Here is a 41,374-nt window from a genome sequence, read left to right as displayed (position 1 = left end):
TCAGGTTACTATATTTTCTATATTTTCACTTCGCTGATCTGAATCGTGGGGCGAATATCGGTGTAGTTAGGGATATCTCCCATAATCGCTTCAGCGTGTGGCCCGAAGGCCGCTTGAAATGCCTCTACCGAATCGAAATATAGATGGCCCATGGCGACGAAAGTCGCTCGTGATCCGGGTTCCGCGCCACCAAGACCTTGCTCCACAGCCACACCCTTGCACTGAGCTCCTAACTTCTCCTGCACCATGGGTATATGCTTTTTACAGTAGTACTCCATGTCAAATCCTTTCCCTTCCTCATTCGGATAAAAGACGCTAATTTTTATCATTATTTCTTCCCCCTATATTAAGATGTTTACTTGGCCAACATGCAAACGCTTTTTGCCTTTCTTCGTACGACCAATCGCATTAGATCCTAGGAACACTACCAGTCAAGTCCGGCGTACGGTTTGAGAAGACCTTTCCTGGGCTGCGATTTATCACGCGCGTCGCCCAATATGCAGTTACAGCGCTCAATAAAGTTCCCTCCCCATAACTTTTTTAACGCCCTTTCCTATGCGTTCAGATACTTCAAAAATTGATCTCAAAGGTACGAATCCCATTACTCGGTATTCACCTACCGATTTCATGCCGGCCGACGCCATACACCCGCATTGAGAACAATCGGGTTCTCCCCCTAACTGACAGGGTGTTATTCTGTTTCTTAAATCTGCTGTGACGCTAAGGTTAGCTCGAGCAAAAACACATTCACTCGGTGATCTTGGGGGATCAAGGTATCCTTCAACCACTGAATCCGACATATCCAGTTTCGGAAATCGATCTCGTAACCCGGCAAGCTCGTTCACTACTCTTGCCCGTTCCTCCGGCGTAAGAATCTCTTCTGCCCGAGCATTTTTTTGGGGTGTAAAAAGGCTAAACCAAATCGTATTAACCTCCGACCTTTCAGACCAGAACGTTAAAAACTGCTCAAGGTAATTTGGCCTTCTAGCCATCTGGCCTGTCACTGTGCAATGAACTGTGATTGTATGGTGCGAAATGCTTTTAAGGATACGATCATAGGTTGCGGGCGCTCTTCTTACATCGTGCTCAGGCTGCAGCCCATCTATGGAGACAGCCAAACGCAATCGCTCAATGCCACTCCATGATTTGGGAATCTCGCGGACAGCACTGGTTACGACCATGGTTGTGATGCCCTGTTTACTTATCTCCGGGAGTATAGCATCCAATTCCCTGTATCGCACCAGAGGCTCACCCCCGACAATTGAGACATAAACTGGACGGTATTGTTGCACGAGGTTTAAAACGCCGTCTATCAACCTTTGACCCTTGTAGTCAGATAATTCTATCAACGGCCCAAGCTGATGAAGATGCTGAGGCTCATACGCATAACAACCAGGGCAACTGAGAGGGCATGCGCGTGTGATCTCGATAGCTAAGAAAGGATAATATCCTGTAAGGATACGTCCCCAAGCGCGGAAGGCATCTTTCGTATAACCCATATCGTTCTCCTTTTCTACGTTTAATTACCAATGAACTCACTTAACCTGAGAAACGTAATGCTTATGATTAGGCGATTTTTTATGTATTTCGCAAAGAGCGTAACATAAAACAGAAAGAATTATAAAATATTTGAGGTATTTATTTCAAGTAGGGGGCACGCTGCAGCGTGCCCCCTACGTTTGAACATTGTGAAAAACCCGTACAAAATTCGATTCCAACTATCATTCGATTATTTAATCCTCTGCAACCAAACGAATCAATAAAATGCTTGGAACCCGTGGAATGCCTGTTTGGCAAGGAAATTTCTATGAACACATAATTCGAAATGAATATGATCTAAATTAAATAAGGGAATACGTTTTAAAGAATCCACTGAAATGGGAATTGGACTATGACAATTACAAAAATTTACAAATTGAATATAGAAAAAAATATTTCCTAACGGAATAATTGCCCATTCATCAATTACCGAGTTGCAAGAAACACATTCTACGTGATAATATCATCACGCTATCTTCTAATTGATTGGTAAGGAGATTCGAATGGAAATTGGCTATTTTACAATGCCTCTTCATCCCCTAGGTTCCGATTATACTCAGAGTCTTGATGAGGACCTTGAGCAGATAATCATACTCGACCAACTTGGTTTCAAAGAGGCTTGGATTGGGGAGCACTTCACCGCAGAATGGGAGAATATACCCGCACCCGACCTGTTTATTGCTAAAGCTATTCCCCTAACTAAAAACATAATACTTGGCACGGGCGTTTCGTGTCTACCAAATCATGATCCTTTCGTCCTCGCCCACAGAATAGCTGTTCTTGACCATTTGGCTAAAGGGAGATTCTACTGGGGTGTCGGATCGGGGACATTTATCGGTGACTTTCAAGCATTCGGGATTGACCCAAAAACAGGGGAGCAAAGGGATTTAACAAATGAGTCACTGGATTTTATCCTTAATCTATGGAATAACCCAAGGCCTGGTCCTTATGGAAACAAGCGATGGAAGTTTCGCGTTCCGGAGCGGCAAAATGACGTAGGTCTAGGTGTGCATGTTAAACCTTATCAAACTCCCCATCCACCAATCGCAGTTGCGGGGCTAACAGAATCATCGGGGACACTGAGTATAGCAGGGGAGAGGAACTGGATACCCATGAGCATTAACTTTATACCTAAAGATATTTTAATTACTCATTGGTCGTCTGTTGAAGAAGGAGCTAAAAAGTCAGGCAAAACCCCCGATCGTTCAAAGTGGAGAATTGCAAGAGACGTTTATGTAGCCGACACCACTGAAGAGGCAAAAAAGGAGGTTAAGGAAGGAACCCTAGCGAGAGACTTTACTGATTACTTTTTCAAAATAGTCCCAAAAATTAGGGGCAACCTAGATATCTTTAAAGTTGATAAATCCATGGCTGATTCCGACGTAACACCGGATTATATGATCGACAATATATGGTTGGTCGGGAGCCCCGATGATGTAGTGGAGCGAATAAAGGAACTCTACGATCACGTTGGGGGATTTGGTGTGTTGCTTGTAATGGGTCACGAGTGGAAGCCCAAAGACAAATGGGTTCACTGCATGAAGCTACTGGTTGAAGAGGTAATGCCGAGGTTGAAGGATCTCGGTTAACCACATGGATTCCCAATAAAGGTATTTGGGAATGGCGCCTCTTTTGTCATCCAGGAGCATAGTTATCGGGGATCTAAATGACATGGATTCCCCCTGACCGTCCGCGGAAATGACAAAGAGGTGTCAGAACCAGGAGGGCCTTCTTGTAGTTCGTCTTGTCCCGGTGCCGCGCGTTCTACCTCCAAGCCCGAATACACCCAAGATCCCACGACTTAGCTCTCTCGCAACTGTTCGACCGACCTGTCTCGTAACTGTGCTGTCCATAATGGTCTCTAGAGCACCTTTATCAGTAAATGACCTCGACCGTCCGGATTTTTCTTTATAGCAATGAGTAACTTGAGAAAATCAACTTTAGATGAATAGTATAAGTACTGAAACATTGTGTCAATTTAAGACGATCTTTTAATTTAAAACCAATTTAAACGGGGTAATTGTAATGTTAAGCGCTTTAGTTTTCTGGGATTATTTAAGGTTATCTGTTCATTTATCTTGATTTTCAATAAATCCCGTTCTTTAAAATACTGATATAACTTCTTCATCTCCAAAGGAGTATCCACTATGGTATTGATTATCAGTTGGATTTTAAGTGCCTTAAGCCTGGTGATAGTGGCTCACCTAATCCCGGGGTTTGAAATCAAAAACTTTTGGTCTGCCCTGCTAGCAGCAGTTGTGATTGGTCTAATTAATGCGACACTCGGATTTATATTAAAAATCCTTACTCTCCCAATCTCAATCCTTACCTTCGGGATCTTTCTTTTTGTTATAAATGCACTAATGCTTAAATTCGCGACTTTTTTTGTTCCTGGCTTCGCAGTAAATGGGTTCTGGTCTGCGTTCTTTGGAGCAATTGTCCTTGCTATTTTAAATATGATTTTGAAGGGTCTCGTCTTCAGTTATTAAATGAAACTTTTTACAATATAATTATGTTTACTCATATGTTTAACTTCATCTGAATCATACGCATGAATTTCTTCAACACTAAGCATCGCACAGATTCAACTAGGTTGAAAGAATGGGATTATTCGTCTAGTGCGTATTACTTTATAACAATTTGTACTAAATACCGGAAAGTATTCTTAGGTAGGGTGGTACGAGAAAATATTGAGTTATCGGAAATCGGCGAGATATGTAATTCATACTGGTCTGAAATACCAAAACATTTCAGAAATGCTACATTAAATGAATACATTATAATGCCTAATCACATTCATGGGATACTAATCATAGATAATCCAACTGTAGAGACACGCCATGGCGTGTCCCTACAAGATGGTACTTTTACAAACAAATTCTCGAAACCAATCTCTGGTTCACTATCCGTTATCATTAATCAATATAAATCCAGTGTGACGCGGTGGTGTAGAAACAATGGTTATAATAATTTTGGATGGCAGAGACGTTTCTATGAGCACATTATTCGTAATGAGAAATCACTAAATAAAATCAGGGAATATATAAAATATAATCCTCTAAAATGGGAATTTGACAAATACAATCCAGATTTTTGATCATCATTGTAGAGACATGCCATGGCATGTCTATAATAAAGGGTTCGGAAATGAATAAAAAGGTTGCATTAATAACGGGTGGGGCAAAGGGTATTGGAAGAGCCATAGGACTTAGACTTGCGGAGCAGGGTTGGTCTGTCGCTATTTGTTATAGGAAATCTAGCGCTGAAGCCGAGAAAACAAAACAAGAGATTGAGGAATTGGGTAGCAAATGCATTTCAATTCAGTGCGATGTTTCGAACCCAAAGGCAGCTGAGGAATTTGTCAAAAAAGTAGAGAGTGAATGGGGACATATTGATGCATTAATAAACTGTGCCGGTCCATATCATCGTGTAAATCTTTTAGAAGAAACTCTTGAAGGTTGGCATTCCATGTTTGACAATAACCTGCATCCGATCTTTTACCTTAGTAAAGCTGTGTCACCGGGAATGATCGGCCGAAATTGGGGACGTATTGTGAACTTCAGCATGGCAAACGCAGATCAAATGGTTGCTCAACCGAACCTAACGGCGCATTATATCGCAAAGGCGGGCGTTCTGATACTTACCCGATCGTTAGCACGCACGCTGGCCCCTCATGGAATAACCGTAAATGCAATCTCGCCGGGTTTTATCGACTCAGGGAGTGCGCCGAAAGAAGAGCTGGAAGCTATGGTCAAGCGAATCCCGGCGGGTTATTTAGGTAGTACAAGTGACGCTGTTGAAGCGGTAACCTTCCTTCTTTCAGACGAAGCGAGGTATGTAAACGGTACCAACATTCACCTTAGCGGTGGCTGGGGAATATAAAAAATAAAAAAGGGGTCAGGCCTTAATCTTCTTCTTTCCGGGTTGTTTGGCCCTAACCCTCTTCTTTTCGGTCTTATAAGCAAAAGGATCCTTCATGTCTGGATGAAAGAGCTTGAAGTGGTTTACGTGCATGTCTGAATAAGAGCCAGGCGGATAATACTTATCGTAGAATTCGAGGTCTAGATGCATTGCTTGAAAAACTAGACGCATGTACATTGGATCAACAAATGCAGGGAATCTTCCATATGTGTCGTATATGTAATTAGCGACGTCTTTTACAATCTGGATTGTCCTCTCAGTGGGCTTTGGGGCTTTCATCAGATGTTTATCGGGTTCGGCATAAGGAAATGGCTTCTCTGGTTTCCAGGCTTCATTCTTGTGCTCAAAGAAAGCCTCAATAGCCTCGCCCATATCCTTGTAATACGGAGGACAATACCCTTCCAAAACACCATCCCTTCCCACAGGCACTGTTGTTGGGGGATCTATTGGCCCCTTTTTGGGTTGAATAAACCTAAAACCTAATCCCTTGAATAACTGAGGTGCAGCGCCCATCGCAAATCTTGGAATAAATCCGCTAAACGTCCAACCCGCAAGGCCCAGCGCCTGAAGCGCCAGGCTCATATTCTGACATATAAATGCCTGCTCAACATTTAGTCCTGTGAGGATTCTCACTTCAAGATCAAAAAGGGATAGCTTAACCTGCTCCTTGAGTCTCCCCATCTTAACCCATTTTTCAATTCCCGCCGGTTTACCGGTTAGATCATCGATAATGGTAAATCCATAAGTACTACTGCAATATAAAAGAAGCAGATTTATATACTCTTCCGTTATGTCAGTCACCGGTATGAAAACAGATGTTCCCGGTTTGTTTGTATTCCACTGATTGAAATTAAATAAACCCGGCATCTTATCAGGAAGATTTGCCCGCCCGTCTTCGATCTTAACCAAACTTTCGCGGTAAAGTTCAAGCACTCGCTGGATCTTTTCATCACGGCTCATGTTAAAGAACATATCGAGTTCATGATGTTGGGGGAGCATTCTCTTAACATCAATGTAATAAAGACCCTTATCATTTGTAAAAAACAACTCTGTACCATGGTTATTACAAGCCGAAGGCCATGTACGCCCGGTCCACTGACACAGTAGATCAATACCAGTTTCAGGTGGGAGGTCCGCAAGGCAAAGTCCTGTTAGACCTGTTCCAGACCATACTAATAATGCCTCCTCCAATTCATCCAGTGGAATAGGGTCATAGTCAGATGTAAATTCAAGGGTGGAATCTTTCAGCTCCATGCCTAATCCGAATCGGCGTGAGCGCCTGTTAAATACTGCTTCAAAAAAGGGATATTTTAGGGCTTCTTCATAGCCCTTGTTCAGAATAGAATTAGAATTGCCTCTTTTTCCCATCTTACCTCCTCAAACTATGTATACTTTGATTAAAACAGAATTTAAAATAACAAAATATAAAAATCAATTTAGATAAAACCGGCTAACACCATTTACACAGTTTATACTTGGTATGATAAATGGTTTTGTAAAAACTTGAAATTTCCTCTAAGTGAGGCATTAAAATATTCCAAATTAAAATAAATGTTAATATAACCAATGTTCAAATCTTTAGCCAATTAGAGCTAAATTTATAACTTGTTGAATTTAAAAATTCTAAATCTGAAAGCAGGATTCGCTGAAACTTTCATACAAAGCACACCCCCCCCAATTTGTCACAGGCGGCATTTTGGCTTTATTTATTTGAGCGCCATTTGACTTTTCGATTCTACATCTCCTAAGTTATTAATTGAAGCATTATTTAGATAGCAACACTACTGTTAGGATGGCAAAAACAATTCCTAAAATCTCTCTCAAGTCTAATCGTTCATGTAAAACAATAACGCCCAGTATCACTGTGACCGCTGGATACACCGCTGTTAAAGGAACAAGAGCAGAGAGTTTTGCTGGTTGTAAGGCAATAATAAAAATTATTGTCCCTATTCCCCATGTTAGCCCCATTAGCAAAGCGTAGGGGTTTACAGCGAAGCCCGTAAAGATTTCGTGCCTTTTAAAGATGATCAACGAGGTTAATACAGTTATAGTTCCGATCCCCTCGAAAAAATAGACACGATATGGAATATCCCTCATCAATGCGACCTTTCCAAAAAAGCTTCCAAGCCCCCACATCATAGTAGCGGTGAGTGCAAATATAACCCATCTTTCCATTTTGTTTGTCCTTTAATATTTATTTAAGATCCCTATTCTATAAAAAAAGATACATGTTATCAACCATCGCATCTGTTCACATTTAATTTTAGTTTTATGGTCTAATCTTTTAATGGAGACATTCCAACATACGATATAGGTAACTCTGAAACATGTCATCCCCGAAAGCATTTATCGGGGATCTACGATGTCATTCTTCAACGTAATTCTTCATGGATGCCCGATTACGCTTGTCCCCGCATGTCGTTGGCGGGGAGTCCTCGGGCATGACAAACATTCGTCCATCGACCCCTCGATAGTTCGACAAGCTCACTACTGAGGGCTCAGGACGCACGGGTTTTGGTTGACTTAGTGAACTGTTAAGCATCACCTGTAGATGTTAGATATTTCGTGCACAAAATACTCAGAATTTCATGAATAGATTTATTTTGATTAATCCTTTTCAGAATGTAAAGGATTCGAACGGCCTTCCAAAAATTGCGTTAAGAAAATCAGAAACGAAGACGTAAAAATCTCCCTAAATCCCCCTTCGACCTAGCTCAGGACAGGCTCTTTAAAAAAGAGGGACTTTTCACGTGCGAACGAGGACATAGGTTTCTTCTCTGTACCTGTGCTGAACCATGTCCTGATGAAAGGTCAGGATCTATTCAGTATCAAGACAAAGAAGTTAGAAAGAAAAGATAGGATAATTGAAGAAAATACTTTTAAAGATCTTGTCCCTGAAATATATGGACTTTACATCACCGACAATTTTGAAAGGTCCTAGAGGAAGCCTGAAATTGAAAATACTTTCACATATCTAACTACCTTTACTTGAATGGATGGGATTTTTAAATTCTATTAAAATAAATTTCAACAACAAAATAAAAATAGCCGTATACTTTTCACCAGAAATCAAATTCAAGGGAGGTAGGAACACCATGAAGAAACTCAGATTGTTTCTTTTAGTTTCTTTGTCGATCTTTCTTTTCACCTCATACGGCTTGTCACAAGCCGCGCCCGTCGATTTAAATGAAGCTTCAGTTGAGCAACTCGCCGAACTGCCCGGAATAGGTGAGGCTACTGCAAAAAAGATAATCGAATACAGAGAGCAGAATGGCAAGTTCGAAACGACTGAAGACATAATGAATGTAAAGGGCATAGGCGAAAAGAAATACGAGACACTGAAAGACTTGATTACGGTGAGTAATTAAGCGATTAACATAAGAATCATCAACATATGATTCTCACCCAATATAATCAAAAGGGATTTTATTAAATTCCTTCACAAGACGTTTATTCTGTTGAGCAGTTAACTGCTCAACAGAATAAACCGATACTCTACGCGACCTGAAAACTCTAATCTTTTTGAACCATGGTATAATAAGTCGAGTAGTATTCATACAATTCTAGGCAATTATTAACCATATGGCGTTCAGAATTCTATGTTACAATTTCGTTGTAAACAAGAGGAGAAATTAGGTGCAGAAACTTAAGTCATTTATTTCGAAACACCCTTTTTTTAAGGGCCTGAGCAAAACCTACCTCGATTTAATTTTAGCATGTGCATCCGAAGCGCGATTTGATCCTGGTGAAATTATTTTCCGTGAAAATGAAAGAGCAAATACGTTTTATATCATTTTGCAAGGCAATGTTGCTATAGAGGCATTAATGGCACCAGAAAGAGATCCCATTGTAGTCCTTAACCTCGGTGAAGGCGACGTACTTGGGTGGTCTTGGCTGTTTCCTCCACACCGATGGCATTTTGACGCCCGAGCTATAGGACTGACTAAAGCGATTTCGATCGACGGTGATAAAATCAGGAAACAATGCGAGGAGGATCATGATCTTGGCTACGAACTGATGAAGAGATTTGCCAAGATAATAGAACAGAGACTACGATCACTCAGGTCACAAAATCCAAATATGTACGTAATCCATGCTTGACCCAGGGAATTTGATTTTTGAGATTTCTTCAGCAAGATGAAAAATCAGACTCCTGCTGATGGGTAGAACAAGCTAGTTATACCTTGTAATTAATTGCAATAACAAAAAATAGCCTTGCTAAAGTATGTTTGTTAATTGTTTGCTAAGCTTCTTTCCTTCTCAATCTCGGCTATCGTCTTTTGCTTACGCCATTCCTGTATTGCTTGCTTTATTGTTGTAATGCCAAGAGTAGCACAGCGCGGACGTGTTAATGCCAGGTCCTTGCCAATCAAATCTGTGATAACATCCGGATTCATCTTCTCCACCTCTTCAGCGGTTTTACCCAAAACAATATCGGTAATCATAGACGTAGTAGCTTGGCTTATTATGCAACCCTCTCCATCGAAAGAAACATCTCTGATTCTTCCGTCATCATCGAGTTTGAGATAAATCGTAATAATGTCACCACATCCAGGATTACCACCCTTCTGAACTACATACGAATCCTCACGAGCCCCATAATGCCTGGGATTCTCATAATGGTCCAATATAACTTGCATGAGCTCTTCACGATCCATTTCCATAACTGAAAATATAACCTAGAAATTTCTTTAATAAAAAAAATACGTACAATTCTATTTAGGCTGCGTATTTAAGTCTTTACACCGCCAGCACCATTTGGACCAATTACGGTCTTTCAATTGGAGCCTTGACAAGGTTGCCCCACTCCGTCCATGACCCATCATAGTTCTTCACGTTTTTGAAGCCCAGTAGATAAGTCAAGACAAACCAGGTGTGAGAGGACCTTTCTCCTATTCGACAGTATGCGATTACGTTATCGCCTTGTTTTAGACCGACTTCCCCTTGATAAATCGCTTTTAGTTCATCCGGTGATTTAAATGTTCCATCCTCGTTAGCTGCGCGTGCCCAGGGAACATTTTTCGCACTTGGTATGTGCCCTCCCCTCAATGCCCCCTCTTGGGGATAGGCTTCCATATGAAGAAGCTCTCCAGTAAATTCCTTTGGTGAACGAACATCGATTAGAGGATTTCCAGATCCCATATGTTTCATTACCTCGTCACGAAATGCTCTTATAAATTCATTGGTTTTAGTAACCTTGTAATCAGTTTTAGGATCACTTGGCAAGTCCTTTGATAAAGGGCGTTTCTCTTCAATCCATTTTTGCCTTCCACCATTCATGATCAAACACTTATCGTGCCCCATCACATTGAATGTCCAAAAAGCGTAGCAGGCCCACCAATTGCTCTTGTCACCGTAGAATACCACCGTGGAGTCATTCGTGATTCCCTTATCTGACATCAGTTTCTCAAAATTTTCTTTGCTTACATAATCCCTTATCAATTGATCTTGCAGCTCAGTCTGCCAATCAATCTTCACAGCACCTGGCACATGACCAACATCGTAAAGCAGTACGTCCTCATCAGATTCTACAATTCTGATGTTAGGATCATTTACATGATCTTCAACCCACTGAGTGCTAACCAACACCTCTGGATGAGCGTAATCGGACATATACGTACCTCCTTTATATTTTGATTGATTTTAGAAGAAAAAACCCTAACCGGGTTTCAAAATATAAGATTATAGACATTATCCCAGACAAAATCAACAATAATTCCAGGATTAATGCCTTCTTGTATTAATTTTAATCAAATTACTAATATGATGAAATAACAATCATAAAAATCTCATTCTATTACGAACAGAATCGGGCATCTAAGAAAATAATTGATCTGGGTTCTTTATTTTTAAATTTTATGCTAAGATAAAAGGTATAGACATATGTATCTTTAAGTAAAAGTCTGTAATAACAACATAGGAGGGCATCCATGTTAAAAAATCTAAAAGTCAGAGACTTGATAGGAAAAAGGGAAAGGGTCTACTTTGTGGATGCTGAAGACACCACTGATGTTGCAGCCCTTAAGCTAAAGAACTTTAAGGTAAGAACCATCGGTGTCAGAAGAAAGGGACAAATAGTTGGGGTTGTGGGCCAGAGTGACTTCTCGAACATGGTTGTTGCCATGGGCAGGAATCCGTGTGAATTAAAGGTAGAAGATATTATGACAACAGACCTGCGTACAGTAGGTCTCGACTCTTCATTCTATGAATGTCTGGAACTGATGAACACTAACAACATCTCTCACCTGATAATTCTCGATGAGGACGGAAAATATTACGGAATGCTATCCTTGAAAGATCTCAAGGAAAGGTTGGTTAATGAATTGAAATACCAGCTCGAAATAACCCAAGAATATGCCTTTGGGCCCCACGTTAAACAAATCGATATAAATACTTGAAATTGGTCTCACGCTTCCGAAAAGATATTCAAGACAATCCAAATTGATTTTAACAATAATTATTTATATCGAGATCAGGTGTTTTATTGGCCAGTAATACTATATTTATAAATTAAAAATTTCTTGAATGAAGAGTTATTTCGAGTCGTGAAATTCTTCCGATGTTAATTTGTTTCTTTAGTTTGTTGTAGCAATCCACAAACAGGAAACCCGATGACAATGAGACACAGAAAACTCAAAATCAAAAGACAACATAGTATGATAAAGGGACTAAAGAAATTTCTAGAAGAAAACATCTCGACCCTTGAATTTGTCGAGGGAATATTGCCAGGTGAGATAAAAGTTAGTAACGCCACCGGTGAGAAACTTATCGTAAAATACAAATATAACACCATTAGTGGTGCGAAGCTTATTGCAAAGAGCGGAACTTCGATTCAAGAAATCTTTGTTGTGACGAGATTCCCTGATAAGCTTAAAGATGTGCTTAGAGATTTAGGGGTTAAATAGTTGCTATCCGAACCTCAAAGTACCCTTACCAAAAAGCCCCTCAACATCTTCAATAAACTTATCCTGAATTTCAACCCTTGATTCACCGATTTCAATGACAGCCTCCCCTAGGCTTGTTTCAAAATGAAGATGTACCAAAGATTCACCTGGGTAGTATTTAATTATTTCCATTAATCTATGAAGATCATCTCTCTTAACACTATCCCTTGGCCTGATATGAACCTTTGAATTGTTCCTAACCTCTCTAAGTGATAATATGTTATTCGCCCTTATTCTTACCCTTTCTTCAGTGGTTTCTAACCTCCCCTTCACAATAATGGGCTCTACTTTTTCTTCTAACAAAGGAAGTGATTTTCTAAGTAGGTCATTGAATATCAAAACTTCCACCGATCCTTTCATGTCTTCGAGTACTAGATTCCCAAAAATACCAGATCCATTTTTTGTGTGCCTTACAGTCATTGATCGTACGACACCTGCTATCGTGACCTCGCTCCTTTCCTTTATTTCACATATATGCTCTGTATCAATGTTCGAAGTATACTCTTCTATCTCAGAGACGTATTTTGCCATTGGGTGATTAGTGACGAAAAACCCCAACACCTCCATTTCATTTTTCAGTATCTCTTTCTCATTCCATTCTTCAACCTCTGGTAATCTGGGTTGGGAAAGCGATTCATTCATTGTAAAAAGAGTGCTCTGGCCCTCAGGAGAGCATTTCTGCTTGATTGATGTATAAGTCAAGAGTGTATCTACCGATTCCATGAGTTGTGCCCTATGATTTCCCAATGAATCAAAAGCACCGCTCTTTATCAGGCTCTCGATGGTCCTCCTATTTACTTTTCTCGAACTCACCCGCTCACAGAAATCAAATACTGAATTAAATTTTCCACCCTCGTTTCTCGATTCTATTATTGCATCAACCGTCGACTGACCAACATGCTTAATCGCGGAAAGACCAAACCTAATTTTTCCAGCCTGAGCCGTAAATCCCGACATGCTCTCTTTCACATCGGGTGGGAGTACCTCAATCCCCATTTCCCTGCATTCCGCAATGCTTGATATAACTTTATCGCTGTTTCCTGATTCGGCAGATAGCAGGGCAGCCATAAATTCAGCCGGGAAGTGAGTCTTGAGGTAAGCGGTTTGATATGTTAATAATGCGTAAGCGGTGCTATGACTCTTGTTGAACGAATAATCGGCGAATTTTTCCATCGTGTCAAATATCTCTTTGGCCTTTTTATGGCTTATTCCATTTTTCTTCGCCCCACTTAGAAATCGCTGTCTCTGAGCCTTCATCTCAGCCGACTTCTTCTTTCCCATAGCGCGCCTGAGAAGATCCGCCTCGCCAAGACTGTAGTCAGCCACTAAGCTGGCCGTCTTCATTATCTGCTCCTGGTAGACAAAAAGTCCATATGTGTCTTTTAAGATTCCTTCCAGTTCAGGGAGAGGATACTCTATATCCTTCTCCCCATGTTTTCGTTTAATAAATTCGTCTACCATACCACTGTCGAGTGGTCCGGGGCGATAAAGCGCGAGCACGGCAACGATATCTTCAAAATTCGTCGCTTGAAGGCTTTGAAGAAGCTCCTTCATGCCAGATGACTCAATTTGGAAAATTCCTCTTGTATAATTGCTTGAAAGAAGTTTAAAAACATCGGGATCGTCGAGACGAATTTTTGAGATGTCAAAATCAAGACTATCTGTGGAATTTCGACCCTCTTTTATTAATTTAATGGTTCTATCTATTACTGTTAGAGTCTTTAATCCTAAGAAATCAAATTTCACAAATCCCAAGTGTTCAATCGAATTCATATCATACTGTGTTACAACTTCATTGTTTGATCCCCGATACAACGGAATATAGTCGGCAAGCGGTTCACTAGATATCACGACACCAGCTGCATGTGTAGAGGAGTGCCTCACCATATTCTCGAGAGGTCGAGCGAGTTCAACCAGTTCTTTAAGTGCGGGTGATTTTTCAATCAGGTCCCTTATTTGCGGGACTTGAGCGATTGAGTCATCAATGCTAAAAACCTTGCCCCTGAATGACGGGATTAGTTTGGTAAACTTGTCAACGTCCGCATAGGGAATTCCAAGAACTCTGCCAACATCTTTTATTACAGCCTTTGCAGACATTGTTCCAAAAGTGCCGATCTGAGCAACCTTATCGGACCCGTATTTTCCGGTAACATACCCTATAACTTCATCTCTTCGATCTCCGCAAAAATCAACGTCGATGTCGGGCATACTTACTCTCTCGGGATTAAGAAACCTTTCAAAAATGAGATTGTATGGTATCGGATCAATTTCAGTAATGCCGAGTGCATAAGCAACCAGGCTACCAGCAGCACTTCCTCTCCCAGGTCCAACGGGTATGCCGTGTGACTTTGCAAAATCAATGAAATCTGCAACAACCAGCAAATAATCGGAAAACCCCATATCCTTCAACGTACTGATTTCACTCTCGAGACGCTCTCTGTAAACGGGAATCATGTTTGAAGGGACGTCATTTTCCATTAATTTTTTGCCGAGCTTCTCCCTAGCTAGTCCAGCTAAATATTCATCGTGTGATCTCCCATCTTCTAGTTCGAACACGGGCAACTTGTAACCATTGGTTTCGAAATCAAAATTGCACCGATCCGCAATTTCTAACGTCCTCTCGATCCCCTCTTCGTGTCCCCTGAGAGATTCAAGCATTTCCTCGTGAGACTTAACATAATATTCGTCGCCCTGAAATCTAAACCTATTTTTATCCGCCAATGTCGTCCCGGTCTGTATGCATAAAAGAGCATCATGTGGTTTAGAATCCTCTCGCCTTAAAAAGTGACAATCGTTAGTAGCAACAATCGGTATTTTAAGTCTCTTACCGAGCTCTTTGACCTTTTCATTCACGAGTTCCTGGTCCGAAAGTCTATTTGCCTGAATCTCAAGGTAGTATCGATCCGCAAACATCTCCTTGTATTTTGCCGCAATGCTTAACGATTCTTTCATATCATTATTCAGAATGCTCCTGGAAACCTCGCCATTAAGACAGCCGCTCAGTACAATGAGCCCTTCACTGTGCTTTTCTAGAAGCTCATGATCTATTCTTGGTTTCCTGTAAAATCCTTCAAAATATGCCTTGGTGACCAGATTAGATAGGTTTTTATAGCCCTGCTGATTCATTGAAAGAAGGATGAGATGATTGTTTCTCTCATGGTTTGTACTATCCGATTTTAACTTCGGAGTAATGTACACTTCACAACCTATAATGGGCTTAATCGAAAACTGTTTCGCCTTTTTATAAAAGTCAAAAGCGCCAAAGAGATTCCCATGGTCGGTGAGCGCCACTGAATTCATTCCTAACTCATGTAATTTAGAGAAAAGTTCTTCAAATTTTATTGCGCCATCGAGCAGGGAATATTGAGAATGTAGATGGAGGTGAACAAAACCATGTGCCATTTACAACGTATTATATATCAGAAATTTTGATCTCCGCAAGTTTTAAAATATAATACAATGATATTGGAATGTTAGATTATAGGGGGCGCCAAATAACATATCAAATAGCCTTCGTTTTGCCAATCCGGATTGCTCATCGATCACTACATGATGTACCCGACAATAGCCTTGGATGAAGACTCTGAAAATCTCCGATGAGGATTGTGTGTAAAAGCTATTAATTGGAAAAGACACAAAGCTTAATGATGAAAACCGGAATTAAGGTTTTCCACAAATCATATGGTATCATATAATAGCAGACAGGAATGTAATAATAATCTGATTCTTATTTAAGTAATACTTAAAGCTACTAATTTCTGTAATACCGCTATAGAGTTATGGAGAAATTAATCCCCCTTTTGAATAATTTTTACACCGACCTCCACGGACCAATATGGATTATCATATTGATCGCGGGCATTGTAATTATTTCATTAATTCTGACCTATTTATTCGAAGAAAAACCGGAACCCAAAAAAGAGGATTCCTTACCCGAGGAGACACCTAGACATGATGTTTCACCTGTTAAATCAGCCATTGAACCTCATAAAGATATTCCTCATGAAGAACCAGTAGTAGATAAATACACTGAGACTGATCGTATATTGAATAAATCGGTACAACAAGACGTACTAGAGCAAACGCGACCCGATGAATCTACACAAGGAACCAAAGAACTGGCAGTGGAAGAAGAGCTTAGGATAAAGCCAGAAGCCGTCATTGACGAAGACCGCTATGCATTTGAAAAAGCAATGGTCGATACAACAGAACCGTATGACGTTGCAGAAAAAAGGGTGCAGGAAATGCCTGAAACCAAGGAAAGCCTTTTTTCAAGACTCCGGTCGGGTCTTTCGAAAACTCAAGTTGGCCTGGTTGGCAAATTAGACCAAATACTCTCAAAAAGGGAAATAGATGAGGATCTATGGGATGAATTTGAGGAGGCACTAATTACGGCGGATCTTGGGGTTGGTACAACCTTGAAGCTCAGGCAAAGGATTGAGGAAAAGCTATCGAAGAAATCGCTTAGAGACTCAAAGGCGATAATGGACACCCTTAAACAAGAATGTTTGGAAATGCTGAAAAAGTCCGAGGGGAAACCCCTTAAAATAGAATCAAAACCATTTGTAATAATTATCGCAGGAGTGAATGGGGTGGGAAAAACTACCACAATCGGGAAAATTGCATACAAATTCAGTAACGAAGGTAAAACCGTAATGGTTGCTGCCGCAGATACCTTTAGGGCCGCGGCTGTAGAGCAACTTGAAATTTGGGCAAAAAGGGTCGGCAGCGACTTCTTAAGAGGCCAGAGCGGTTCAGACCCGTCGGCCGTCGCATTTGATGCACTGAAAGCATCCCAAGCAAGGGATACCGATATCCTCATTGTTGATACGGCAGGAAGATTGCACACAAGGACAAATCTAATGGAAGAACTTAAAAAGTTGAGAAGGGTCATATCACGTGAACTCGATGGAGCTCCCAACGAAACCTTACTAGTCCTCGACGCAACAACTGGACAAAACGCAATTCAGCAGGCAAAGATGTTTAATGAAGCAATCGACATCACTGGCATCATCCTCACTAAGCTGGACGGTACTGCCAAGGGAGGCGTGATTTTGGCTATTGCCGATGAGTTAAATATCCCCGTTAAATTCATAGGTATCGGTGAAAGCCTGGGAGACTTAAGAGAATTTAATGCCGAAGAATTTGTAGAGGCTTTATTCGTTACTGGTGAGGAAACCATACATTAGGATTTCCGTCATAACTTAACTTTCACTAATAATTTTTGGGTTTCGCAAAAAATATATGCCCAAGGACTCAGACACCAAATATATGTCTCTCGCAATCAGTCTTGCGAAGAGAGCCGAGGGAATGACCAGTCCGAACCCCCTTGTAGGAGCCGTACTGGTTAAAGAAGGAAGAATCATCGGCAAGGGATATCATAAAAAAGCGGGGCTTCCTCACGCAGAGATAGAAGCCATATTCGATTCTGAAAACAAGGGGAACGTTGTCAATGGCTCGACCCTCTATGTAACATTGGAGCCATGCTGCCACGGAGATAAAAGGACACCGCGATGCGTCGATTCAATCATCAAAAAGGGTATATCAAATGTTGTGGTCGGAACCCTCGATCCAAATCCCAAAGTTTCGGGGAACGGAATAGAACTCCTTAAACAAAGGGGCGTAAATGTAAGAGTAGGTGTAGTTGAGGAGGCTTGTAAAATCGTAAACGAGGCATTCTTCAAGTATATAAGGTCTGGGATTCCCTTTGTTACTCTTAAACTCGCCTGCACCCTCGATGGCAAGATAGCAACCATGACAGGAGATGCAAAATGGATAGGGAGCGAAAGTCAAAGAAATTTCGCACACAGGCTGAGGAAAAAAGTCGATGCTATTCTGGTAGGAATAGAAACCGTTCTACATGACGATCCGCAGCTTAATGTCAGGCTGGGGAAGAGGGCTACAGATCAACCCATCCCGATAGTACTTGACTCCAGACTCAGGATCCCAATCGAGTCACGATTGCTTAAGATTCATAAATCACCGTTAATAATCACCACACATAAAGCAGACGTAGAAAAGAAAAATAATCTAGAAGATATGGGGTCAAGAGTCCTAATTTTTGATAGCGATAAAAATGGAAAAATAGATTTACCTAGTTTACTCAAGAAGCTCGGAGAATTGGAGATAACAAGCATTCTTATAGAAGGGGGGAGCAGAGTGGCGGCTTCGGCGCTGAGTCAAAGAGTGGTTGACAAGATTGTTCTTTTCTATACGCCAAAAATTATTGGAGCGGAGGGTGTTAGTATGGTAGGAGACCTTAATATTCTAAAAGTCAAAGAAGCACTGGCGATCAGAGGATTAAAGGTTAAGGTTTTTGGAGAGGAACTAATGATCGAAGGTTATATATAAGCAATCATCAATAAGATGATCGAAAAATTGCTTGTTCCTTTTCTATGAACAATGCGCCCTTTTCAAAATATTAATATCCCTAATCAAATTTTAAAATCGAATAATCAATCATTAGAAGTAGGACATGAAATTATATTCCTCCCACATAAAAGATATTATAATATGAGAATTAAGGAATGAATGAAACTCGACTCACAAAGGTAGGGCTCTTCGGTGGAACATTCGATCCTATCCATTTTGGTCACCTGAGGGCCGCCGAAGAGATCAGAGAAATATTGGATCTTGAGAAAATCTATTTCGTTCCAACCTCCGTGCCCCCTCATAAGACCACTCCAGGGATGGCTTCACCTCATGACCGTCTGAAGATGCTTGAGCTCGCATTGAATGATAACAATTTTTTTGGAATTTCGGATATAGAAATAAAACGAGGTGGAAAGTCCTATACTATCGATACGCTGCGATATTTTTCCGATGCATTTCCACCGTTTGACTTATACTTTATAGCAGGATCCGATCTATTTTCTGAAATAGATAGCTGGAAGGATTATAAGAAAATATTCAGGGCGTCGAATTTTGCCGTAATAGAGAGGCCTGGATTTGGTTTTGATTTCCCCGAAATGCTTCCACTTGAAATTAGGGATGATTTTCGATATTATAAGCGGTATAACAATTTGACTCTTTACATAAATAAAAACTCCAAGATTTTGAGTCTCGTTAAAATAGACGGATTGGAAATATCGTCAACAAAGATACGAGAACTAATCAGAAAATTCAAATCCATAAAATATCTTGTCCCGTCGAGTGTCGAAGCCTATATACTAGAGCACAGTATGTACAAGAAGGAGGCCGCTAAATAGAATCCAAAGAAAAGGCTTTAGTCATTGCACGCGCCGCCTGGGAAAAAAAGGCGCAAGATATAAGACTGCTCGAGATGAAGGCGCTTAGTAACATTACAGATTATTTTGTCATCTGCAGTGCCAACTCGGATAGAGGGGTAAGAACGATTGTTGACCATATTGAAAGAAAACTAAAAGAGCTCAGACAAAGGGTTATTGGTGTCGAAGGATACACAGAAGGCAAATGGGTCCTAATTGATGCTCTGGATGTGGTAGTCCATGTGTTCTATGAACCCTTAAGGAAATTTTACGATTTAGAAGGACTGTGGATCGACTCCCCTCGTATAGGGATTCCGTTTATTGAGGAATTCCCAATCCCTGCAGAAGACTTGGAAGAATTTGCCTAGACTTAGGATTGGTAGGATATGGTTACTTTTTTTCTATTCTTACAATTTTCACAATCTTTTCTGAAACAATCCTTAAATCGTTTAAGCAAAAACCTCGTCAAGCTTACCGGTCTTGACATCATAAACGAATCCCCTAACAGGGATATCTTTGGGCACCCATGGATGAGATTTCACCTTTTGAATCTGCTGTCGTACATTCTCCCAAATATCGCTGAAAGAGTGGAACAAAAGGGGCGCTACGGTTGCGGTACGGGTTTTCTTTAAAAGATTTTTTCTAAGTTTTTCATCGGTAAATGTAAGCATTCCGCAATCAGTATGATTTATAATCATAATTTCTCTTGTACCAAGGAGATGATGAGAAATTATTAATGATCTTATGGCATCTTCAGATACTATCCCTCCTGCATTACGAATTATATGGGCCTCTCCTGTCTTTAATCCTAGCATCTCCTCGATTGTTAGCCTAGCATCCATACACGCAACCACAGCGAGCATACGAGATGGCGGAATAGGCAGCTTGCCAAGCTTAAATTTCTTGCCATACGCCCTATTAGCGCTTAGAACCTCGTCGATAACACTCATGAGCATTTGCCTCTGTTCGGAATACATGTTGCAATAAACATACCAGAGGTAATTTGGCGTAGATATCCGAATTCGTTGGGGAAAGGCGGTTGATTAACTGGTTACTTATTAAACAATAAGTATTTTTCTGTAACAATAACGAAGGTTCCAAGATGCAACCTTTGATCGACAATCGATTTCGTTCGGGTATGACAGAATAATGGCTTCCCGATAAAACTCCCGCCCGTAAGTTTTTAATTGGTAGTCCTCGGGTATGACAAGGAATCATCCTTCGACCCTTCGATAGTTCGAAAAGCTCACTACTCAGGGCTCAGGATGCACGGATTTTATTCGGTGTCAACGTTTTTGAAGGTCGTCAAATCCATTCATCGCAGGATGACACGCGGAACGTTTGTTTCTTACAAAAATCCGCGTTTAGAAAAACCCGATCACACCGAGCATAACGAAGGGCAGGGTCGAAGTGCCAACTACATGCCGTGGTAACATAAGGGTAGGAATGGATGCCCAATAATACATCCACTCGAGTGCCGTAATCGGGCAATACACTTGCACGCCAGCGAACGGGTTCTGAGTTTAGGTGTTTTATTAAGATAGCCCTTAGGTTAAAAAACTTATTTAATACCCCTTCTCCTTACGAAGGCAGGGATTTCAAACTCGTCATCTAGAGTTTGTGTGGGCAACTTGGTCACTATCTCACTGACACTCTCTTCCTTTATACTCTGTATTCCCGTTGCGATAACCGTAATCTGAACGGCTCCTTTTAACGCCTCATCAAATACAAGTCCGAAAATCAAATTGACGTCTTCGTGAGCACGCTCTCTTATATAATTACAGGCATCATTTAGCTCTTCGATACCGAAGTCATGAGAAGCTGTTACATTTATTAGAATCCCTCGTGATCCATCTATTGATATATCTTCAAGTAATGGGCTAGTTATTGCTGTTTCAGCTGCAAGCCTTGCGCGATTCTCTCCTTCGGCATAGCCGGACCCCATCAATGCCTTCCCGCCATTTTCACCCATTATCGCTTTTACGTCTGCAAAATCTACGTTTATATATCCAGTTCCACTGATTATGTCCGAAATACCTCTAACAGCATTATAGAGAACTTCATCAGCTTTCTTGAATGCTTCAATTATGCTTATTTTATGCACAGCCGTGAGACGGTCATTGGGAATGATGATAAGAGTGTCAACCTCCTTCTCCAAGTTTTCTATGCCCTCTATTGCCTGTTTGTTTCTCTTGGTACCCTCAAACCCAAATGGTCTCGTAACAACCCCTATGGTGAGTGCACCATGTTCCTTAGAAGTTGCGGCTATAATCGGAGATGCCCCGGTGCCGGTGCCTCCACCCATACCGGCAGTAATAAATACCATATCGGCTCCTTCCAGCGATTCCGCTAACTTTGCTTGGTCTTCAAGAGCGGCCTCCCTTCCAAGAACGGGATTACCGCCAGAGCCAAGACCCTTTGTAGTTCTTGATCCAATCTGAAGTTTGGTTGACGCTCTTGATTTCTTTAGATCCTGCGAATCGGTGTTTGTAACAATAAACTCCACTCCACCTAGGTTTTTATCAATCATTGTATTTACAGCATTACCCCCTGATCCCCCTACACCGACGACCTTTATCCTTGCCTTTTGTTCAGGGCCAAAATCCTCGATTTCAAAATTTGCCATTAATTAATCCTCCTTAAGTCGAATACCGCTCATCAGATTTTAACCTAAAAAAACTCCTGAAACCAATTTTTCATACTATCAAAAACCTTTTTAAAAACATTTTCATCTCTTATACGGAGCTTATTCTCCCCGTTGTAATTTGTACCATAAAGCACAAGCCCTACCCCTGTGGAATAAACAGGATTTGCGATAATATCATTCAAGCCACCCAACTCAGTCGGAATTCCTCTTCTCACCGGGACGCCAAGTATCTTTTCCGCAAGGTCATCCGTTCCCTCCATTATAACAGTCCCCCCAGTGATTACCGCACCAGCAGGAATAAGATCCCTATACCCAGACTTTATTATCTCACTCCTGACAAGGCTGAAGATTTCCTCCATTCTCGGTTCTATAATCATCGCCAAATCCGCTTTTGGAATCCGCCTTGGCCTGCGCCCCCCCACACTTGGGATCTCAATACTCTCATCTAGAGATACAAGATCCGATAGTGCTACACCATATTTTTCCTTGATCTTTCTTGCCTCTCCCAGAGGAGTTGAAAGGCCAAGAGCTAAATCCCTATCGATATGATCTCCTCCAAGCGTTAGATTTTCCGTGTATCTGATGCTGCCCCCGACAAAAATTGCGATATCAGTCGTTCCTCCACCACAGTCGATTAAGACAACTCCAATTTCTTTCTCGTCTTGCGTAAGTACAGCTTGACTGGACGCCAATTGCTCCAATGCGATATCTGCGACGTCCATGCCTGCACGGTGAATACACTTTACAAGGTTTTGGGCAGCGGTGATCTGACCAGTTATAATATGAACCCTTGTTTCAAGCTTTATTCCACAAATTCCAATAGGATTTTTTATACCTCCTTGACCATCAACTATAAATTCTTGTGGTATAACGTGAATAATTTCCCTATCAGCAGGAATCAATAATGCGTTTGCAGACTCAATGACCCTCTCTACATCATGATCTGTGACTTCGCGATTTCTTAATGTTATCATTCCGTGTCCACTCATACCCTTGACATGACCCCCTGCAATACCCGCAAAGACAGTCCTTATCTCACATCCGGCCATATGCTCTGCTTCTTCAACGGCGTTCTTTATGGATTGAACCGTATTTTCAATATTTACAACAACGCCTCTCTTAAGACCGTAAGAAGGATAGGTTCCAACACCTATGATATCGATATCATTATTACTGTTTACTTCTCCGACAATAGCACACACCTTCGTCGTTCCAATATCAAGTCCTACCACCAAATTTGATTCCTTTCCCATCACAATTATTCCCTAGCCATCAAGCTTATAACTTAAATTCAACGATTCCCTGTTTTTCTGAACTTATATTTATATACTGCTCCATGAGATTAATCTTCCTCGTATATTTAATGATCTTTTCCATTTTATACCATTTCTCCGTGATGTTACCGCCGCCAAAGTCTACACGTCTCTTGTCTATTGTGAACACCGAAATTCCATATACCGCATCAACGTGAATTTCTGAAATTTCTTTAAGGTTCAAGACTTCGCTATTTATCGCTAATCTTCGAATCTCAAGTGCTTTTTCCAATAGGTCGTCATTGGATACACCGTCTCCCACAAGTACAGGAAAATCCAGTCCATATTCAAAATTAGCCTTACCTAGAATCTCTCCCGTGACAGTCATATACAGTAACTCCCCGTCCTCTCCTACTGCAAGCCAGAACGGGGCCGCTTCAGTTATCTGTATAGTGACCTTATGTGGAAGATGCCTTTTTATGGCCACCTCGGATATCCACGGACATTTCTTTATCTCTTCCTTAATTTCTTTCTCTCTAAAGAAAATAGTTGATTCATTCTTTCTGAGCCCAGATCTTTTAAGTACTTCTTTCTCGGTAATCCTTTTCGTCCCCGTTACTTCGATTTCAGTTATGTCAAATATCCTTAGATGTAAACATATCAGAACAATCACCGTGGATAAAGACAATATAAATACTAGTAATATTAGAGCATGCAGAGGCCTTAATCCCTTTTCTGTCAATTTAGATCCCCCTCTATAATTCTAACCTCAGTCTCCAGGTTGATTCCCCTTTTCAAAAAGGCCTCCTGCGTCGCGATTTCTATAAGCCTCAGGACATCAGACGTCTTCGCTTGCCCTGAATTAACGATAAAGTTTGCATGAATTTCGGAGAACTTTGCCCCACCCACTTTCAGACCTTTGAAACCAAGCTCATCTAAAAGTTTACCCGCCGGTATTTCAGGGGGGTTTTTAAATATAGAACCGGTATTAGACATCTTTATTGGTTGTGTCTTGTTCCTTTTATCTAGGAACTCCTTTACCATTTTTCCGCTCATGTCCTGATTGCCTTGATTCAGCTTGAACAAAGCCTTTGTCACAACACTCCCCTCTGGAAGATTACTCTTACGGTATTCAAATTGTAAATCATCTCTAGATAAAACATATTCTTTGCCTTTTCCCCAAATCCATACCCTATCGACAACGTCCTTTATTTCTCCTCCATTCGCTCCAGCGTTCATGAATACACCCCCTCCCACGGTCCCCGGTATTCCTGCCGCAAACTCGAAACCGGTTAATCCAGCTCGTATGGTTGTGTTCAAAATCGTGCCCATCACCGCACCCGTTTCAGCTAATACACCGCCGCCGTCTAAGAAGCTTATGTTCCTTAACTTCTTTGTTACAATCACAACTCCTCTAAATCCAATATCACCGATTACGGTGTTTGATCCTCCACCTAGAACAATCCATTTCATATCATAAGAGGAGAGAACATCAAGAATCTTTAATAACTCATCCGGAATCCGAGGATAAACGATTAAATCTGCGGGACCTCCGACACGCAAAGAGGTGAAGCGTTTCATAGAATACTTTCGATAATATTCACATCCAATTTTATCAAGCTCTGTTATAACCCTGTTCACGAAAGCTCCTCTAATAGTTGTTCCCCGATCATCCAGACATTACCAGCGCCTATTGTTACAACAATATCGCCCGACCTAATTACACTGGTTAAATCATCTATAACCCCTTCTGCATTTTCTACGTAAGACACATTTCTATTTCCCTTATCCTTTATTGCCCGAGCTAGCTTGGCAGACGACACACCTTCAATCGGTTCTTCTCCGGCAGGATATATATCAAGCAGAAAAAGCATATCAACATCACTAAGTACCCGCACGAATTCATCAAATAAAATACTTGTCCTAGTAAATCTGTGTGGCTGGAAAATTAATATAACCCTGCTAGAAAATGATTCTTTAAGAGTATTGAGCGTGACCCTGATTTCCTCCGGATGATGCGCATAATCATCTATGATTCGCACCCCATTGATCTCTCCCTTAAGCTGTATTCTCCTATCAATACCCTTGAATTCATGAAGACCCTCTTTAACATCTTCAAAGCTCATGCCTAACTCCATACCGACAGCAAAAGAGGCCAGAGCATTTTGAGCATTATGTCTTCCAGGAACATTCAGCCCTACACACCCCAGCAATGAATTCTTAAATAAGACCTTAAAATCGGTGTGGAATCCAGAAACACCGATGTCGTCTGCCCTGAACTCTGACTCGTTTGAAAACCCATACGTAACAACTCTCTTTTTAAACCTCGGAATTATTGATCTAATGCGCTCAGAATCAAGGCAAATAACTGCGAGTCCATAAAATGGCACTTTGTTCAAAAATTCAGAAAAGGCATATTCCAACCTTTCGATACTTTGATAATGATCGAGATGCTCTTCGTCTATATTTGTCACAACAGCGATAACAGGTGATAACATTAAGAACGACCCATCGCTCTCATCCGCTTCCACTACCATAAATTTTCCATTTCCAAGGTGGGCATTAGTTCCAAGGGACCTCACCCGACCACCGACAACGATAGTAGGGTCAAAGCCTCCGTACGCCAAAACGGTTGAGATCATAGATGTGGTTGTAGTCTTGCCATGACTTCCTGCCACCGCTATGCCGTATTTAAGCCTCATCAACTCCGATAGCATCTCCGCTCTCCTAATTACCGGAATGTTTCTAGATTTCGCCGCTATAACTTCGGGGTTGTCTTCTTTTATCGCCGATGAAATCACTACAACATCCGCAGAGCTAACATTTTCGATTCGATGTCCTAATGTGAAATGGGACCCCAGTCTTTTTAGCCTTTCCACAATCTCTGTTGATTTGATATCTGATCCCGTGACCCCATAGCCCAAGTTGAGAAGTACCTCGGCTATCCCGCTCATGCCTATACCACCTATCCCTACAAAATGAATGTTCTTAATTCTTCCGTACATCAACCCACCTCGACAATTCTATCGATTTCATCCACTATATCCTTTGTGGCGTTTGGCTTTCCTAGATTCTTAGATTGAATCGTCATCCGATCAAGTTTGTTGTTATTCAACAAATCACTTATAGTTTCAGCAATTTTCTCGGGAAAAGCGAGTCTATCTTCTATAATCACCGCCGCACCTTCCCTCTCAAGCACTTTTGCGTTCTCCAATTGGTGATTATTTGCCGAAAAAGGGTAAGGAATTAGAATTGAAGGCTTTCCAAGGACCGTAACCTCAGCTATTGTTCCGGCCCCTGACCTTCCGATGACCAGATCGCTTTCGCTATAGACATTTGCTATATCATCTATAAAAGGTAATACGTCTGCTTTGATTCCGTACCATTCGTATGTTTTCTTTACATCTTCGATATCCCTATTGCCTGTCTGATGGATAACAGATAGATCATTCCTTCCCAGCATTCCTACTGCTTTAGGGACAGAAACGTTGAGTTTATGGGCACCCTGGCTTCCACCCAACACAAGGATTTTTATTCCTCTATGATTCTTATAAGTCCTATTCACAGTTAGGAATTCAGGCCTCACGGGATTACCCACTACAATTGTTTTACCATTCGGGAAGTACCTTGTACTGGTCTGGAATGTCGCGAACACCCTCGTTACAATCCTGGCAAGGATTCGATTTGTTAATCCGGGTACCGCATTTTGCTCACAGATTACAGACGGGGTAAATAGTATAAATCCCGCAAGTACGACGGGACCCGAGACGTATCCACCTACACCGATAACCACGTTCGGTTCAAAATCCATAATAATCCTGAAAGAATCAAATATTCCTTTGATAGCAGATAGTACCCCTTTTAAACTTCTAACGAAACCCATACTCACTATGCCACCAGAATTTATAAACTTAAGATTGTATCCCTCCTTCTGAATCCTATCCACCTCAAATCCACTTTTTGTACCAATAAAGAGTATCTCATTAGCCGGATCCCTTCTTCTGATTTCTCCGGCAATTGAAATTGCTGGGAAAATATGACCTCCTGTACCACCGCCGGCTATTATAACTCTCATTTTCTACCAGACTTAGAAACACTAAGAATTAGACCCATCGCCGCAAGATTTGTCACAAGAGAGGTTCCACCATAACTGATAAAGGGTAGAGTCAAACCCTTTGTAGGAAATAGACCAACGGCGACAGCCATGTTAATCCCTGCCTGGAAAGATATGAGCAAGATACAACCGAACACGAGATAGCAACCGAACAGGTCCTTTGCCCTGATTGATACCCTTAGACTCCGTACTAGCAAAAACCCGAAACCAATTATGACGAACAGCACACCAATAAATCCAAGCTCCTCCCCAATTATCGAGAATATAAAATCTGTGTGAGCCTGGGGAAGAAAAAATAGCTTCTGAGTGCTATCACCGAGGCCAGTTCCCGTAACCCCTCCCATCCCAAGGGCAACAAATGATTGGATAGCCTGATAGCCAGATCCGAGTGGGTCCTTCCACGGATCCAGAAATGAAGCAACCCTTTTCATTCTATAACCTTCTGTAATCACAGCGAGTACAACAACAAACACCGAGGATACTCCCAATGGAACCATAAACTTTAGCTTCACGTCTCCAATGAAAAGCATTCCAAACAGCATTATTATTAGCGTTACAGACATCCCAAAGTCCGGCTCCAGTAAAACCAGTAATATGTAGATACCCGCGAATAAGAGATGTGAAAGAAATCCTACAACAAATGAATCCACTTTGTCCTTCTTCTTGGTGAGGGAATGGGCAAGATACAAAACCAGAATAAATTTTGCGATCTCGGATGGCTGAAAGGTCCATGAACCAAGCTCCAGCCATCGCCTAGCACCACTCACTTCTTTCCCAATACCAGGAATGAGCACTAATACCAGGATCAGTAACCCAAATATGTAAGCTGGGTAAACTATCTTCCTCAGATAGACATAATTAATCTTCATCAACGCAAACATAAGAAGCAACCCAATAGACAGATAAATAGCATGGCGTTTTAGAAAGTAGTTAGGATCCCCAAATTTCTCTAGAGCGAAAACAGAACTCGTACTGTAAACCATGAGCGTACCCATTGATATAAGAAACGTCACGGCTATAAAAATGCCCCAATCATAGCCCATGCCTTTATTAAGAAAGTCTTTGAACAAGTTCCTTGAATACCCTCCCTCTTTCTTCATATGATGAATACATATCAAAACTTGAGCACGCAGGAGAGAACAAAACCGTGTCACCACTGTTTATCCCTGCCACTGCCGCTTCCAAAGCTTCTTCAAGCGAACTAGCTAACGATGTATCAGAATAGGTACCCAACTGGCTCTGCATCCTGAATCGAGATTCCCCAAACAAAACGAGTAGCTTAACCTTGTTTCTGATCTCATCTTTCAAAATATCGTACTCTAAACCCTTATCTTTCCCACCGGATATAAGGATTATTGGATTCGCAAAACATTCGAGAGCCCTTAGAGTTGCACCAGGACTGGTTGATTTCGAATCGTTATAAAACTCTGCACCTCTTAACAAACGCACAAACTCAATCCTGTGTGGAAGAGGGTTGAATTCTGAAATTTGCTTTTCTATTTGTTCCGGGCGGCATCCTACAATTCTAGTTACAGCTACTGCCGCCATCGCATTTTCTATGTTATGAGCACCCAATAATTTCATATTGGTTAGATCGTACGCATCCTCGCCAAACCTGACGCATCTCCCATCGTAGAAAACACCATTTTCCATTCGCTCCTTTCCGAAGGGGATTTTTTTTGACTTTATCGTTGGCAGATACCCGGCAATGATGTCGTCATCCGCATTGTATATGGCCCAATCTCCACTGTCCTGGTTTAAAAATAGCTTCATCTTCGATTCCGAATATTCTTGAAAATCGTCATGATGATCCAGATGATTAGGGGATAGATTCAGAATCGTAGCTATGTACGGTTTAAATTCATCTATACCCTGAATTTGAAAACTGCTCAGCTCAAGAACGAGAAAATCATAGCCGTGATCCCGTTCTGCCACTTCTATAAGAGGAGTCCCAATGTTGCCACCAAGAAAAACCTTTCTTCCTCCCTTCTCTAAAATAGAAGCAATTAAATTACATGTCGTAGTTTTACCATTGGATCCAGTCACGGCTATCACCGGGGTCTTAATAAATCTAGAGGCAAGCTCTATCTCGCTCATTACTTCAATTCCATGAGCTACCGCTTCCTGAACAGGTGGTATATTGAAAGATACGCCTGGACTCAATACAACGGTGTCTGCCCACAGGAATGTCTCATTCCTATGGAAATCCGTTTCGATTCTCACATCCTTCTTCTCGAATTCTTTTATCTCGTTTGGAAGGTTTTCGAGCGGCATAATATCACTAACACGAATTTGCGCACCCTTGCCAAGCAAAAATTTCACGGTCTCGAGCCCTGTTCTTCCCAAACCGACAACGAGTATTTTTCTTTTCTCTAATTCCATGATTACATCACAAATTTGTTAATCAACCATAAAACACTCTTATCTCAACTTTAGTGTTGAAAGCGCCAGAAGAGACAGAACAAGGGAAATTATCCAGAATCTGATTACCACCTTTGATTCGGACCAGCCGCTCAATTCAAAATGGTGGTGAAGAGGAGCCATGCGGAATACCCGCTTTCCGGTGATCTTAAACGAGACAACCTGGATTATCACCGACATTGCCTCCATTACGAAGATTCCACCCACCAAAATTAAAAGGACTTCCTGTTTAATTATCAACGCTGCTGACCCGATTGCAGCACCAAGGGAAAGTGAGCCCACATCTCCCATAAATACTTGGGCAGGATGGGAATTGTACCAAAGAAATCCGAGACATGCACCGCCCACCGCTGCAAGGAAAACCGCCAATTCTCCTCCGCCTGGGATATACGGGATTTGAAGATATCTGGCAAATACAAAATTTCCTGAAAGATATGAGAATATGACGTATGTTGCGGTAGCGACGGCTATTGAACCGATGGCTAAACCGTCGAGTCCATCCGTTAAATTAACGGCATTTGAAGCGCCCACAACTACCAAAATTGCAAAGGGTATATAAAACCAGCTCAAATTGATAACAGCCTGTTTGAAAAACGGGATAATTACCGAAGTATATGGGAAATACGCTATCTCATTTACCCTGAGTGACATAGTGAACCCTTTGTACTCGGTTATGAGAAACAAAATGAAAAAAGCACCAAAAAAAATCTGTAAGGAAAATTTTACTCTTGCGCTCATGCCCTTCCCATTAATCAGTTTTTGTTTATCGTCTATCAGTCCTATGAGTCCATATGTAAACGTAAACAGTAGGGCAACCCATACCGATTCACTCAAAAAGTTCACCCAAAAAAAAGAGGATATTGCAATGGCCATGACAATAAATGCCCCCCCCATCGTTGGGGTACCAGCTTTGTTCTTGTGCTCTGGCGGACCATCTGACCGAATATTTTCCTTAAATTGTTTTCGCACCAAATAGTTAATAAACGTTTTTCCTAAAACCACGCTTATCAAAAAAGCTGTTACTCCTGCACCAAAAGAGCGAAACGTTATGTATTTAAAGACATTGAAAAGAATAAAATCTTCTTTCAGCAAGTATAGAAGATAAAGCATTTACAAACTACTCCTTAAAAAGCCTTTGAATAATATTTTCCATTTTCATTCCACGAGAACCCTTTATCAAAACTAGATCCCCGCGTCCCGCATAATTTTTGAGTTTTTCAGCAGCATCTTCATGTGTTTCAGCATAAATGCTCCTTGATTTCCACCTGAATCCTTCTAAGACACACCATCCAAATTCCCCATACGCAATTACATAATCAACCTCGAGTTCTCGAAGAAACTCGCCAAGCATTCTATGTTCGGTCATGCTTTCGCTACCCAGCTCTAACATATCACCTAGAACAGCTATAGTCCTTCCGTCGGATTTTAATCTAATTAGCTCTTCTATCGCCCTTCTCACCGAATCCGGATTAGAATTGTACGTATCGTTTATGATCTTAAAGCCGAAAGGAGAGTCTAAGACCTCCATCCGCATATACACAGGACTATACCTTTCTAAACCAGCCTGAATTTCTTCATCGCTACACCCAAACGCCAGGGCAATACCTGATGCGCACAGGGCGTTCATAACGTTATGAATTCCAATCCCTCTCATTCTGGCTGGAAATTCCTTACCATCTATGTTCATCATGAAACTAATTGCCGAAAACCCGTCTGTCACTACATCTCTTGCAGATATAATGACTCCGTGCGACTTAATACCGTAGGAAATCTTTATGCACTTAACGCCGGCGGCCATCTTCCGAATTAATGGATCATCCATATTAACGACGAAAGAGTTTGATTCGTCAAATCCCTCTATGAGCTCTCCCTTGGCATTTGCAACCCCTTCTATGCTCCCCAGCCTTTCCAGATGAGCCTTACCGATATTTGTAATTGCCCCAATGTCAGGATTGGAAATTTCGGTCATTCTCTTTATCTCGCCGAAATCATTCATTCCTAGCTCTACGACTGCAGCATTGTGGTGTTCGGTAAGCTTTAGTAATGTGAGAGGAAGACCGATAAGATTGTTGAAATTGCCAGAGTTCTTTAAGACGGAATACCGTAGTGACAGTATGCTAGAAGCCATCTCTTTTGTCGTTGTTTTGCCGTTTGATCCGGTTATAGCAGCAAGTTTTAATCCTTGGAATTTATTTCGCCATGCGCGTGCCACATCCCCTAGTGCTTTAAAGGTTGAAGGTACCCTTATTATTATCTTTCCATTCTTGGACTCATAGCCATCTTTTTCCACCACTGCTCCCTGCGCCCCTCTGTCGAGTGCCTCTGAAATAAAGTTATGCCCATCTAGCCTTTCACCCCTAAGGGCAAAGAATAGCTCATCGCCCAATATCTTATTTGAATCGGTCGAAACTCCTGAAAAATCAACATCTTTGTGCTTTGATACATTGCAACCTTCTATTGAATTCAAGACAAAACTCAGCTTTAGCATAATTTAATAGTTCACCCAATCATTTCTTTAATCTTATTTCTTGCGACTTCTCTATCATCAAACGGATTTTTCTTTTTCCCAACAATCTGGTAGTTCTCATGTCCCTTGCCCGCTATAAGCACACTATCGCCTTCAGATGCAATTTCAATCGCTTTCTCTATTGCACTGCGCCTATCAATCATTCTGAAATATGTTTTCTCTCTGAATCCTTCTTCAAACAAGCCAATTTCAATATCTTCTATTATCTTCTCGGGAGATTCGGTTCGAGGGTTATCCGATGTCACAATTAGTATATCTGAAAGCTCTCTACCAATCCGCCCCATTATCGGTCTTTTCATGGGATCCCTGTCACCGCCACATCCAAATACGAGTATTAGTTTACCTTTCGTGAGGGGTCTTGCGACTTGGAGAACGTTCTTTAGGGCATCCGGCGTGTGTGCGTAATCTACAAGGATGGTAATCCCAAGTTTGTTATCCACCCTTTCGAGTCTACCTGGAATCGACGATAAGCTTGAAACCCCCTTCTCAATCGAACCTGAAGACACACCTAGAGAAAGAGCGCTCGCTGTCGCAGCAAGGATATTAGAAAGATTATGCCTGCCTAGAAGATTGGATTTTATATCAATCCTTCCCCAGGGCGTTCTTACTCGTGACACAATCCCCTCATTTGTCAATTTTATTTCATCCGCAAAAACGGTTGCATGTCTATCTTCAATGGAATATGAAATAATGTTACCTGCTGACTCTTCAATGAGCTTCCTCCCGTATGGATCATCGACATTAATAACAGAGCTAATCGGCCTCTTATCACTTCTTTTAAGTACTTCGGTAAATAAACTCTTCTTAGTCATAAAGTAATTATCTAATGTCTTATGATAATCAAGATGATCCTGAGATAGATTAGTGAACACGGCTGCATCGAAATGACAACCTAAAACCCTTTTCTTGTCCAATGCATGTGAGGATACCTCCATGACCACATATTCGACGCCTGCTTTTCGCATATCTCTTAACAACGCCATCAAGTCGATGGATTCTGGAGTAGTCATATTAGATGTAATCTTTTCCCCTTGATATCTGTGCTCAACTGTCCCGATTACACCTACGTTCCTCTTCTCCTGCTGTAATATTGATTCGAGGAGATATGTTGTCGTCGTCTTTCCGTTCGTACCGGTAATTCCTACGAGTTTAAGTTCCTTTGTAGGATGATCATAAAAGTTTGAGGATATTTGAGCGAGTGAAGATCTAGAATCTTCGACCAGAATTACAGAAACATCCCTCAAATCAATCCCATCTATAGTTTCAACCAGAAGCGCCCTTGCCCCTCTATCGACGGCCTGTCCTATGAATCTATGGCCATCGGTACTTTCACCTTTGATCGCCGCGAATAAGAAACCTTCACTCACTTGATTAGAATCATGCGTAATCCCTAAAATTCTTACATTTTCGGACCCGAGTAACTTTTTAATTTTCACCCCTACGGTTAGCTCATTCAAAATCATATCGATTGCTTAAAATCTACTCTGCAAACCGTGCCTTCTTTAATTGCCTCTCCTGCTTTAGGTTCCTGAGATGTTACATAACCAGTTCCCTTAATCCTAACCTCTACCCCTTCATTCTCAGACCATATTAGAATCTCTCTCAGACTCTTTCCTTGTAGATCTGGCATTACCTTCGTCCCTACAAACTCAGTTCTCGGAGGGACACGGAGGTAGAAGAGAACCTTTTCAACAATACCCTTGAAAATGGGCGCCGCCACCGTCCCGCCATAAGAACCATTTTTAGGATTTTCTACGATGACAACAAGGGTAACCTTTGGATCATCGGTTGGACCAAATCCGATAAAAGAAGACATGAAACGATTTCCATAGTATCCGCCTGTCTTGGGATTCGGTACCTGAGCGGTACCCGTCTTGCCAGCCACTTTGTAGCCTGATATTGCAGCGTTTTTACCTGTACCGGATTCTACAACCTTCTCCATCATTTGGGTAATATTTTCTGCTGTATCATAGGAAATCACCTTACCTAGCACTTCTGGTTTATTTTTCGTAACCACTTTACCACCGGGACTAATAAGCTGTTCTACGATATACGGCTTAACTAAATATCCACCGTTTGCGATCGCGGAAAGAGCAGCCGCAATCTGGATTGAGGTTACAGCAATCCCTTGACCAAATGAAATTGTGGCAAGTTCCACAGGGCCCCACCTATTTGACTTTGTCATCATTCCGCTAGATTCGCCGGAAAGATCTATTCCAGTCTGTCTTCCGAAACCAAAACTGCTAAGCCGATCATAGAGCTTTTCTCTTCCCAAGGTTTCACCTATCTTCGAAGCGCAAATATTGCTGGATTTCTCTAAGATTTGAGCCACGGTAAGTACACCATAGGGGTGTACGTCTCTTATGATAGCTGGTCCAACCTTTCTTCTTCCGTTCTCGCAGTCAAATTTTGTGTCTGGATTTACTTTGTCCTCCTCCATTGCGGAAGCTAATATAAAAACCTTCATGGTAGAACCAGGCTCGAATGAAAACCAGATGGGTAAGTTCCTCCTCGTCTCAGAATTGGAATCCTTGTAAGAGTTTGGATCGAAAAACGGATAGGAAGCCATCGCCAAGATTGCACCTGTTTCCGAATTCATTAGCAATGCCATTCCTCGATCTGCTTTTGCCTTCTCTACCCCTTCTTTCAGCTCTTTTTCGACGATATGCTGAATTTGGGAATCTATGGTAAGTACAAGATCGTAACCAGATATGCTAGGTTCCAGAAAGTATGGAGTGCTCATTATCTTTCTTCCCCTGGCGTCCTTCTTTACGTTAATCTTCCCTGGTTTTCCGGTTAGTAGCTCATCATATTTGAACTCTATCCCCTCTATTCCCTTTGAATCAATATTAGTGAATCCTAAAACCTGCCCTACAAGCGTTCCGTTTGGGTACACCCTCTTTGGCTCTTCAATAAATCCCAAATCTGGGAAATTGTCACTCTTGATTTTTGCTATTATATTTGGCTCGACGAGCCTTTTTATCCAAACAAACGGTTTTCTTGTATTAATTTTATCAAGTATAGCTTCTTGTGAAAGTTTTAGATATTCAGACAATTTTTTTGAAAACACCTCAGGATCTTTTATGTCCTTTGCATTAACGTATATAGATTGAGTGTCAATATTTATCGCAAGCTCTTTTTTATTTATATCATATATCATCCCCCTTTTTGGAAGCAGGGTATAACTCTTTTGGTGCTGTTTTTTTGCTAGGTTAACCGCCCTCTCACGACTCAAAACTTGAAGGTCTAAAGCCTTTACAGAAACAACTGCAAAGAGAATTAGAATTAAAGTCCCAATAATTAATATTTTCGATGTAGGTTTTGTTAAATCTTTTCCTAGGGAGATTCTTTTAGAATTTTTTTTTCTCATTATCTCTTTTCCCCAACTACCGTGGCATGTTCGATATAGAAAACATCGTCCTGAGTAGGATATTTAAATCCTAGTTCACGAGCTAAATCCTCAATCCTTTGGGGTGATCTCAATGTCATGTACTCAGCCTCAAGAAAGCTCTTTTGATCTATGATCTCGTCTTCTGTTTTCTTGTTGACTGATATCTCATACCCTATTTTTGTTCCCTCAAGGCTGATACGTAGATACCCTAGAAACAGCATAATTATAAAAACAACTAAGATCACGAATTTTGTAGAGAAAATGAACTTCTCTAATTTTGATTTTCCTCTCCTCGTTTTTGTCATGATTAAATACCCTCTCCTACTCTCATTTTTGCGCTACGTGCCCTTGGGTTTTTGACTAATTCTTCAATAGTTGGAGCTAAAGGAGAATGAGTCAATACTTTAATACAAGACCTTTTTCCACATCCACACCTGGGCAATCCCGGTGGACAAATACAAGGATTGGACAACCTCTTAAAGGTTTTTTTCACAATCCTATCCTCAAGTGAGTGAAATGAAATAACGACTATTCGAGCCCCGACATTAAGAAGATTGACAGCCTTTTCCAAGAAAATGCTCAGATTTTCCAATTCATTATTCACCACTATCCTGAGCGCCTGGAAGGTTTTTGTTGCGGGGTGAATTCTAGAGGGATGAAATTTTTTGGGGATAGCATCTGAGACAATTCTTGCAAGTTGATCAGAGGTACGAATCGGATTTACGTGGCGAGATCTGATTATCTCTCTAGCTATCTTCTTTGCCCACTTTTCTTCACCGTAAACTCTTATGATCTTTGAGATCTCTTCTGCATCCAATTCATTAACCAGGTTATATGCAGTGAACCTAAGTCCAGCATCCATTCTCATGTCAAGTGGTTCATCCCTTAGAAAACTCATTCCCCTTCCACCCAACTCAATCTGATAAGAAGAAATCCCCAAATCCGCGATAATTCCATCAACCTTATAAATACCCAGAGCTTCAAGTTCCCTGTCTACCTGAATGAAGTTTTTATTCGCAAATATCACCTGGCTACCAAATTTTGAAAGGCGATTCTTCGCATACGACAATGACTCGGCGTCTGTATCGAATCCGATGACTCTGGCACTATGTTCAGAATGCTCCAAAATCTTCTCAGTGTGACCACCCAGACCTAATGTCGCATCAACATAAATGCGATTGGCACCGGGATTGAGGAAACTGATCACCTCTTGAGACATAACCGACTTGTGAAACAAATTCTCCCTTTCCAACAGAGCACTCTCCATTTTCTTATAGTCCCTCCGCCGCTAGAATCTCTCTGCTTCTTTTAAATTCATCATACGCCTTTATAGACTCTTCTTCCTCCCACACTTCCCTGGCCCATATTTCAAACTTCGTCAGCATACCAACCATCACTACCTCCCGGTTAATACGAGCATGGATTCTTAGGGATTGTGGTATTAGTATCCTTCCCTGGCCGTCGACTGAGCAATCTATCGCCCCTCCCATCAGATACCTCAGAAATGATATTACCTCCTGTCTAAACTGGGGAAGCTCGGAAACCTTCCTCTCAAGCTCATTCCATTCCCTCAGGGGATACGCGATTAAGCACTTATCGAAATTAGTAATTATAAGGGTCTCACCGTTATACTTCTCCCTTACCACCTCCCTGAACTTCGAAGGCACGCTGACTCGCCCCTTGTCGGTTACTGAATGCCCAAATCTTCCACGAAACATGATAGGCCCTTATGCCACTCTATACCATCTTCTTACCACTTTTATACCAATACAATGCCACTATATAAAAAACCATAAACTTTGTCAAGTAACTTCTTGACATTTTTGAAAATTTTTTTAATAACTATTAGCGGTTTTTGATGATTTCCGCAGATGGGAAGCACTATCAATATACATACTTTATATTAAGTGTTATTTACAATATGCTAAGATTATTATATATTTCTTCAATAGATTGACAGAATCAATATTAGTAACACAATGATTGAGACGATTATTGCACACCTTTATCCTTTAATATAAAATATGCCAAACATCTTTATAAAGCTGAAAAACCCAAGCCAAACAGTTTATTTTCAATCAATTATCGGCACATACACTCATATTGCCTGGACCCGAACAGAAAACGCTGAGGAGGGAATAATTAAGGTTGCCGCAACAGACGATACGATTTCCGAAGCAAGTCGCATACTCCAAGAGTTGAAGTCCGAAATAGAATTTGACGAAATTAAATAACCCTGCAGAAAGCTGCAGGGTATCAGCACATAAACAAACAGACTCTTGAGCAATTGCGGCGGACTGAAAAAGTTCCGAAGCAATCTCCTTCAACACTGGCAGAGCATCTCGTAATTCGACGGCAGAATCTTTGAAAGTATTTTCTTCATTTATCGTACTTTCCTTTCTAACTTCTTTGTCTTGATACAAAGAAGCAAAAATCAAGGCTGCCCAAAAATTTGCTAAAAATCATAAACTCCGACTGAAAAATTTAATCCAGCCGCAACCCACAAATTTTTTTTCACGTCTCCGTTTCTGAATTTCTTAACGCAATTTTTGGAATGCCGTTTAAGTCGTCCGTAAGATCGATAACATGGAAATCTATCGGGACAAGAATGTCCCGACTATCCATAATAAATACTGTCATCAACAACGATAGGCGGGGTTTTCCAACCCCGCATAGATAAAAGATAAGGAATGGAAACCTAAAGGTTTCCGCTCGCAATGAGAACGGAAACAATGTACCAAGCAACAGGGAATTCGCTAGTTAAATTTCCGTAATACCCTATAGCGATAATTGACCCTTGTTTTTCTCTTCATTTACAAGTTGCAAAAACCCCTCTAGCCCTGACTCGACCCCTCTCCTTATACCAGGAAATGATTTGGATCTTTCAAGAAACGTTTTCAAGTCCTTATCTCTTTTTGAGATAAAATCAAACATCTCTTCTCTATCTTCGGTGCCCTTAACGACGAGCTGGTTAATCTCCCTATACCATATCATTAATTGACGGTGATACTTCCGAAGTAATTGCGACCCATTTTTCGAAACATCAAAATGAGTAAATCCTATCAATTGGGGGTTGAGTGAAATCATGGTTTCGATGGATTTTATAGCGAGTTCGAGTTTGAATGGAGGCGGAGATATCGGAAGGAGAACATCAAGGCTCGGGATGTATATACCCGCAGCATCACCGGAGAATATAACTCCTTCTTTCTCAAGAAATATACAAACGTGATGACTTGCATGTCCCGGCGTCGGAACAATCTCGAACGAGATTTTGCCAAGCTTAACGTCCATCCTTTTTTCCACGGGGATAATTCTATTTTCCGGGACTGGCTCGGGTTTCCCATATATGTCTGCTACAAAGCCTAGAACCCTTTTAGATGCATTCCAAAGGACACTTTCAGGATCAATAAGATGCTCTTTCCCCCGTTTATGGACTATGACGCTTGCATTTGGAAAATGCCTTATTAAATTTCCCAGGGCACCAGCGTGGTCAAGATGTATGTGTGTGAGGAAAATAAATCTCACGTCCTCGAATGCCAGTTCAATATCTTCTAAGGCGCCAAGTATTTTTTTATATGTAGACGCCGGACCGACTTCAATTAAGGCGACTCCCTTCCCCGATTTTAACACGTAAGCACCGGTATATTCGCGCTCCCCGTCTACCTTGAGGTCGATGAACCAAAGACCCGGCATTTCCTCTTTTATCGAATATAACATTGACCCGAACCGTAATTTACTGAGCCCTAAAATCTTAACACGGCGTACTATTTAATAAACACATTCTCTTGATTGTTTTCATCCATCTAATATAAACTACACCCCTTAGTGAGTCACAAACACGAGATCACACGCTCAGCCGGATTGGTAGGGTCCCTTACATTCATGAGTCGCATCATGGGATTGGTAAGGGATATGGTAATCACGTATTTCTTCGGGGCAGAAGCCCAGACAGACGCCTTCTATGTCGCCTTTAGGATACCAAATCTTCTCAGAAGGCTTTTTGCGGAAGGCTCTTTAACTATCTCATTCATACCGGTTTTCACGAGTTATCTCGAAACCAAGTCAAGGGAAGAGACAAAGAGGATCTCAGATATAACCTTCACGTTGCTCTTTTTTGTTCTAGCCCTTGTGTCAATAGCTGGAATAATACTTTCTCCTCTCATAATTAAGCTTTTTGCCTCTGGGTTTAAGGGTGAAACATTTCATCTTGCGGTCACGCTGAACCGCATAATGTTCCCATACATTTTTCTTATTTCCCTGTCCGCGCTCTCCATGGGGATATTAAACTCCCTCAGGCATTTCTTCGCCCCGGCATTTTCACCAGTGATCTTTAATGTATTTATTGTGATGACAGTCATCCTTATTCACACAAGCCTCAACGTCCCCATTACATCCCTTGCAATAGGAGTGATCATTGGCGGAGTCATTCAACTTGTGTTTCAGCTCCCATTCCTAAAGCAGAGAGATTTTCTTTTCAAATTTAGAAAAAACTTTCGACACCCTGCAGTAAAAAGGATTGGATTACTAATGGTACCTCAGCTCTTCGGTCTCGCCGTGTATAACCTTAACATAATCGTAAACACCCAGTATGCATCCTACATGCCAGAGGGGACAGTCTCTTATCTCTATCTTTCCGAAAGGCTGATTGAATTTCCTCTTGGAATAGTTGCAGTATCCATCGCTACGGTCTTGCTCCCCAGCCTTTCTTCTCATATATCAAAAGGAGAGACAGAACTCTTTAAAGAAAATTACTCCTACGCTCTACGACTCATGCTCTTTGTAATGGTTCCGGCCCTGGTGGGACTAATCGTCCTCAGAGTTCCTATTTGCAACCTTTTATACCAGAGGGGTGAGTTCACCTATCTGTCTACTATAAATACCTCCCAGGCCCTTTTAGGATACGCCGTGGGAATTTGGGCCGTAGGAGGGATTCGGATTACTGCCCCAACATTCTATTCTATGCAGGATACCAAGACCCCTGTCATAATAGCTTTTTTGGCATTTATCATTAATGCCATCATAGGTTATCTGCTTGGATTTACATTTGGATTGAGACACACCGGACTCGCGCTGGCAAGCTCAATATCATCTATGTTTAATTTCGCCGTTCTTTTCATAATCCTCAATAAGCGAGTCGGGAAAATAGATATAAATGAAGCCATTATCCTTTGCATTAAGATTGCAGTAGCATCTATATTAATGGGGCTGCTCGCATGGGAAATATCTAAACGCGGGAATTGGACGGGTAGCGAAACCTCAATCGAAAAGATCCTATTCCTGACAATGTCCTTATTAGGCTCATCAGCGGTCTATCTTATAATATCAAAACTTTTAAAGATAGACGAGGTTGACCAACTCATAGGTCTCTTAAGAAGGAAATCCATAATCAAA

At 41.3% G+C, this 41,374-nt stretch carries 39 protein-coding genes; 14 read left to right on the top strand and 25 right to left on the bottom strand.

All coding sequences use genetic code 11. The annotated features are described in order from the left end of the window. Positions 1–17: 17 nt before the first annotated feature. Both VGA95_13850 and VGA95_13845 read right to left on the bottom strand, forming a co-directional pair. Complete coding sequence (locus VGA95_13850; GenBank protein HEX9667627.1) at positions 18–329, bottom strand: EthD family reductase; 312 nt, start codon at positions 327–329, stop codon at positions 18–20. Positions 330–512: 183 nt separating this feature from the next. Next, on the bottom strand, positions 513–1,499 hold the full coding sequence (locus VGA95_13845; GenBank protein ID HEX9667626.1) for a radical SAM protein: 987 nt from the start codon (positions 1,497–1,499) through the stop codon (positions 513–515). A gap of 543 nt (positions 1,500–2,042) precedes the next feature. On the opposite strand from VGA95_13845, the gene VGA95_13840 reads away from it, so the two are divergent. Next, on the top strand, positions 2,043–3,128 hold the full coding sequence (locus tag VGA95_13840) for an LLM class flavin-dependent oxidoreductase (protein ID HEX9667625.1): 1,086 nt from the start codon (positions 2,043–2,045) through the stop codon (positions 3,126–3,128). A 123-nt stretch (positions 3,129–3,251) separates the two neighbouring features. Here VGA95_13840 and VGA95_13835 read toward each other — a convergent pair whose 3' ends face one another. Next, positions 3,252–3,392 (bottom strand): hypothetical protein, encoded by a 141-nt coding sequence (locus tag VGA95_13835; protein ID HEX9667624.1) that lies wholly within the window; start codon positions 3,390–3,392, stop codon positions 3,252–3,254. Positions 3,393–3,686: 294 nt separating this feature from the next. Here VGA95_13835 and VGA95_13830 point away from each other — a divergent pair, with 294 nt between their 5' ends. From VGA95_13830 to VGA95_13820, 3 genes are all read left to right on the top strand, one after another. Further along, positions 3,687–4,028: a phage holin family protein gene (locus tag VGA95_13830; GenBank protein ID HEX9667623.1), complete on the top strand. Its 342-nt coding sequence runs from the start codon at positions 3,687–3,689 to the stop codon at positions 4,026–4,028. A gap of 62 nt (positions 4,029–4,090) precedes the next feature. Continuing rightward, complete coding sequence (locus VGA95_13825) at positions 4,091–4,636, top strand: transposase (GenBank protein HEX9667622.1); 546 nt, start codon at positions 4,091–4,093, stop codon at positions 4,634–4,636. Positions 4,637–4,686: 50 nt separating this feature from the next. Then, positions 4,687–5,421: an SDR family oxidoreductase gene (locus VGA95_13820; GenBank protein ID HEX9667621.1), complete on the top strand. Its 735-nt coding sequence runs from the start codon at positions 4,687–4,689 to the stop codon at positions 5,419–5,421. Between the two features lie 15 nt (positions 5,422–5,436). Here VGA95_13820 and VGA95_13815 read toward each other — a convergent pair whose 3' ends face one another. Then, a complete protein-coding gene (locus VGA95_13815) occupies positions 5,437–6,828 on the bottom strand; it encodes a hypothetical protein (protein ID HEX9667620.1) in 1,392 nt (463 codons plus the stop codon). Between the two features lie 396 nt (positions 6,829–7,224). Further along, entirely contained in the window at positions 7,225–7,635 is a 411-nt protein-coding gene (locus VGA95_13810) for an EamA family transporter (protein HEX9667619.1), read from the bottom strand. A gap of 920 nt (positions 7,636–8,555) precedes the next feature. On the opposite strand from VGA95_13810, the gene VGA95_13805 reads away from it, so the two are divergent. Together VGA95_13805 and VGA95_13800 are read left to right on the top strand one after the other, a co-directional pair. Continuing rightward, positions 8,556–8,828 (top strand): ComEA family DNA-binding protein, encoded by a 273-nt coding sequence (locus VGA95_13805; GenBank protein ID HEX9667618.1) that lies wholly within the window; start codon positions 8,556–8,558, stop codon positions 8,826–8,828. A gap of 268 nt (positions 8,829–9,096) precedes the next feature. After that, complete coding sequence (locus VGA95_13800) at positions 9,097–9,561, top strand: cyclic nucleotide-binding domain-containing protein (GenBank protein ID HEX9667617.1); 465 nt, start codon at positions 9,097–9,099, stop codon at positions 9,559–9,561. A gap of 131 nt (positions 9,562–9,692) precedes the next feature. Here VGA95_13800 and VGA95_13795 read toward each other — a convergent pair whose 3' ends face one another. Then, a complete protein-coding gene (locus tag VGA95_13795; GenBank protein HEX9667616.1) occupies positions 9,693–10,118 on the bottom strand; it encodes an SUF system NifU family Fe-S cluster assembly protein in 426 nt (141 codons plus the stop codon). A 109-nt stretch (positions 10,119–10,227) separates the two neighbouring features. After that, positions 10,228–11,073 (bottom strand): sulfurtransferase, encoded by an 846-nt coding sequence (locus VGA95_13790; protein ID HEX9667615.1) that lies wholly within the window; start codon positions 11,071–11,073, stop codon positions 10,228–10,230. 317 nt (positions 11,074–11,390) lie between these two features. Here VGA95_13790 and VGA95_13785 point away from each other — a divergent pair, with 317 nt between their 5' ends. After that, positions 11,391–11,858 carry a CBS domain-containing protein gene (locus tag VGA95_13785; protein ID HEX9667614.1) on the top strand — a complete coding sequence of 156 codons (468 nt, stop codon included), beginning with the start codon at positions 11,391–11,393 and terminating at the stop codon, positions 11,856–11,858. A gap of 219 nt (positions 11,859–12,077) precedes the next feature. Further along, positions 12,078–12,365 (top strand): DUF2103 domain-containing protein, encoded by a 288-nt coding sequence (locus VGA95_13780; GenBank protein ID HEX9667613.1) that lies wholly within the window; start codon positions 12,078–12,080, stop codon positions 12,363–12,365. Positions 12,366–12,368: 3 nt separating this feature from the next. On the opposite strand, the gene dnaE is transcribed toward VGA95_13780, so the two are convergent. Next, positions 12,369–15,806: a DNA polymerase III subunit alpha gene (gene dnaE / locus VGA95_13775; protein HEX9667612.1), complete on the bottom strand. Its 3,438-nt coding sequence runs from the start codon at positions 15,804–15,806 to the stop codon at positions 12,369–12,371. Positions 15,807–16,204: 398 nt separating this feature from the next. On the opposite strand from dnaE, the gene ftsY reads away from it, so the two are divergent. The 4 genes from ftsY to rsfS all read left to right on the top strand — a co-directional run bounded on the left by ftsY (position 16,205) and on the right by rsfS (position 19,998). Next, positions 16,205–17,593 carry a signal recognition particle-docking protein FtsY gene (gene ftsY / locus VGA95_13770; GenBank protein ID HEX9667611.1) on the top strand — a complete coding sequence of 463 codons (1,389 nt, stop codon included), beginning with the start codon at positions 16,205–16,207 and terminating at the stop codon, positions 17,591–17,593. Positions 17,594–17,648: 55 nt separating this feature from the next. After that, positions 17,649–18,755 carry a bifunctional diaminohydroxyphosphoribosylaminopyrimidine deaminase/5-amino-6-(5-phosphoribosylamino)uracil reductase RibD gene (gene ribD, locus VGA95_13765; protein HEX9667610.1) on the top strand — a complete coding sequence of 369 codons (1,107 nt, stop codon included), beginning with the start codon at positions 17,649–17,651 and terminating at the stop codon, positions 18,753–18,755. A gap of 176 nt (positions 18,756–18,931) precedes the next feature. Next, the gene (gene nadD, locus VGA95_13760) at positions 18,932–19,612 is read left to right on the top strand and encodes a nicotinate-nucleotide adenylyltransferase (protein ID HEX9667609.1); all 681 of its coding nucleotides are present in this window, start codon (positions 18,932–18,934) and stop codon (positions 19,610–19,612) included. Then, the gene (gene rsfS / locus VGA95_13755; GenBank protein HEX9667608.1) at positions 19,609–19,998 is read left to right on the top strand and encodes a ribosome silencing factor; all 390 of its coding nucleotides are present in this window, start codon (positions 19,609–19,611) and stop codon (positions 19,996–19,998) included. The genes nadD and rsfS overlap by 4 nt, the downstream gene beginning before the upstream one ends. Before the next feature lie 81 nt (positions 19,999–20,079). On the opposite strand, the gene VGA95_13750 is transcribed toward rsfS, so the two are convergent. The 16 genes from VGA95_13750 to mraZ form a co-directional block, all read right to left on the bottom strand. After that, entirely contained in the window at positions 20,080–20,580 is a 501-nt protein-coding gene (locus VGA95_13750; protein HEX9667607.1) for a carbonic anhydrase, read from the bottom strand. 611 nt (positions 20,581–21,191) lie between these two features. Continuing rightward, entirely contained in the window at positions 21,192–22,256 is a 1,065-nt protein-coding gene (gene ftsZ / locus VGA95_13745; GenBank protein ID HEX9667606.1) for a cell division protein FtsZ, read from the bottom strand. A 44-nt stretch (positions 22,257–22,300) separates the two neighbouring features. Beyond that, positions 22,301–23,530: a cell division protein FtsA gene (ftsA, locus tag VGA95_13740; protein HEX9667605.1), complete on the bottom strand. Its 1,230-nt coding sequence runs from the start codon at positions 23,528–23,530 to the stop codon at positions 22,301–22,303. 25 nt (positions 23,531–23,555) lie between these two features. Continuing rightward, positions 23,556–24,272: an FtsQ-type POTRA domain-containing protein gene (locus tag VGA95_13735; protein ID HEX9667604.1), complete on the bottom strand. Its 717-nt coding sequence runs from the start codon at positions 24,270–24,272 to the stop codon at positions 23,556–23,558. After that, the gene (gene murB, locus VGA95_13730; protein HEX9667603.1) at positions 24,269–25,171 is read right to left on the bottom strand and encodes a UDP-N-acetylmuramate dehydrogenase; all 903 of its coding nucleotides are present in this window, start codon (positions 25,169–25,171) and stop codon (positions 24,269–24,271) included. Before murB ends, VGA95_13735 begins: the two co-directional genes overlap by 4 nt. Beyond that, positions 25,168–26,535 carry a UDP-N-acetylmuramate--L-alanine ligase gene (gene murC / locus VGA95_13725; GenBank protein HEX9667602.1) on the bottom strand — a complete coding sequence of 456 codons (1,368 nt, stop codon included), beginning with the start codon at positions 26,533–26,535 and terminating at the stop codon, positions 25,168–25,170. The genes murB and murC overlap by 4 nt, the downstream gene beginning before the upstream one ends. Then, the gene (gene murG / locus VGA95_13720) at positions 26,535–27,605 is read right to left on the bottom strand and encodes an undecaprenyldiphospho-muramoylpentapeptide beta-N-acetylglucosaminyltransferase (protein HEX9667601.1); all 1,071 of its coding nucleotides are present in this window, start codon (positions 27,603–27,605) and stop codon (positions 26,535–26,537) included. The genes murC and murG overlap by 1 nt, the downstream gene beginning before the upstream one ends. After that, on the bottom strand, positions 27,602–28,714 hold the full coding sequence (gene ftsW, locus VGA95_13715; GenBank protein ID HEX9667600.1) for a putative lipid II flippase FtsW: 1,113 nt from the start codon (positions 28,712–28,714) through the stop codon (positions 27,602–27,604). The genes murG and ftsW overlap by 4 nt, the downstream gene beginning before the upstream one ends. Then, positions 28,695–30,026: a UDP-N-acetylmuramoyl-L-alanine--D-glutamate ligase gene (gene murD, locus VGA95_13710; GenBank protein ID HEX9667599.1), complete on the bottom strand. Its 1,332-nt coding sequence runs from the start codon at positions 30,024–30,026 to the stop codon at positions 28,695–28,697. Before murD ends, ftsW begins: the two co-directional genes overlap by 20 nt. A gap of 39 nt (positions 30,027–30,065) precedes the next feature. After that, positions 30,066–31,175: a phospho-N-acetylmuramoyl-pentapeptide-transferase gene (gene mraY, locus VGA95_13705; protein ID HEX9667598.1), complete on the bottom strand. Its 1,110-nt coding sequence runs from the start codon at positions 31,173–31,175 to the stop codon at positions 30,066–30,068. A 7-nt stretch (positions 31,176–31,182) separates the two neighbouring features. Further along, on the bottom strand, positions 31,183–32,532 hold the full coding sequence (gene murF, locus VGA95_13700; protein ID HEX9667597.1) for a UDP-N-acetylmuramoyl-tripeptide--D-alanyl-D-alanine ligase: 1,350 nt from the start codon (positions 32,530–32,532) through the stop codon (positions 31,183–31,185). Between the two features lie 32 nt (positions 32,533–32,564). Further along, a complete protein-coding gene (locus tag VGA95_13695; GenBank protein ID HEX9667596.1) occupies positions 32,565–34,055 on the bottom strand; it encodes a UDP-N-acetylmuramoyl-L-alanyl-D-glutamate--2,6-diaminopimelate ligase in 1,491 nt (496 codons plus the stop codon). Further along, the gene (locus tag VGA95_13690) at positions 34,052–35,962 is read right to left on the bottom strand and encodes a penicillin-binding transpeptidase domain-containing protein (GenBank protein ID HEX9667595.1); all 1,911 of its coding nucleotides are present in this window, start codon (positions 35,960–35,962) and stop codon (positions 34,052–34,054) included. Before VGA95_13690 ends, VGA95_13695 begins: the two co-directional genes overlap by 4 nt. After that, complete coding sequence (locus VGA95_13685; GenBank protein ID HEX9667594.1) at positions 35,962–36,288, bottom strand: hypothetical protein; 327 nt, start codon at positions 36,286–36,288, stop codon at positions 35,962–35,964. The genes VGA95_13690 and VGA95_13685 overlap by 1 nt, the downstream gene beginning before the upstream one ends. Positions 36,289–36,290: 2 nt before the next feature. Beyond that, positions 36,291–37,250, bottom strand: a complete 960-nt coding sequence (rsmH, locus tag VGA95_13680; GenBank protein HEX9667593.1) for a 16S rRNA (cytosine(1402)-N(4))-methyltransferase RsmH — start codon at positions 37,248–37,250, stop codon at positions 36,291–36,293. A gap of 4 nt (positions 37,251–37,254) precedes the next feature. Beyond that, positions 37,255–37,701, bottom strand: a complete 447-nt coding sequence (mraZ, locus tag VGA95_13675) for a division/cell wall cluster transcriptional repressor MraZ (GenBank protein ID HEX9667592.1) — start codon at positions 37,699–37,701, stop codon at positions 37,255–37,257. Positions 37,702–38,007: 306 nt separating this feature from the next. Between mraZ and VGA95_13670 the strand changes: the two genes are divergently transcribed. Further along, the gene (locus VGA95_13670) at positions 38,008–38,217 is read left to right on the top strand and encodes a DUF4911 domain-containing protein (protein HEX9667591.1); all 210 of its coding nucleotides are present in this window, start codon (positions 38,008–38,010) and stop codon (positions 38,215–38,217) included. Positions 38,218–38,761: 544 nt separating this feature from the next. Here VGA95_13670 and VGA95_13665 read toward each other — a convergent pair. Next, positions 38,762–39,700, bottom strand: coding sequence for an MBL fold metallo-hydrolase (locus VGA95_13665; protein HEX9667590.1), 939 nt, complete (start codon positions 39,698–39,700; stop codon positions 38,762–38,764). Between the two features lie 108 nt (positions 39,701–39,808). On the opposite strand from VGA95_13665, the gene murJ reads away from it, so the two are divergent. Then, positions 39,809–41,374 (top strand): murein biosynthesis integral membrane protein MurJ (gene murJ / locus VGA95_13660; GenBank protein HEX9667589.1); only part of this gene is annotated, 1,566 nt, incomplete at its 3' end.

This window comes from Thermodesulfobacteriota bacterium (genome assembly GCA_036397855.1).
Lineage (GTDB): Bacteria > Desulfobacterota_D > UBA1144 > Nemesobacterales > CSP1-2 > DASWID01.
This window is presented reverse-complemented; position numbering and strand designations above follow the sequence as displayed.

Excerpts from the sequence above, each read along its gene's own strand:
- VGA95_13850 (HEX9667627.1), bottom strand. The coding sequence starts at position 329 with ATGATAAAAATTAGCGTCTTTTATCCGAATGAGGAAGGGAAAGGATTT.
- VGA95_13845 (HEX9667626.1), bottom strand. The coding sequence starts at position 1,499 with ATGGGTTATACGAAAGATGCCTTCCGCGCTTGGGGACGTATCCTTACA.
- VGA95_13840 (HEX9667625.1), top strand. The coding sequence starts at position 2,043 with ATGGAAATTGGCTATTTTACAATGCCTCTTCATCCCCTAGGTTCCGAT.
- VGA95_13835 (HEX9667624.1), bottom strand. The coding sequence starts at position 3,392 with ATGGACAGCACAGTTACGAGACAGGTCGGTCGAACAGTTGCGAGAGAG.
- VGA95_13830 (HEX9667623.1), top strand. The coding sequence starts at position 3,687 with ATGGTATTGATTATCAGTTGGATTTTAAGTGCCTTAAGCCTGGTGATA.
- VGA95_13825 (HEX9667622.1), top strand. The coding sequence starts at position 4,091 with ATGAATTTCTTCAACACTAAGCATCGCACAGATTCAACTAGGTTGAAA.
- VGA95_13820 (HEX9667621.1), top strand. The coding sequence starts at position 4,687 with ATGAATAAAAAGGTTGCATTAATAACGGGTGGGGCAAAGGGTATTGGA.
- VGA95_13815 (HEX9667620.1), bottom strand. The coding sequence starts at position 6,828 with ATGGGAAAAAGAGGCAATTCTAATTCTATTCTGAACAAGGGCTATGAA.
- VGA95_13810 (HEX9667619.1), bottom strand. The coding sequence starts at position 7,635 with ATGGAAAGATGGGTTATATTTGCACTCACCGCTACTATGATGTGGGGG.
- VGA95_13805 (HEX9667618.1), top strand. The coding sequence starts at position 8,556 with ATGAAGAAACTCAGATTGTTTCTTTTAGTTTCTTTGTCGATCTTTCTT.
- VGA95_13795 (HEX9667616.1), bottom strand. The coding sequence starts at position 10,118 with ATGGATCGTGAAGAGCTCATGCAAGTTATATTGGACCATTATGAGAAT.
- VGA95_13790 (HEX9667615.1), bottom strand. The coding sequence starts at position 11,073 with ATGTCCGATTACGCTCATCCAGAGGTGTTGGTTAGCACTCAGTGGGTT.
- VGA95_13785 (HEX9667614.1), top strand. The coding sequence starts at position 11,391 with ATGTTAAAAAATCTAAAAGTCAGAGACTTGATAGGAAAAAGGGAAAGG.
- VGA95_13780 (HEX9667613.1), top strand. The coding sequence starts at position 12,078 with ATGAGACACAGAAAACTCAAAATCAAAAGACAACATAGTATGATAAAG.
- dnaE (HEX9667612.1), bottom strand. The coding sequence starts at position 15,806 with ATGGCACATGGTTTTGTTCACCTCCATCTACATTCTCAATATTCCCTG.
- ribD (HEX9667610.1), top strand. The coding sequence starts at position 17,649 with ATGCCCAAGGACTCAGACACCAAATATATGTCTCTCGCAATCAGTCTT.
- nadD (HEX9667609.1), top strand. The coding sequence starts at position 18,932 with ATGAATGAAACTCGACTCACAAAGGTAGGGCTCTTCGGTGGAACATTC.
- VGA95_13750 (HEX9667607.1), bottom strand. The coding sequence starts at position 20,580 with ATGAGTGTTATCGACGAGGTTCTAAGCGCTAATAGGGCGTATGGCAAG.
- ftsZ (HEX9667606.1), bottom strand. The coding sequence starts at position 22,256 with ATGGCAAATTTTGAAATCGAGGATTTTGGCCCTGAACAAAAGGCAAGG.
- ftsA (HEX9667605.1), bottom strand. The coding sequence starts at position 23,530 with ATGGGAAAGGAATCAAATTTGGTGGTAGGACTTGATATTGGAACGACG.
- murC (HEX9667602.1), bottom strand. The coding sequence starts at position 26,535 with ATGTACGGAAGAATTAAGAACATTCATTTTGTAGGGATAGGTGGTATA.
- murG (HEX9667601.1), bottom strand. The coding sequence starts at position 27,605 with ATGAGAGTTATAATAGCCGGCGGTGGTACAGGAGGTCATATTTTCCCA.
- murD (HEX9667599.1), bottom strand. The coding sequence starts at position 30,026 with ATGGAATTAGAGAAAAGAAAAATACTCGTTGTCGGTTTGGGAAGAACA.
- mraY (HEX9667598.1), bottom strand. The coding sequence starts at position 31,175 with ATGCTTTATCTTCTATACTTGCTGAAAGAAGATTTTATTCTTTTCAAT.
- VGA95_13695 (HEX9667596.1), bottom strand. The coding sequence starts at position 34,055 with ATGATTTTGAATGAGCTAACCGTAGGGGTGAAAATTAAAAAGTTACTC.
- VGA95_13690 (HEX9667595.1), bottom strand. The coding sequence starts at position 35,962 with ATGAGAAAAAAAAATTCTAAAAGAATCTCCCTAGGAAAAGATTTAACA.
- VGA95_13685 (HEX9667594.1), bottom strand. The coding sequence starts at position 36,288 with ATGACAAAAACGAGGAGAGGAAAATCAAAATTAGAGAAGTTCATTTTC.
- rsmH (HEX9667593.1), bottom strand. The coding sequence starts at position 37,250 with ATGGAGAGTGCTCTGTTGGAAAGGGAGAATTTGTTTCACAAGTCGGTT.
- mraZ (HEX9667592.1), bottom strand. The coding sequence starts at position 37,701 with ATGTTTCGTGGAAGATTTGGGCATTCAGTAACCGACAAGGGGCGAGTC.
- VGA95_13670 (HEX9667591.1), top strand. The coding sequence starts at position 38,008 with ATGCCAAACATCTTTATAAAGCTGAAAAACCCAAGCCAAACAGTTTAT.
- VGA95_13665 (HEX9667590.1), bottom strand. The coding sequence starts at position 39,700 with ATGTTATATTCGATAAAAGAGGAAATGCCGGGTCTTTGGTTCATCGAC.